Below are 57,671 nucleotides of genomic sequence, written 5' to 3'. Positions count from 1 at the left end.
TCCCCGCGTGCGCCGCCTCCCGGTCCCAGCGCGTGCCGCGTATGGGCAGCACCGTGAGCGTGCCGAAGGCGAAGCGGATCCCGTCGGCCCAGGGGGCACGCGGAGCGTGCGCGGGCGGCGGATCGTAGGCAGGGCGGGGCGGAGGCTCCGGGCGGTCGGGGCCCGTTGAGTCCTCCGAGCCCGCTGAGCCCTCGGAGGATCCGGAGGGCGCGGCGGGCTCAGCGCGCTCAGAGGGCGCGGCGGGCGCGGCGGGTCCCGAGCTTTCCGGGCCCTCCGGCTCGGCCCCCGGCGCCCGTGCGGACGACTGCGACTGCGGCTGCGGCGACTCCGGCGTGGTGTCCATCGCGCGGAAGGCTACCCCGCGGCCCCCATTCATGAGTGACCACGGTCAAAAGCACCCCGTACCTCCCGGCGGTGGCCGGGGTGCGGGCAAGGCGTCCCGGAGGCGCTCGGAGCCTCAAAAGGGGCCTAGGCATACGATGCGGAGGGGCGCGGCCTACAACCCATATCGGCCGACGAACTATCGGAAGAGGGACCCGACCACTGTGACTGCTCTGACTCTCAGCACCTCGTCCGCCGCGGCACTGCGCGCGGACGCCGTCGTCGTCGGCGTGGCGAAGGGGGCCAAGGGCCCCGTTGTCGCCGTCGGCGCCGAGGCCGTGGACAAGGCGTTCGGCGGGAAGCTGGCCGCCGTTCTGGAGACGCTCGGCGCGACCGGCGCCGACGGCGAGGTGACCAAGCTGCCCGCCGCGTCCGGCCTCAAGGCCCCGGTCGTGCTGGCGGTCGGGCTGGGCGAGGTCCCGGCCAAGGGCGACGGCTATGACGCCGAGACGCTGCGCCGGGCCGCGGGGGTGGCCGCCCGCGCGCTGTCCGGTTCGAAGAAGGGCGCGTTCGCGCTGCCGGTCGAGGACGCGGCGGGCGCCGCCGCCGTGGCCGAGGGCGCGCTGCTCGGGGCGTACACGTACGACAAGACCAACGGCAACGCCAAGGACACCAAGTCCAAGGACAAGAACGGCGGCAAGAAGGACAACGGCCCGCTCGCCGAGGTCGCCCTGGTCGGCGGCAAACCGCGCGACAAGGCGTACAAGGCGGCCACCGAGCGCGCCACCGCCCTCGTCGCGGAGATCAACCGCGCCCGCGACCTGATCAACACCCCGTCCAACCTCCTCACCCCGGCCGCCTTCGCCGCCGAGGCGGTCGCGGCCGCCAAGGAGCACGGCCTCAAGACCGAGGTGCTGGACGAGAAGGCGCTCACGAAGGGCGGTTACGGCGGCATCCTCGGCGTGGGCCAGGGCTCGGACGCCCCGCCGCGGCTGGTCCGGATCGCGTACACCCACCCCAAGGCCGAGAAGACGCTCGCCCTGGTCGGCAAGGGCATCACCTACGACTCGGGCGGTATCTCCCTCAAGCCGGCCGGTCACAACGAGACGATGAAGTGCGACATGAGCGGTGCCGCCGCCGTGTTCGCCACCGTGGTCGCCGCCGCCAAGCTGGGTCTGCGGGTCAATCTGACGGGCTGGCTGGCGCTGGCCGAGAACATGCCCTCGGGTTCGGCCACCCGCCCCGGCGATGTGCTGTCGATGTACGGCGGCAAGACCGTCGAGGTGCTGAACACCGACGCCGAGGGCCGGCTGGTGCTCGCCGACGCGATCACCCGCGCCGGTGAGGAGAAGCCGGACGCGATCGTGGACGTGGCGACGCTGACCGGTGCGATGGTCCTCGCGCTGGGCAACCGCACGTTCGGGATCATGACGAACGACGAGGCGTTCCGCGGCACGCTCCACGAGATCGCGGAGGAGGCCGGTGAGCAGTCCTGGCCGATGCCGCTGCCTTCGCACCTTCGCAAGGGCATCGACTCCCCGGTCGCCGATCTGGCGAACATGGGTGAGCGCATGGGTGGCGGTCTGGTGGCCGGCATCTTCTTGAAGGAGTTCGTGGCGGACGGGATCACCTGGGGCCACCTGGACATCGCGGGCCCGGCCTTCAACGAGTCCGGCCCGTTCGGCTACACCCCCAAGGGCGGTACGGGCGCCGCGGTCCGCACCCTGGTGCGGCTGGCCGAGCGCGCCGCCGACGGCGGTCTCGGCTGAGCCGGGGCCGGAACACAGCGGCGCGGCGCGGCAACGCATCGCGACCGCCCGGCCCCGCCACGGACCCGCCACCGACCCGGTGGGCCATAGGCCGAAAGTCCCGTCGATTTCGCCCTCAACGAAATCGACGGGGCTTCGCGTTCCGGATACGCAGGAGTAACCCCTGAACTGGGCTGTGGAGATTTCTCACACAGCGGCCCCGCGTCCCGCCTCCTCCCAACAAGTGCGAAGATGTTGTCCCGGCAGGACAGGGCCCCCGACACCAGGGCCGACGCAAGAAGCGGCCGAACACACGCCGCCGCCCGGCTGACCGAAGGCCGGTCCCGGCGCACCATGCATGGAGGACGTGACGTGGCGAACGACGCCAGCACCGTTTTCGACCTAGTGATCCTCGGAGGCGGTAGCGGCGGTTACGCCGCTGCCCTGCGCGCGGCGCAGCTGGGTCTGGACGTCGCCCTGATCGAGAAGGACAAGCTGGGCGGCACCTGTCTGCACCGCGGCTGCATCCCCACCAAGGCGCTGCTGCACGCGGGTGAGCTCGCCGACCAGGCCCGTGAGGGCTCGGAATTCGGCGTGAAGACCACCTTCGAGGGCATCGACATCGAGGGTGTGCACAAGTACAAGGACGGCGTGGTCTCGGGCCTGTACAAGGGTCTCCAGGGGCTGATCGCCTCCCGTAAGGTCACCTATGTGACGGGCGAGGGCCGGCTGTCCTCCCCGACCTCGGTCGATGTGAACGGCGAGCGCTACACCGGCCGCCACATCCTGCTGGCCACCGGTTCGGTGCCCAAGTCCCTCCCCGGCCTGGAGATCGACGGCAACCGCGTCATCTCCTCCGACCACGCCCTGGTGCTGGACCGCGTGCCGAAGTCCGCGGTCGTGCTGGGCGGCGGCGTCATCGGCGTCGAGTTCGCCTCCGCGTGGAAGTCCTTCGGGGCCGACATCACCATCGTCGAGGCGCTTCCCCACCTCGTCCCGGTCGAGGACGAGAACAGCTCCAAGCTGCTGGAGCGCGCCTTCCGCAAGCGCGGCATCAACTTCTCCCTCGGCTCCCGCTTCTCCGGTGTCGAGTACACCGCCGACGGCGTCAAGGTCTCGCTGGAGAACGGCAAGACCTTCGAGGCCGAGCTGCTGCTGGTGGCCGTCGGCCGGGGCCCGGTCTCGCAGGGCCTGGGCTACGAGGAGGCCGGGGTCGCCATGGACCGCGGGTATGTCCTCGTCGACGAGTACATGCGGACCAACGTTCCGACCATCTCCGCCGTGGGCGACCTGGTCCCCACCCTCCAGCTGGCCCACGTCGGCTTCGCCGAGGGCATGCTGGTGGCGGAGCGGCTGGCCGGTCAGAACCCGGTGCCGATCGACTACGACGGTGTGCCGCGGGTGACCTACTGCCACCCCGAGGTCGCCTCCGTCGGCATCACCGAGGCCAAGGCCAAGGAGCTGTACGGCGCGGACAAGGTCGTCGCCCTGAAGTACAACCTCGCGGGCAACGGCAAGAGCAAGATCCTCAAGACCGCGGGCGAGATCAAGCTCGTGCAGGTACGGGACGGTGCCGTCGTCGGCGTCCACATGGTCGGTGACCGGATGGGCGAGCAGGTCGGCGAAGCTCAGCTGATCTACAACTGGGAGGCGCTGCCGGCCGAGGTCGCGCAGCTCGTCCACGCCCACCCGACCCAGAACGAGGCGCTCGGCGAGGCCCACCTGGCCCTGGCCGGCAAGCCGCTGCACTCCCACGACTGATCATCCCGAGCGCGAACCATCCGCAAAGATCGTTAAGGAGCAACCGAACACCATGGCGGTTTCCGTAACCCTGCCGGCGCTCGGCGAGAGCGTGACCGAGGGCACCGTCACCCGCTGGCTCAAGGCCGAAGGTGAACGCGTCGAGGCCGATGAGCCCCTGCTCGAGGTATCGACCGACAAGGTCGACACCGAGATCCCGGCCCCCTCGGCCGGTGTGCTGACGTCCATCAAGGTGGCCGAGGACGAGACGGTCGAGGTCGGCGCCGAGCTGGCCGTCATCGACGACGGCGGCGCGGCCCCGGCCGCTGCCCCCGCCCCCGCGGCCGAGCCCGCTCCGGCGGCCCAGCCCGAGCCCGCCCCGGCGCCCGTCGCCGAGGCTCCCGCCCCCGCCCCTGCCGCCGCCGCTCCGGCCGGTGGCGCCGAGGGCACCGATGTGGTCCTGCCCGCGCTGGGCGAGTCGGTGACCGAGGGCACCGTGACCCGCTGGCTCAAGGAGGTCGGCGAGTCCGTCGAGGCCGATGAGCCGCTGCTCGAGGTCTCCACCGACAAGGTCGACACCGAGATCCCGGCCCCGGCCGCGGGCACCCTGCTGGAGATCCTGGTCGGCGAGGACGAGACCGCCGAGGTCGGCGCCAAGCTGGCCGTGATCGGCGTGGCCGGTGCCGCTCCGGCCGCCGCGCCCGCCCCGGCCGCTCCGGCTCCGGCTCCCGAGCCGGTCCAGGAGGCCCCGGCGCCCGCCCCGGCTCCGCAGGCCCCGAGCGCCCCCGCGCCGCAGGCCGTCACCCCGGCGCCGGTCGCCCCCGAGCCGGCCCCGGCCGTTCCGGCGCCCGCCCCGGCTCCGGCCGCGGCACCCACGATCCCGGCACCCACGGCCCCCGAGGCCGAGGGCGCCTACGTCACCCCGCTGGTGCGCAAGCTGGCCGCCGAGAACAACGTGGACCTGTCCACCGTCAAGGGCACCGGCGTCGGCGGCCGCATCCGCAAGCAGGACGTCATCGCCGCGGCGGAGGCCGCCAAGGCCGCCGCCCAGGCCCAGGCCCCGGCCGCCGCCGCGCCGAAGGCGGCCGCCCCGCAGGCGGTGTCCCCGCTGCGCGGCCAGACCATCAAGATGCCGCGGATGCGCAAGGTCATCGGCGACAACATGATGAAGGCCCTGCACAGCCAGGCCCAGCTGACCAGCGTGATCGAGGTGGACGTCACCCGGGTCATGCGGCTGCGCGCCCAGGCCAAGGAGTCGTTCGCGCAGCGTGAGGGCGTCAAGCTCTCGCCGATGCCGTTCTTCGTGAAGGCCGCCGTCCAGGCGCTGAAGGCCCACCCGGCCATCAACGCCCGGATCAACGAGGACGACAACACCATCACGTACTTCGACGTGGAGAACGTCGGTATCGCGGTGGACGCCGAGAAGGGCCTGATGACCCCGGTCATCAAGAACGCGGGCGACCTCAACATCGCCGGTCTGGCCAAGAAGACGGCGGAGCTGGCGGGCAAGGTCCGCTCCAACAAGATCACCCCGGATGAGGTGTCCGGCGCCACCTTCACGATCAGCAACACCGGTTCGCGCGGTGCGCTGTTCGACACGATCATCGTGCCGCCGAACCAGGTCGCCATCCTGGGCATCGGCGCGACCGTCAAGCGCCCGGTGGTGATCAACCACCCGGAGCTGGGCGAGACCATCGCGGTGCGCGACATGACGTACGTGGCGCTCTCCTACGACCACCGCCTGGTGGACGGTGCCGACGCGGCCCGCTACCTGACGGCCGTCAAGGAGATCCTGGAGGCCGGCGAGTTCGAGGTGGACCTCGGTCTCTGAGCCTTACGAGGCACTGCCGCGCCCCGCACGGGAAGTCCGTGCGGGGCGCGGTTTTCTTTACCCCGGTACCGGGATAATGGCAGCTGTTCACCGCTGGTTCTAAGGAGCTCCCCATGGCCCCGCCCGTCGTCCACTCGTTGCGCGAGCAGATCCGCGAACACATCGTGGAGGGCATCGTCAGCGGCCGCTGGAAGCCGGGCGAGCGGATCGTGGAGCGCAGGATCGCCACGGAGCTGGAGGTCAGCCAGACGCCCGTACGGGAGGCGCTGCGGGAGCTGGAGTCGCTGCGGCTGATCGAATCGGCGCCCAACAAGGGCGTCCGGGTGCGCAATCTGACCGCCGCCGACCTCGAGGAGATCTATCCGGTACGGGCCGGGCTCGAGCAGATCGCGGCGGAGCTGGCGGCGCCCGTGCTGGCCGAGGACACCTCCCGGCTGGAGCCCGAGGTGCGGGCGCTGTACGAGGCCGACCGCAAGGCCGACGGGGAGGCGCAGGTCCGGCACACCGTGGCGTTCCACCGCGAGCTGGTGCGGGCGTCGGGCAACAGCGTGCTGCTGCACACCTGGGAGTCGCTGGGCATCGAGATCTGGACGACGCTGTCGATCCGCTGGCTGGGCACCGTCCAGGAGTCGTACGCCGAGGAGCACCAGGCGGTGGTGGACGCCTTCAGGCGGCGGGATCCGAGGGTGGGCGAACTGGTCAAGGAGCATGTCCTCGGCTGTGCACCGCGTGCCTAGTTTCGCGGCACGGAATGCCAATTTCGGCTTACGGAGCACTTTTTCCCCAGGAGAGCTTTGATCGATCATCGATCAGACTTACAGTCGCCTCATGACCGATCTCGTACGCACGCAGCCGAGTGCGCTCGACCAGCTTCCCGACCGTGACCCCGAGGAGACCGCCGAATGGGGCGCCTCCCTGGACGCCGTCGCGCGGGCGGCCGGGTCACACCGCGCCTCGTACCTCATGCGCCGCACCCTGGAGCGCGCCGAGAGCGCCGGGCTCGCGCTGCCGCCCCTGCTGGAGTCGGACTACCTCAACACCATCCCGACCGCCGCCGAGCCCGCGTTCCCGGGCGACGAGGCCATGGAGCGCCGCATCACCTCCTGGAACCGGTGGAACGCGGCGGCGATGGTCACCCGCGGCAGCCGTGACGGCCTCGGCGGCCACATCGCCACCTTCGCCTCCGCCGCCTGGCTCTACGAGACGGGCTTCCAGCACTTCTTCCGCGGCAAGGAGGCAGGGGGCACCTCCCGGTCGAAGACTGGGGGAGGCAGCGGCGACCAGCTCTACATCCAGGGCCACGCCTCCCCCGGCATCTACGCCCGCGCCTTCCTCGACGGGCGGCTGACCGAGCGCCATCTGGACCACTTCCGCCGCGAGGCGGGCGGCGAGGGCCTGCCGTCCTATCCGCATCCGCGGCGGCTGCCGTGGCTGTGGGAGTTCCCCACCGTCTCGATGGGGCTCGGCCCGATCTCCGCGATCTACCAGGCCCGCTTCAACCGCTATCTGGCGGCCCGTGGCATCAAGGACACCGCGAACTCCCACGTCTGGGCCTTCCTCGGCGACGGCGAGATGGACGAGCCGGAGTCGACGGCCGCGCTCGCGCTGGCCGGGCGCGAGGGCCTGGACAACCTGACCTTCGTCATCAACTGCAACCTCCAGCGCCTCGACGGCCCGGTGCGCGCCAACTTCAAGATCGTGCAGGAGCTGGAGGCCCAGTTCCGCGCGGCGGGCTGGAACGTGGTCAAGTCGCTGTGGGGCTCCGCCTGGGACGAGCTGTTCGCGCAGGACACCACGGGCGCGCTGGTGCGCCGGCTGCGCGAGGTCCCGGACGGCCAGTTCCAGACGTACGCGACCCGCGACGCGGCCTATATCCGCGAGCACTTCTTCGGCGCCGAGCCGGAGCTGGCCCGGCTCGCCCAGGGGTTCACCGACGCCAAGCTGGCCGAGTGCTTCCACACCTCGCGCGCGGGCCATGAGCCCCGCAAGGTGTACGCGGCCTACCGCGCGGCCATGGCGCACAAGGGCGCCCCGACCGTGGTGCTCGCCCAGACCGTCAAGGGCTGGACGCTGGGCCCCGGCTTCGAGTCGCGCAACGCCAACCACCAGATGAAGAAGCTGACGGGCAAGGAGTTCCGCACCATGCGGGACCTCCTCGAACTCCCCATCCCGGACAGCAAGCTGGACGAGCACCTCGTCCCCTACGTCCACCCCGGCCCCGACTCCCCCGAGGTCCGCTACCTCCAGGAGCGCCGCGCGGCCCTCGGCGGCCCGGCCCCGGCCCGCAGGGTCCACCCGGTGGCCCTGCCCGAGCCGTCCGCGAAGCCGTTCGAGACGCTCGCCAAGGGCTCCGGCAGCCAGGAGATCGCCACCACCATGGCCTTCGTCCGGCTGGTCAAGGACCTGATGCGGGAGAAGGAGACCGGGCGGCGCTGGGTGCCGATCGTGCCGGACGAGGCACGGACCTTCGGCATGGAGTCGCTCTTCCCCACCGCTGGGATCTACTCCCCGCTCGGCCAGACCTACGACCCGGTCGACCGCGATCAGCTCCTGTACTACAAGGAGGCCGCGAACGGTCAGATCCTCAACGAGGGGATCACCGAGTCCGGTTCGATGGCCGAATTCACCGCCGCCGCGACGTCGTACGCGACCCACGGCGAGCCGATGATCCCCTTCTACATCTTCTACTCGATGTTCGGCTGGCAGCGCACCGCCGACCAGATGTGGGCGCTCGCCGACCAGCTCGGCCGCGGCTTCCTCATCGGCGCCACCGCCGGCCGTACGACGATGACCGGCGAGGGCCTCCAGCACGCCGACGGCCACTCCCCGCTGATCGCCTCCACCAACCCGGCGGCGCTCGCCTACGACCCGGCCTTCGCCTACGAGGTCGGCGCGATCGTGCGGGAGGGTCTGCGGCGGATGTACGGCCCCGAGGCCGAGGACGTCTTCTACTACCTGACGGTCTACAACGAGCCCAAGGTCCAGCCGTCGATGCCCACGGGCGAGGGCGTCGAGGAGGGCATCCTCAAGGGCCTGTACCGCTACCGGGAGGCCACGGCCCCGGCCGCGGACTCCCCCCGTATCCAGCTCCTCGCCTCCGGCACCGCCATCCACTGGACGCTGGATGCCCAGAAACTCCTCGCCGACGACTGGGGCGTGGCCGCCGACGTGTGGTCCGCCACCTCCTGGAGCGAGCTGCGCCGCGACGCCCTGTCCTGTGACGCGGCGCAGCTCAACGGCGAAGACCGGGTCCCGTACGTCACCCGTGCCCTGGCAGGCGCACCGGGCCCGGTCCTCGCCGTCAGCGACTGGATGCGTGCCGTCCCCGACCAGATCAGCCAGTGGGTCGAGCAGGACTGGTACTCACTGGGCACGGACGGCTTCGGCCTCTCCGACACCCGTGAGGCCGCCCGCCGCCACTTCGGCGTGGACGCCCCGGCCATCGTGGTGGCCGCCCTGTCCCGGCTGGCCCGCCAAGGCGCGGTCCCGGCCACCGCGCCCAAGGAAGCCGCGGAGCGGTACGGCATCTGACGGCGCGGCGCGAGCGCGCCGGAGGCCGGGCGGCGGCCCGGCCCCCGGTGCGCGCTCGGACGTCGCCCCGGTTTCCGGGGCCCGGTGACGCCTGCGGCGGGCCACGCGGCGGAGCCGCATATCGGTGCTTCCCCCGCCCCGCCCCTTCCCACAACTGGGGCTCCGCCCCAGACCCCGGCCGGACGACCCGAGTTGTGCGCGGGTGTCCGCCTCGCCATCCGTCGCGCCCATGTGCCGACCGCGATCAATCCACCGGTGCAGGCGTTCGCGGCGACGACGGTCGGCTCGTCCACCCCCGGGGTCCAGGGGCGGAGCGAACCCGGGAGCTCCCCCCGACCCCGGCCGGACGACCCGGACGTGCGCGGACGCCCGCCCGGTCAGCCGGCAATCCAGCCCCTCCAGGGGGCACCTCCCAGCGGTAGCCGGGGGAGTTCGAGGAGCGGGGTCCAGGGGCGGTGCCCCTGCCACGCGGCGGAGCCGCATATCGACACCGCGGGAAGGGGCGGGTAGCGGGTAGGGGAAGACCCGCCGGACACCCCATAGCCCGCCCCGCCTCCGGGCCGCCTGCGGGCCGCCGCTCCCGGGCGGCATCCGGCCGACGGGCCGTGCAAGGCCGGGGCCCCGCCCTCGGAGCGGCCGGGCGCGCCACGGCCGCGAGCCCGCCTTGGTCCGCCGCCCGCCGAGCGGGCACGGCATCATGGGGCCGTGCGTGCTGCCCGGCTCATCAAGATGGTGCTTCTGCTCCAGGCCCGGCCCTCGATCACGGGGGCCGAGCTGGCGCGGGAGCTGGAGGTCTCCGAGCGCACCGTGACCCGGGACGCCGCCGCGCTCTCCGAGGCGGGCATCCCGGTCTACGCGGACCGGGGCCGGGCCGGGGGCTACCGGCTCATCGGCGGCTACCGCACCCGGCTGACCGGCCTGGGGCGGACCGAGGCCGAGGCGCTGTTCCTGTCCGGTGTCCCCTCCGCGCTGCGCGAGATGGGGCTCGCGGACGCGGCCTCCGCCGCCCGGCTGAAGGTGTCCGCCGCGCTGCTCCCGGAGCTGCGGGACGCCTCCCATACGGTGGCGCAGCGGTTCCATCTCGACGCCCCGGGCTGGTGGCGGGAGCCGGAGACGCCGGAGCTGCTGCCGAGCATCGCCGACGCGGTCTGGGACGATCTGCGGATCACCGTCCGCTACCGGCGCCGGGACGCGGAGGTCCGGCGCGAGCTCGAACCGTACGGGCTCGTGCTCAAGGCGGGCGTCTGGTACCTCGCGGCGCGTGCGGAGGGCGGCTTCCGGGTCTACCGGGTGGACCGCTTCGCCGCCGTCGAACCGTCCGGCGCCCGCTTCACCCGGGCCGAGGACTTCGAGCTGCCCGCCTTCTGGGAGGAGCGGGCCGATCAGTTCGCCCGCTCGATCCTGCGCGAACAGGCCGTCGTACGGCTGACCCCGGCCGGTGCCCGGTGGCTGCCGCATGTCACGGACCGGGCGGCGGCCGAGGAGGCGGTACGCGCGGCCGGGGAGCCCGACGGGCAGGGGCGGATCACCGTCACCCTGCCCGTCGAGTCGTACGAGGTCGCCCTCGCCCAGCTGCTCGGGCTGGGCCCGGAGGCGGAGGTGCTGGGGCCGCCGGAGCTGCGCGAACTCTTCGCCGACGCGGCTCGCCGCACGGCGCGGCTCTACGAGTGACCGCGGAGCTTCAGCGCATCGGCGGAGGTCGGCCGCGGTTCGCAAGGCCCCCGAAGGGGCGCGGGGCGGTGTCGATATGCGGCTCCGCCGCGGCTGTGGCGATATGCGGCTCCGCCGCGTGGGACCGGCCGGCCACGACAGCGCCGCGCCGCGGCCGGCCGACGGCAGCTCGGCCGCGCTTCCGGCGGAGCGCTCAGCGGTAGTCGGCGGCCGTGCCCTCCTTGCCGCCGAAGACGACGTCCTGGAAGTAGCCGAGGACATCCGGCCGCGAGCCGTCCAGATCGGTGAAGCCGTAGACCTTGGCCAGATCCCCGCTGAAGACGGACTTCCCGTTCCACCGCGCCCGGTCCGGGTCGGCGGCGAGCGCGGCGACGGCCCGCCCGACGAAGTACGGCGACTCGGCGATCGCGAAGTGCGGCTCCTTCTCCACCGCGTCCCGCCAGTTCTCCTCCCGCACCCCGAAGTGGTCCAGCATCTGCTCCGAGCGCAGGAAGCCCGGCGAGATGCTCACCGCCGTACCGTCGAACTCCGCGAGCTCCTCCGCGAGCCCGAAGGCCGTGCGGATCGGGGCGTTCTTGGTGAGGTCGAAGAAGAGGTTCTCGCGGTAGGTCTTGTTGAACTCCTCGTTGCCGTCGGTCACCTCGACCACCAGACCGCCCGGGTGCCGGATCAGCAGCGGCAGCGCGTAGTAGCTGGTGATGAGGTGGGTCTCGACGCCGAGCCGGAGCATCCGCAGCCCGCCCGTCAGATCCGTCTCCCAGGTCTTCTTGCCGAACTCGATCAGCGCCTCACCGCCCCAGACGTCATTGACCAGGACGTCCAGCCGGCCCTGCTCCCGGTCGATCCGCTCCACCAGAGCCCGGACCCGCTCGGGCTCCAGATGGTCGGTCGGCACCGCGATGCCCGTGCCGCCCGCGGCCGTGATCAGCTCGGCCGTCTCCTCGATGGTCTCCGTCGGCCGCCCGACCTCGCTGACCTGCTCGCGTGTAGTGCGCCCCGTCGCGTAGACGGTGGCCCCGGCGGCTCCCAGCTCGACGGCCATCGCCCGGCCCGCGCCGCGCGTCGCCCCCGCGACGAGCGCGACCCGGCCCGCCAGCGCGCCCTGTGTGCTCACGTCCATACGTCCTCTCGTGTGCGTCCCGGTGTGGAAACCGGTGTGGATGACATGGCCGACCCGGCTCGAGTCGGGTCGACCACGGTCGACCCTCGCAGCAAAACCCGACACCTTCTGTCCGGTATCCCGAGGCGGCCGCATCCGGCCCCCTCCGCGTGCGGGGGTGCGCGGGAGGGCCGATCCTGGTCCCGTGATGATGGACGAGACGGAGTTCTGGGGGCTGGTCGACAGCGCTCGGGAGGCGGCGGACGGCGACCCCGAGGACCAGTCCGACCTGCTCGTCGAACGGCTGTCACAGCTGGACCCCGACGCCGTGCTGGACTTCGCCCGGCACTTCGAGGCCCGCTCCAACCGGGCGTACCGCTGGGATGTGTGGGGCGCCGCCTGGGTGCTGCTGGGCGGGGTCAGCGATGACGCCTTCGAGGCGTTCCGCTACTGGCTGATCGGCCAGGGCCGGGGGATCTTCGAGGGCGCGCTGCTCGATCCGGACGCGCTCGCCGATCTGCTCGAGGACTTCGACGACCAGGTGGACGGCGACTGCGAGGATCTGGGGTACGCGGCGGACGAGGCGTACGAGCGGCTGACCGGCGCGCCCCTGCCGGACCTGGAACTCGCCCCCGCACCCCGGGAACCGATCGGGGAGCCCCTCGACTTCGAGAGCGAGGCGGTGCTGGCGGAGCGGTATCCCCGGCTGTGGGAGCGCTTCAGGGTCTGAGGGGCTTGGGGAGCGGAGCTTGAGCGGCTTGAGGAGCTTGAGGGCTGGGGGAGCTTGAGGGCTGGAGGGCTTGAGGGCCAGGGGAGCTCGAAGGGGCTTGACCGGTTTGAGGGACGGTGGCGCCTCAGCGGTCCAGCGAGCGCCCCATCAGCACATCGTCCACGTACTCCCCCTCCAGCAGGAACTCCCCCGGCAGGACGCCCTCCACCGCGAACCCCTCCGACGCGTACAGCCGCCGTGCGGGGGTGTTGTGGCCCAGCACCCGCAGGGTGATGCGGGTGGCGCCCTGCCGCCGCGCCTCCTGGCACGCGGCGCCGAGCAGCGCCCGCGCCACGCCCCGCCCCCGCGTCCGCTCGTCCACCGCGAGCCCCTGGATCTGACGGACATGTGCGTTGCAGACCAGCGGGGTCGGCGGCACGAGCCGTATATAGCCGACGGGGTGCCCGCCGAGTTCGGCCACGAGGATCTCATCGACGCGGTTGTGCAGGGTGAAGAAGCGGTCGTACGGCGGCTGCGGCCTCGGCTGCACGGAATGCAGGGTCGACCAGGTGCGGCGGTCCAGATCGGCCAGCGCCGTCTCGTCGTCGATCACGGCGGGGCGGATGATCAGTTCGGCACGCTGGGACGGCGGGCCGGAGGGGTGTGGTGGGTCGGAGGGCTGAGGCAGGCTGGACGGCTGGGACATGCGCGTCACTGTGCCACGCCCGCCCGTTGTCCGACATCCCGCCTCTGATCGAGGGCAGTATGGTGCCATGCGTATCGCGGTCACCGGCTCCTCCGGGCTCATCGGCACGGCACTCGTCCGCTCGCTGCGCGAGGACGGCCACCAAGTAGTGCGGCTGGTGCGGCGTTCGCCGCGCGCGGAGGACGAGGCCGAGTGGGATCCGCGGCGGCAGTGGGTGGACACCACGGGGCTGATGGGCTGTGAGGCCGTGTTCCACCTCGCGGGCGCGGGCGTCGGCGACCGGCGCTGGACCGACGCGTACAAGAAGGAGATCCGGGACAGCCGGGTGCTGGGCACCGCCGCCATCGCCGAGGCGATCGCCTCGCTGGACACCCCGCCGCGGGTGCTGGTGAGCGGGAGCGCGATCGGCTTCTACGGTGACACCGGGGAGCGCGCGGTCGATGAGAGTGCGCCCCCTGGCCATGGTTTCCTTCCGGATCTCTGCCAGGACTGGGAGGAGGCGGCGGGCGCGGCGCAGGAGGCGGGCATCCGGACGGCCTTCGCCCGGACCGGGCTGGTGATCTCCGCCGAGGGCGGGGCGTGGGGGCGGCTCTTCCCCTTGTTCAAGCTGGGCCTCGGCGGGCGGATGGGCAGCGGCCATCAGTACTGGAGCTTTATCGCGCTGCGGGACCATATCGCCGCGCTGCGCCATATCCTCGACACGCCCGAGCTCACCGGCCCGGTCAACCTCACCGCGCCGACGCCGGTCACCAACCGCGAGATCACGGCGGCCATGGGCCGCGTTCTGCGCCGCCCCACGCTCTTCTCGGTCCCCGCCCCCGCGCTCCGGATCGCCCTGGGCGCGATGTCCGGCGATGTCCTCGGCAGCGTCCGGGCCGTCCCCCGCCGGCTGCTGGACTCCGGCTTCACCTTCGCGTACCCACATGTGGACGAGGCCATCAAGGCGGCGCTCACGCAGGAGGGTTGACGCCCTTCCAGCTCTCCGGTCGCATATCGCCCCATGGCGGTGTGCGACCGCTGTGCGCCCGTGCCCGGTCGATGCGCGTCTGGCATCGACCGTTTTTGTCCGTACTGTCAAGACCGTCTCGCCGAGCCGACTCGCGGGACCCACGCATCCAGGCCGCCGGTCGGGGCAGCAGCCCCCGTGACGGACGCACCGACCTCGGGGAGGACACGTGCTCAAGCGCGCGCACCGCACGGATGTCGTCATCGTCGGCGCCGGGCTCGCGGGGCTGGCCGCGGCTCATCGGCTGACCGGCGCGGGAGTGGCGGTCACGGTGCTCGAGGCCGCGCCCCGGGTGGGCGGGCGGATGACGACCGACACCGTCGACGGCTTCCGGCTGGACCGTAACGGCCACCTGATGAACACCTCCTTCCCGGAGTTGCGGCGCACTCCGGGGCTCGGCGCCCTCGCCCTGCGCCCCTTGGCCCAGGGTGTGCTCGTGCACAGCGAGGGCCGTACGCACCGGGTGGACACGCCCCGGAGCATGAGGGGCGCATTCACCACGGCACGCGCCCTCGCGAACGCCGCCCGCGCGCCGCTCGGCAGCGGGCTCGACCAGGCCCGACTCGGTGCCGCGCTCGGCAGGCTCGCCGCCCTGCCCGCGGACCGCCTGCTCGCCCGCCCCGACCGGCCGGTCTCCGAGACCCTGGGGGGGCGGGGCCTACCTGCTCGTACGGTCGAGGGGGTGCTGCGTCCGCTGCTCGTCTCACTGCTGAGCGACCCGGACCTCACCACCTCGAGCCGCTGCGCCGACCTCGCGCTGCGCGGCTACGCACGCGGCCGCCTCTGCCTCCCGGCGGGCGGCGCGTCCACCGTCCCCGAACTGCTCGCGGCCGCGCTGCCGCCGGGGACGGTCCGTACGGGCGTCCGGGCCGTATCGGCCTCCACCACCGCCGTGGCCACCGCCGAACACGGCGAGTTCGGCTGCCGTGCGGTGCTGGTGGCCACTGGGGCGCACGACGCGGCCGGGCTCCTGCCCGGACTGCGGGTGCCGGCCTTCCACCCGGTCACCGTGGTGCACCACACCGCCGACCGGCCGCCGCTGCGCGAGCCCGCGCTGATACTCGCGGCGGGCGGCCGGGGCCCGGTCGCCCACACCATGGTGGCCAGCGAGGTCGACCCCTCGCGCACCCCGCCCGGCCGGGTGCTGATCACCTCCACCGTGCTGGGCACCTCGGCCGCGCTGCCGACCGCCGAGCTCGACCGGTCCGTCAGGGCCCAACTGGCGGCGGTCTACGGGACGTCCACCGCGGGCTGGCAGCTGCTGGCCGCCCACCACGACCCGTACGCCGTCCCGGCCATGCCCGCACCGCACGACCCGCGCCGCCCGGTACGGCTGCTGTCGGGGCTGTACGTCTGCGGCGACCACCGGGACTCCAGCACGGTGCAGGGCGCACTGGCCTCCGGCCGCCGAGCCGCCCGCGCGGTACTCAGCGACTTCGGCGCACCCCCGGACTCCGGCTCCGGCACAACCCCCGACACCGGCCCCGACCCCTTCCCGGCCGCGGCGGCCTGACGGCGCGCAGACCGGCGGGACACGGGGCGGGCCCGCCGAGGGTCAGGCTCCTGTTACGGCGCGGAGACCGGTACCGCGCCACGCGGCAGCCACCCGACCACGCGTGGAGACGCGCCAGCGCGTCAACCCCGCGGCGGCCCGGCAGGCCACCGAGGCCCAGATTCCCGTACGGCACACGGCACACGGCACGCGAGGACCGCTACTCACGCCGCCGCGACTGCCACCCGACCACGCGTCAAGACGCCTCGTTCGCAGACGGGTTGGGCGCTGAGCGGGCGGCAGACCTGGACAGCGCCGCCAGCACCGCGCCACCGAGGAAGCATGCGGCCACGACCACGGCGGACAGCCGCATCCCGGTGTAGAAGGCCGAACTCGCGGACGCCGCGGTGAGCGTGCCGAACAGTGCCACCCCGATGGCGCTCCCCAGCTGCCGCGCCGCGTTGAACGCGCCCGACGCCGCGCCGCCCACCCCGTGCGGCCACGGCCTCCATCGCGGCGACCGTCGCCGACGGCATCGTGAACGAGGTGCCGAACCCGGTCAGCAGCCGCGGCGGCAGCGCGGGCGCCGCCGCGCGCCGTTCCAGCCACAGGAACAGCACCCCCGCGAGCGGCGTGGCCGCCAGGGCGCACGCCGGAGCCCGCTGGCCAGGGCCGGGGGCTCGTACAGCGAGGCGTCCGGCCCGATGTCCGCACGTGCCTCGCCCCGTACGCCGAAGGCGCGCGCCGCCGCCCGGCACACTTCGTCCGTCGCCGAAGCGAGGCCGTCCTACGCTGGGATCCATGGCCACCACCACGGGCGCCCGTGACGCCGATATCGCTCGCGCGGCCGCCGCGATCGCCGATCCGTCCCGTGCCCGCGTCCTCTCCGCGCTGCTGGAGGGCCGGGCCCTGCCGGCGAGTGTGCTGGCCACCGAGGCCGGGGTCAGCGCCTCCACGGTGAGCGGGCATCTGGCCAAGCTGCTGGAGGCCGGGGTGGTGCGGGTCGAGCGGCATGGGCGGCACCGCTACTACTCGCTGACCGGCCCCGCCGTCGGCGAGGCCCTCGAGGCGCTGGCCAGGATCGCCCCGCCGCTGCCGGTCACCTCGTTGCGCCAGAGCGGCCACGCGCACGCCCTGCGCCGGGCGCGTACCTGCTACGACCATGTCGCGGGCGCCCTCGGCGTGGCCCTGTTGGCGGCGCTGCTGGAACACGGGGTCCTGGAGGGCGGTGACGGACGGTTCCACCCCGAGGCGGCCGAGGGCGACCGGCTCTCCGCCCCGGGCAACGACACGACGTACCGGCTGACGGAGCCGGGGCGCGCGGCGCTGGCGGCGTTCGGCGTGGACACGGACGGGCTCGTCGCCGGGCGCCGCCCGCTGATCCGCTACTGCGTGGACTGGACCGAGCAGCGCCACCACCTCGCCGGGGCGCTGGGGGCCGCCCTGACGGACCGGCTCTTCGCGCTGGACTGGATCCGCCGTGGCGGCCGCCGCCGCGTGGTGCACCTGACCGACACGGGCCGTACCGGGCTGGAGCGCACCTTCGGCGTCGTCCTGGACAGCTGACGTCGCAGACAGCTGACGTCCTGGAGAGCTGACGTCCTGGACAGCTGAACAACACCGGCCCCGGGCGCCCCAGCGCGGGCCCGGGACGCCTCAACAACACCGGTCCCAGACACCCCAGCGCGGGCCCGGGACGCCTGGACGCATCCGTCCCGGGCACCCCGGCGCGAGCCCCCCGCCCCAGCGTCACCCCAGCGCCGCCACCCGCTCCCGGTACCCCCGCACCGGCGCCGCGTCCCGGTACGGCTCCAGGCGGCGCTCGAAGTCCCGTACGTACTCCACCGCCCGCACCGACCGCATCTCCGACGCCTGGTGCGCCGCCTCCGCCCCCAGCTGGCACGCCTGCTCCAGCTCGCCGAGGCCCAGCCGCGCCGTCGCCAGCACCACCCGGCAGAAGAGCCGGCTGCGCGCGCAGCCGGCGCCGTGCAGCTGCAAGGAGCGCTCCGCGTGCTGGGCGGCGGCCCGGTACTGCTGGAGATCGCGGTGGCAGTGGCCGAACTCGTCGGCCAGCTGCGCCTCGTCGAACAGCCGCGCCCAGTACGGCACCTCGTCCCCCGGCCGGGCCGCCTCCAGCGCCCGCTCGGCGCGGGCGAGCGAGGCGGTGCACGCGCGCACCTCGCCCAGGACGCCATGGCCGCGCGCCTCGATCGCGTGCAGCAGCGACTGGAGCACCGGCGGGGCGCCGCCGCCGACCCCCTGCTGGGCCACCCGGGCCAGCTGCACGGCCTCCCGCCCATGGCCGAGATAGACGGCCTGGCGGCTCATGGTCACCAGCACATAGCTGCCGTACGTGCGGTCCCCGGCCGCCTGCGCCAGCCGCAGCGCCTGGACGAAATAGCGCTGCGCGAGACCGTGGGCGGCGATGTCGAACGAGGTCCACCCGGCCAGCCGGGTCAGATCGGCGATCGCGCCGAACAGCCGCCGCCCGGTCGCCTCGTTGTACGAGCCGCGCAGCATCGGCTCGCCCTCGTGCTCGAGGTAACGCACCAGGGCCTGGCGGGCGTGTCCGCCGCCGTACGTCTGGTCGAGCGCCGCGAACAGCTCGCCGACCGAGCGCAGGGCCGCGATATCGCCGGTGGTCACCCGGTAGCCCGGCCCACGCCGGTCGCGGTCGTGGCGACGCTGGCGGGGCAGCGGCGCCCGGCCATGGCCGCCATGGACGCCCGGACCGCCGTGGGCGCTCTGAGGGCCCTGAGAGCCCTGCATGGCCCCGCGCCCCGGCGCCATCCCGGCCGGCCCGGCCGCACCGGCAGCCGCCGCCTGGGCGCCCGCCCGGCCGCCCTGCGCGGGCAGCCGCCCGGCCCCGGTGCCCGCGCCCACGGCCGCCCCCGCCGGGGCGGGGCCCGCCGGTGGCTCACCGCGCGCCACCCGGTCGTCGGGCCGCCCGATCAGCCAGTCACGGCTGGGGACGACAAGGCCCGCCGGGGTGAAGGCGATCTTCCGCAGCTCCGCATGGCTCCCGGAGTCCTTGCGCCACAGCCCGCTGACGATGTCCACCGCCTCCTGCGGGGTGGCGGCGAACTCCAGCCCCGCGTAGACCGGCGCACAGGCGTCCAGGCCCAGGTCCTGGGCGGTCAGCCGGCGCCCCAGCCGCCGGGTGAACACCTCGGCGATCAGCGCGGGGGTGGTGCCGCGCGGCTGCTGTCCGCGCAGCCACCGCGTCACCGATGTCTTGTCGTACCGCAGGTCCAGACCGTGCTCCAGTCCGAGCTGGTCCACCCGCCGGGCGAGCCCTGCATTGGAGAAGCCCGCCTCTGCGATGAGCGCGGCGAGCTGACGATTGGGGGTGCGCTGCGGGGGTCGTTCCGTCATCAGCCTGCCGGTCTCCCTGATCGCTCGGTGGAACGGCGCGAATGTAACCGCCGCTAGAGGGCTGATCGCGGCCGTCGGGCTCCATTCATCCGATCGTGTGAGAACGAGCCGGGTGAGGACGTATGGGGACACGGTCGTACAGTGGCTGAGGCGCCGCCGCGAGGCTTCGCCACCCCATCCGACGCGGCCCAGAAGGAGCTTGCCGTGACCGCCGTGACCACTGCTTCGCCGGGGGCGGCCCCCGGTTCATCGGCGCTGCGCTACGTCCACCTGGGCTTCGGCGCGGACGCCGTGGACTACGAGGAGGCGTGGCAGGAGCAGCGCCGGGTGCACGCCGCCCGCTTCGCGGACGAGATCCCCGACACCTGTCTGCTGCTGGAGCACCCTCCGGTCTACACGGCCGGGCGGCGCACGGCCGACAACGAACGCCCCCTGGACGGCACCCCGGTGGTGGACGTGGACCGCGGCGGCAAGATCACCTGGCATGGCCCCGGTCAGCTGGTCGGCTATCCGATCCTGAAGCTGCCGCGCCCGGTGGACGTCATCGCGCATGTCCGCCGCCTGGAGGAGGCGCTGCTGCGCACCTGTGCGGAGTTCGGTCTGGAGACCACCCGGGTGGAGGGCCGCAGCGGGGTGTGGGTGCTGGGCGATCCGGTGGAGCAGCGCCCCGCGCTCGGCGGGCTGAAGCTGGACTTCGACCCGCGGCTGGCGGACGAGGAGTTCGACGCGCGGCTGAACGGCCCGGAGTACGCCCCGTCCAACGCCGGGCAGCGCCGTGAGGACCGCAAGCTGGCCGCCATCGGGGTCCGGATCGCCAAGGGCGTGACGATGCACGGCTTCTCGCTCAACTGCGATCCGGACAACACCTGGTTCGACCGGATCGTGCCGTGCGGTATCCGGGACGCGGGTGTGACCTCGCTCTCGGAGGAGCTGGGCCGGGATGTGCCGATCGCCGAGGTGCTGCCGGTGATCGAGCGGCATCTGCGGGAGGTCCTGGAGTCCTCCGTCCCGCTGCCGCGGGCGGTCTGACCCCTCCGGGACCCTCAGGGACCGTTTCCGGAGCCCTCCCGAGGCCGTTCCGGGGCTGCCCCGAGGCCCTCCGAGGCCCTTCCGGGGCCGTTCCCGATCGGGCCGGATCCGGGGCGGCCCGGGACGGCCCACCCCGGCCGGAATCCGGCCCTTGCGGGAATGCGTCCTCGCTGCCTTCGGTTGCCCTGGACGTAAATCCGTACGAACCACGGGCGTACCCTGGTGACCGCCGACGATTCGAAAGCCCGCCGGCAAACTCGCCACGCCGAGCCGCCAAGCAGAGCCAAGCAAAGAGGAGTGCCGGACGTGTCCGCAGTCGCACCCGACGGACGCAAGATGCTGCGCCTGGAGGTCCGGAACAGCCAGACCCCCATCGAGCGCAAGCCCGAGTGGATCAAGACCCGGGCGAAGATGGGCCCCGAGTACACGGAGCTGCACGGCCTGGTGAAGCGCGAGGGCCTGCACACCGTGTGCCAGGAGGCGGGCTGTCCGAACATCTATGAGTGCTGGGAGGACCGCGAGGCGACCTTCCTCATCGGCGGCGACCAGTGCACCCGGCGCTGCGACTTCTGCCAGATCGACACCGGCAAGCCGCAGGCGCTGGACCGCGACGAGCCGCGCCGGGTGGCCGAATCCGTACGCACGATGGAGCTGAAGTACGCGACCATCACCGGTGTGGCCCGTGACGACCTGGAGGACGGCGGCGCCTGGCTCTACGCGGAGACCGTCCGCCAGATCCACTCCCTGATGCCGGACACCGGTGTGGAGCTGCTGATCCCGGACTTCAACGCGGTCCCCGAGCAGCTCGCCGAGGTCTTCTCGGCCCGTCCCGAGGTGCTCGCGCACAACGTGGAGACGGTGCCGCGGATCTTCAAGCGCATCCGTCCCGGCTTCCGCTACGAGCGCTCGCTCGAGGTGATCACCAAGGCGCGCGAGGCGGGTCTGGTCACCAAGTCCAACCTGATCCTGGGCATGGGCGAGGAGCGCGCGGAGATCAGCCAGGCGCTCCAGGACCTGCATGACGCGGGCTGTGAGCTGATCACCATCACCCAGTACCTGCGGCCGTCCGCCCGGCACCACCCGGTGGAGCGGTGGGTCAAGCCCCAGGAGTTCGTGGAGCTCAAGGAGGAGGCGGAGGAGATCGGTTACGCGGGCGTCATGTCCGGCCCGCTGGTCCGCTCCTCGTACCGCGCCGGCCGTCTGTACCAGCAGGCCGTCGAGCGGCGCAATGTCGCGGTGGCCTCCCAGGCGGTCTGAGGTCCGGACGGCGGCCGTCAGGGCCGTCCGAGGCCCCCGTTGTCCACGTTCCGGACCGTCCGAAACTCCGGGCGGTCCGAACTGATTCTCCGTCACGTTCCGTCATGCCATGGGCCGCGTGAGCAACACTCTGTGTGATTGCGAGCACACGCGTTTTCGAGTGCCCCGAGAACGCCGCAGCTCAACGGCGGAATACCGGCCGCAGCTGGGTTTCATCGGTGTTTGACCGGCCAGTCACGCACTGGTAACACCATTGGGTAACGATTGAGCCACGCACCGCTTATACGTTGTGCGTAGCGATCATCCGCCGCTCCCGAGGGGTATCCATGCCGGCTGCGCCCGTACGCCCGTCCGTCACCGACGCACTCCTCGTCCTGGAAGGTCTGCTGCTGCGCGGCGGGCAGCGCACCGCTCGCCGCAACGCCTGGACCGCCGTGCTCGAGGACCGCCGCCGGGCCAAGGACCGGGACGAGGCCGAACACGTGCTGGAGGCCGTGTCCACCGGGGCTTCCCAGGCCACGTAAACTTCGCTGTATGGCGAGGAAGGAAACATCCGAGAACCCCGGGCGGCTGAAGCAGATCGCCCTGACCTACAAGATGACCAAACGGGTCGACCCGAAGGTCACACTTGTCGTCGCCGGCGTGGGGATTGTCACCTTCGGTGTCCTTCTCGCGATCGGCTTCTGGATCGGCCACCCGATCTTCCTTGGCATCCTGGGCTTCGTCCTGGCATTCCTCGCGATGGCGATCATTTTCGGCCGCCGTGCCGAGCGGGCCGCCTTCGGACAGATGGAGGGCCAGCCGGGCGCGGCGGCCGCGGTGCTGGAGAATGTGGGCCGCGGCTGGTCGGTGACCCCCGCGGTGGCCATGAACCGCAACCAGGACGTCATCCACCGCGCGGTGGGCAAGGCGGGCATCGTACTGGTCGCCGAGGGCAACCCGAACCGGGTCAAGAGCATGCTGGCCGCCGAGAAGAAGAAGATGGCGCGCATCGTGGCGGAGGTCCCGGTCCACGATGTGATCGTCGGTTCCGGCGAGGGCCAGGTCGAGATCAAGAAGCTCCGCACCACGCTGCTGAAGCTCCCCCGGGTCCTGCCGGGCGCCCAGGTCACGGTGGTGAACGACCGTCTGCGCGCACTGGGCGACCTGATGAGCAATATGCCGATTCCGAAGGGTCCGATGCCCAAGGGGATGCGGATGCCGAAGGGACGCTGAGCCCTTTCCCGCCGACAAACGGATACGAGGCGGCGGCCCGGACGGAGAGTCCGGGCCGCCGCCTCGTTATATTTCGCATATACCGCCGTGGTCCGCTGTTACGCGTTGTCCGCGGTTGTACGCAATCCCGGGCCCATGCCCCCTCGGGACCCTGATCCGCGCATCCGCTCGGAGCGGGGCGTCAGACCCTGATCTGTACGGCGCGGGAGAGCCGGTCGTGCAGTCCGCGGGTGTCGCGGTCCCAGACCACCGCCGGGATGACCAGCACCAGCAGCACACTGCGCAGCACGGCCTTCGGCAGGCTCAGCCGCACCCCGCCCTCGCCGATGACCCGCAGCCTCAGCAGCAGCTTGCCGGGGGTGGCGCCGACGGTGCCCACGGTGACCAGGCTCAGCCCCAGGAAGACCAGCAGCGCCCAGTTCCCGGCGGCCTGGGCGTCGCGGCCGGAGAGCAGGGCGTAGGAGACGAGGAGGCACAGGCCCCAGTCGATGAAAAGCGCCCCGAAGCGACGTCCCAGCGGCGCTATGGAGCCCGGTCCGCTTTCGGGGAGCCCGAGGCCCTGGCCCCGGTAGCCGAAATCGACGCCCATCTCCTCGGCGGCCGCGCGGGGCCCGGAAAGCCACGATCCGATTGCTTGCCTCTTGTCCACCCGTCTACGTTACTGCGACGGCATACGTTCCCCCGGCCGGGCCCCTTCCAGCGGTTCCCGCAGGGCCGTTCCGGCGCCTTTTCCGAGGCCACGACGCCTCCGCGACCCCCCTCCGGCCGGTTAACCTGGGTGAAACAAATGGGTCATGCCCGGGAAATCCCGTCTGCCTATGGTCGGCCAGAGCGCGCCACCGCACATGGACCGCGCCACCGGACAAATCCCCGTCCCACCGCGGCCGGGCTAGGAGGAGTTGGATGTTCCAGAACGCCGACGACGCTCGGAAGTTCATCTCGGACGAGGACGTCAAGTTCGTAGACGTCCGATTCTGCGACCTTCCCGGCGTCATGCAGCACTTCACCGTACCGGCGGAGGCGTTCGACCCGAACGAGGAGCTGGCCTTCGACGGCTCGTCGATCCGCGGCTTCCAGGCGATCCACGAGTCGGACATGGCGCTGCGCGCGGACCTCTCCACGGCACGTGTCGACCCGTTCCGCCGGGACAAGACCCTCAACATCAACTTCTTCATCCACGACCCGATCACGGGTGAGCAGTACAGCCGTGACCCGCGGAACATCGCCAAGAAGGCCGAGGCGTACCTCGCCTCCACCGGCATCGCGGACACCGCGTACTTCGGCCCGGAGGCGGAATTCTACGTCTTCGACAGCGTGCGCTTCGACACCAAGGCGAACGAGTCGTTCTATCACATCGACTCCGAGGCGGGCGCCTGGAACACCGGTGCGCTTCAGGACAACCGCGGCTACAAGGTCCGCTACAAGGGCGGCTACTTCCCGGTGCCGCCGGTCGACCACTTCGCCGATCTGCGCGCCGAGATCAGCCTCGAGCTGAACAGGGCCGGTCTCCAGGTCGAGCGCCAGCACCACGAGGTGGGCACCGCCGGCCAGGCCGAGATCAACTACAAGTTCAACACGCTGCTGGCCGCGGCCGACGACCTGATGCTGTTCAAGTACATCGTCAAGAACGTGGCGTGGAAGAACGGCAAGACCGCGACCTTCATGCCGAAGCCGATCTTCGGTGACAACGGCTCGGGCATGCACGTCCACCAGTCGCTGTGGCAGGGCGGCTCCCCGCTCTTCTACGACGAGCAGGGCTACGCGGGCCTGTCGGACACCGCCCGCTACTACATCGGCGGCATCCTCAAGCACGCCCCGTCGCTGCTGGCCTTCACCAACCCGACGGTGAACTCCTACCACCGGCTGGTCCCGGGCTTCGAGGCCCCGGTCAACCTGGTGTACTCGCAGCGTAACCGCTCCGCCGCGATGCGTATCCCGATCACCGGCTCCAACCCGAAGGCCAAGCGCGTGGAGTTCCGCGCCCCGGACTCCTCCGGCAACCCGTACCTGGCCTTCTCCGCCCTGCTCCTCGCGGGTCTGGACGGCATCAAGAACAAGATCGAGCCGGCCGAGCCGATCGACAAGGACCTCTACGAGCTCGCCCCCGAGGAGCACGCGGGCGTCCCGCAGGTCCCGACCTCCCTCCCGGCCGTTCTCGACTCCCTCGAGGCCGACCACGAGTTCCTCCTCCAGGGCGGCGTCTTCACCTCCGACCTGATCGAGACCTGGATCGACTACAAGCGCACCAACGAGATCGCGCCGCTCCAGCTGCGTCCGCACCCGCACGAGTTCGAGCTCTACTTCGACGTGTGAGCCGTGCCGGCCGTATGAGCTCCTCCGGCTCTGGCCCGAGCCCCCGCCACCGCCTCCATGGGCGGCGGCGGGGGCTCGGTGGTGTGTGGACGGATCACGCGGCGGGGGTCACGGTTTGGGTGTCGGTGCCGGAGGACGGCAGGAAGCTCGTGTCGCCGTTGTAGATGGCGACCACGGGGGCGGTACCGCTGCCCAGGGTGTTGAGGGTCAGCGTCGCGGTGCCCGCCGTCAGCGGCTGGACGAACGCGCCTCCGCCGCTGGCGCCGATGATGAAGGTGACCGTGCCGGTCGGGACGCCCGTGCCGGGCGCGACCGGGGTGACGGTGGCGGTGAACGTCACCGGCTCGCCCTGTGTCGAGGGGTCCGGCGCCGAGGACACCGCTGTGGTGGTCGCCGCCTGGACGACGAGGATGACGTTGGCGCCGGTGGAGGGCGAGAAGTTGGTGTCACCGTTGTAGTTGCCGAGGACGGCGTGGGCGCCGACGCCCAGGCCGGGGACGGTGACCGAGGTCGTCCCGCCGGACAGCGTGCCGGTCACGGTGGGGCCGCCGGTGATGACGAAGGTGACATCGCCGGTGGGGGTTCCGGGGCCGAGCGGGATCACGGTGGCGGTGAGCGTGACCGACTGTCCGACCGTGATGGGGTTGGGCGAGACCGTGACCAGGGTGATCGTGGGCGTAGCCATGTTGGCCCTCCAAGTGGTGTGGGGTGGTGGGCCGTTACTCGCCACGCATGCGGAAACAAGGCGCGGCGGTGCATCGGCGGCCAGGGGGTGCGCACCTACGGCGATCCACGCGGGGACATCCCGCGTCGCCGTCCCGGGCAGCTGTGGAACCCACCGGTCTGTAGCACCAGTAGGCGCGCGACTCGCCGCCACCGCCATAGAGGTGCCACCGAATTACCCCGGATAGCGCAGCGCTCGGCGGCCTTCCCCGCGCACACCATCCACCCCGTGCGGCGCGTCTCCCATGGCCGGGGCACCGCGTACGCACCGCGCACACGCGTCCGCCGTGTGCCTGCCGGGGGCGCGTCGGCCCGGGGGCCGACGCCGCCGGGGGCCGCTATTCGCCGAAGCCTCCCCCGAAGCCACCGCCGAAGTCGCCACCGTCCCCGAAGCCCCCGCCGAAGTCGCCGCCGTCCCCGGAGTCGCCGTAGCCACCGCCGAAGTCGCCGGTGTCGTAGCCGGGGCCGAGGGATCCGCCCAGCAAGGTGCCGATCAGCAGTCCGGGCAGCAGCATCGAGCCGTATCCGCCGAAGTAGCCGCTCGCCCAGGGCCCGTAGGCCGGACCGGCCTCCCAGTACGGGCGGCGCCGGTCGCCGCCGACCGGGACGGTGCGGGCGTCCGGCTCGGCGCCGTCGTCGATGCGGGTGGCGTCCGCGGCGCAGGCCGGGACCGAACGCCGGGTGCCGCCCAGGGGCGCCCACGGGACGTCCCGGACCGATGGGCCATGGCGCGGGTCGAAGAAGCACGGAGGGCGCCGCTGGGGCAGCGGGCGGCCCTCGCGGCGGGCGTCGAGCACCGTCAGCGCGAAGCGGCCCTCCTCCAGCGCCTCGGTCACCGGCCGTACGTCCCCGGGGCGCCGGGCGGCGGCCGATCTGGCCTTCGCCTCCTCGTAGGCGTCCAGGGCGCGGCCGTAGTCGTCCACCATCTCGGGGGTGGACGCCGGGTCGGCGGGGTCGAAGCGGGTCCGGCTCAGCTTCTCCCCGTACGCGGTGATGTCCTCCTCGACCGCGCCGCGCACCTGCTCCAGCTCGGCCAGTTCGCGCTCGCGATGCTGCTTACGGGTGCGCCGCACCATATAGAGACCGCTTCCGGCGACGGCGGCCAGGACGATCAGCACGGCCACCGCGTCACCCGCCGACAGACCGGTGGAGTCGCGGGCGCCCTGGTCACCTCCGGTCCCCTGGTCGCCGCCGGTCCCCTGACCGGCCCTGTCGTGGAACTCCGTGGCCGCGTCGGTCACGAAGCCGTCCAGGGCCGCCGCGAGGTCGCGTGGATGCTGCCGCAGGTTCTGCGCCGCCAGCGCCTGCGAGGTGCGCCCCGGCAGCACCGAGGTGTCGGAGGCCGCACCGAAGGAGGAGCCGAGCGCGACGGCGTAGATGCCGGGACGGTCGACGGCGGCACGCAGCCGCCCGAAGACGCGGTCTCCGCCGTACGCCGGGTCGTCCGGCAGCACGGCGACGTAGATGGGCGCGCGCGTCTCGCGGATGTGTGCCACCAGGGCGCGGGCCTGCCGGGCGCTCAGTGCGTCGGAGGCGCCGGGATCGACGTACACCGGGCTGCTCCGCAGCGCCTTGCCGATCTTGTCCACATCCGTTTCGGCACGCGGCCCCGCGGCGGTGAGCAGCACCGCCGTCAGGGCGACGAGGAACGCGAGGAGCAGCGTGCCCCATCGCGGCGTCTTGCCGGACACACTTCGCATTTACCCCTATAAGCACCATATATGCGCGAGCATGCCCTTCAGCGCCGCGTGGCCGAACCCCGCCACTGTCCCTGACGGGCGGTGGCGGGGCTCAGTGCGGTGCGGTCAGATGGTGGTCCGGACGCCGTTGACCGCCCCGGTGACGACCTGTGTGCAGTCGGAGACGCCCGAGGCCCCGAAATTGGCGTCTCCCGAGTAGACCGCGCTGACGTCCCAGGTGCCCGCCGCAAGGATCTGGTCGGAGAGGAAGGCGAATCCGAAGGCGTCCACGGGCACGCTCATCTCGATGGTGGTCATCCCCATGACGAGGGTGAAGGCGACCGTTCCCGTCGGAGTGCCGTCGCCGGGCGCCATGGCCGCCACGAAGGCGACGAAGTCGATGGGCGTGCCCTCCTCGGCCGGGTTGGGGTTGGAGCTGAGCGAGGTGATCGAGTTCGCCATGTCCACCGTCTGCGTCAGCGGCGCCGATGTCGACGTGGCGAAGTCGGCGTCGCCGCTGTAGGTGGCCGTCACGGTGTGCGAGCCCGTGCCCAGGCCGCTGGTGATGAACGTCGCGGTGCCGCCCGACAGCGGCTCGGTGAACGTACCCCCGCCCGTACCGCTGATCACGAAGGTGACCGAGCCGGTCGGGGTGCCGGTGGTGGGCAGGTTCGGGGTGACCGTGGCGGTGAACGTCACCGGCTGCCCGAACACGGACGGGTTGACCGAGGACGCCGGCGTCGTGGTCGTCGCCGCGGGCCCGGGATTCACCGTGTGGGTGTCGGTGCCGGAGGACGCCAGGAAGTCCGCGCTGCCGCCGTAGAGGGCGACCACGGTGTGCGTGCCGACGCCGAGGGTGCTGAGGGACAGCGTCGCCGTGCCGGCCGACAGCGGCTGGACGAACGTACCGCCCCCGCTGCCGCCGATGATGAAGGTGACCGAGCCGGTCGGGACGCCCGCACCGGGTGCGACCGGGGTGACCGTGGCGGTGAAGGTCACCGGCTGTCCCGGCGTCGAGGGGTCCGGCGCCGATATCACCGATGTCGTGGTCGACGCCTGGATCACCACGACGGCCGTGGTGCCGGTGGACGAGGTGAAGTTGACGTCGCCGTTGTAGGTGGCGGTGACGATATGGGTGCCGAGGGTCAGGTTGGGGACGGTGACCGAGGTCGTCCCGCCCGACAGCGTCCCGGTCAGCGTGGGGCCGCCGCCGACCACGAAGGTGACGGTGCCCGTGGGCGTTCCGGCGCCGAGCGGGATCACGGTGGCGGTGAGCGTGACCGACTGCCCGGCCACGGCGGGGTTCGGTGCCGCCGTGACCAGGGTGACAGTGGGTGAAGCCATGATGGGCCCTCCAAAGGGAGTGGAATGGTGGGCCGTTACTCGCCACGCGGGACGGTGACCGCGCGTGGCGGCACATCGGAGGCTAGGGGGTGCGCACATACCGCGAGCGACGCGGGATGCGCGTCTCGCCGTCCCCCGGCAGATGTGGAACCCACCGGTCTGTAGCACCAGTAGGCGCGCGACACGCCGTCAACACCATAGATAAGCACTCGAATTACCCCATACGGTGCAGCGCCCACGCCCTCCCCCGGCGCACTCCCCCACCCCGTGCACGGCGCGCTTCCCCTGCTCAGGCTCCCCTGGCGCGCCCAGCGCATGGCGGGGCGTCAGAGGACGTGGCCGTCGGCCGGACAGGGGCGGCTCAGCGCGTGTCCAGCGGAGCGCTCAGTCCGCGCGGCCGGTCGCGGCGACGGTGACACCGAGGCCGATCATGGAGAGCCCGCCGACGCCGCCGACCATCGCGAGGCGTCGCGGGGAGCGGGCGAACCAGGTACGGGCGGTGGCCGCGGCCAGACCCCACACGCTGTCGGAGATCACCGCGATGGCGTTGAAGATCAGGCCGAGCAGCAGCATCTGCCAAGCGACATGCCCCTGCTCACGATCGACGAACTGGGGCAGCACGGCGGCGAAGAACACGATCGTCTTGGGGTTGGCCACACCGACCGCGAACCCCTCCCACAGCGTGCGCAGACCGCCGTGGGCGGGGCCGTCGCCGGTGAAGGCGGCGTGCAGCGAGCGGCGCTGCCGCACCGCCTTGACGCCCAGATGGACGAGATACGCGGCGCCCACCAGCTTCAGCGTGGTGAAGACGACGGCCGAGCGCTCCACCACGGACCCGACGCCCAACGCCACGGCCACGACCAGCACATACGCCCCGAGCGTATTGCCGACGACCGTGGTCAGCGCCGCGCGGCGCCCCTGGGCCAGTGCCCGGCCGACCACGAAGAGCACGCTGGGGCCGGGGATCACGATCAGCAGAAAGGACATGGCCGCGAAGGCGAGCAGCCGGTCGATGGACACCATGGAGCGCATCGAAGCACGCCAACACTCCGCGGCTCCAGCCCTTTTCCGGTCCGGCGCGACGGGCGGCCCACTGTGCCGCGGCCGCTCCACGTTCGGTGGACCTCACCATAAAACCCGGGCATCCCTGTCCCGGTCTGCGGCAATCTGGGGCGCACCGGATGGAAAACAGACGCCCAGAGGGATTTGTGACGTCCAAAATCACGAAGCAGGCGGAACCGCCATCGGAACAACCGCCGGAACAGCCGTCGGAACCATCGGATTCATCGGCGGAGCGGCCCGCCGAGGAGTTGCGGTTCCGGCCGCCCACGCTGACGGCCTGGGAGCGGAACCCCGTCACCACCCGGGCCATGGCCCGCAGACTGCCCCAACTGGTGCGCCGTTCGCTGGCGCTGGCCTGGAAGGTGGACCGGAAGGCGGTGGTGGCGCTGCTGGTGTGCCAGGCGCTGTCGGGGTTCTTCGAGGCGTTCGGGCTGCTGGCCACCACGGGCACGATCACTGCCCTCATCTCCTCCGGCCAGATCACCGACCGGCTCCGGGAAGCGCTGCCCTCGATCGCGGTGCTCGCGGGGGCGGCCGGGCTGCGGGCGCTGCTGGGGATCGCGGTCGGCAACATCTCCAGCCGGCTGTCCCCGCGGATCTCCCGGGAGGCCGAGACCCAGATGCTGGACGCGGCGATCAACGCCGAGCTTGCGGCGTACGACAACCCCGGGTTCAACGACAAGTGGGACGCGGCGGACCGGGGCGCCGAGGTGGCACGAGATCTGATCACCGAGTCGCAGCAGCTCATGGCGTGTCTCTCCTCGCTGATCGCGGCGGCGGGCGTGGTCACCGTGCTGCATCCGGCGCTGCTGCCGCTGTTGTTGCTGGCCGCGCTGCCGCAGGGGATCGCGGGGATGAAGGCGGCCCGGGTGCAGTACGAGACCAGTCGCGCCATGAGCGCCGACCGGCGCACGCTCGGGCTGCTGCGCTGGTACATGATGGACAAGGACATCGCCGATCAGCTCCGTTCCGGCACCATGGCGGAGTTTCTGCTGAAGCGGTACCGGGCCATCGGGGCGCGGGTGGACGCGGCCACCGACAAGGCGGTCCACCGGGGCGCGCGGTACGCGGTGCTGGGGGCGGTGGCGGGCGGGGTGGCGTCCGGGCTGGTCTGGGTGTCGCTGGCGCTGCTCCTGGGCGCGGGGCGGATGTCGGTGGCGTCGGCGGGCACGGCGGTGTTCGCGCTGCGGACGGTCGGCGCCTCGCTCCAGGGGATGGTCGGTTACGGGACGCGGCTGTTCCGTACGGGGCTGTATCTGGACGACTGGGCGGAGTTCATCGAGGAGGCGGGCGGGCACCGAATGGTGCGCGGCACCCGGGTCCCGGCGCCGCCGCGGGTCATCAGGGCCGAGGGGCTCACCTACGCCTATCCGGAGTCCGACGCCCCGGCCCTGGACGATGTGACGCTCGAGGTGCGGCAGGGCGAGGTGCTGGCGCTGGTCGGCGAGAACGGCTCGGGCAAGACCACCCTGAGCAAGCTGCTGACCGGGCTCTATCTGCCCACCAAGGGCGCGGTGACCTGGGACGGCGTGGGTGTGGAGGAGCTGGATCCGCAGGCGATGTGGCGGCATACGGCGGTCGTGCCGCAGGACTACGCGCACTGGCCGCTGTCCGCCCGCGACAACATCACCCTCGGCCAGCCGCACGGCGGGGACGAACGGGTCCGGGAGGCGGCGGTCCGCTCCGGGGCGCATGAGGTGGTGGACGGGTTGCGCAGCGGGCTGGACACCCTGCTCGCCCGGCAGTGGTGGGGCGGGGTGGAGCTGTCCGGCGGGCAGTGGCAGCGCATCGCGCTGGCCCGCGCGTTCCACCGGCCCGCCGGGCTGCTGGTGATGGACGAGCCCACCAGCGCGCTGGACGCCCGCGCCGAGCACCGGATCTTCGCGGGGCTGCGGCGGATGGCGGAGGACCGGGCCGTCGTCCTGGTCACCCACCGGCTGGCGAACGTGGCGGTGGCGGACCGGATCGTGGTGCTGGAGCGGGGGCGGGTGATCCAGAAGGGCACGTTCGCGGAGCTGACGGGGTCCCCGGGGCTGTTCCGGGAGTTGTGGGAGCTACAGAACGACCGCGGGGTGCCGGCGCCGCGCGGGGAGACACCCTGAACTCCGGCCCCGGTCAGGGGCTCCGGGGTCAGGGACCCCGGGGGCAGAGGCTCTGGGGGCAGAGGCTCTGGGATCAGGGGCTCCGGGATCAGGGGCTCCGGGATCAGGGACTCTGGGATCTAGGGCTCTGGAACCGGCCGGTTTCGGCGGCGCGGGCGCGGGAGGCGGCTATCTCGGCGTAGGCCCGGTCGCGGCCCTCCCAGTGGGAGCCCTCGACGGACTTGCCGGGCTCGAGGTCCTTGTAGACCTCGAAGAAGTGGGTGATCTCCTTCCGGTCGAACTCGGGGACGTCCTCGATGTCCTGGACACCGACGTAGCGCGGGTCATGGGCCGGGACGCAGAGGATCTTCTCGTCCGGGCCCTGCTCGTCGCGCATGCAGTACATGCCGATGGCCCGGCAGAGGATGACACAGCCGGGGAAGGTCGGCTCGGCGACGGTCACGAGGGCGTCCAGCGGATCGCCGTCCCGGCCGAGGGTGTGGTCGACATAGCCGTAGTCGGCCGGGTACTTCGTCGAGGTGAACAGCATCCGGTCCAGCCGGATCCGGCCGGTCTCATGGTCCATCTCGTATTTGTTGCGGGACCCCTCCGGGATCTCCACGACCACATCGAACTCACCGTGCTCCATCGCGCCCTCCGGTCACCCCTGCGCTCCGATGTCCTTCCAGTGTGCTCCGGGCCCGCCGGGCGGGCAGCTCGGACCGGGGCGGCTCAGCCGCCGCGCACCAGGGCGTCGATCTCGGCCTCGAAGAGGACCGAGGGATCGAAGCCCATGCCCGTGAACTGGCCTTGCACATCAAGGCTGATCACGCCGTGGAGCCGGGTCCAGGTGCGCAGCGCACGGCCCTTCACCTCCCCGCCGGGCTCCTCCCCGGGCCCCCAGGGGCCCGCGCCCTCCAGATGGCGCGCCAGCTCGGCCTCGAGCTCGGTGAGGGGCTGCTGACGGCCCCCGTCGACACCGCCGCCGTCGGCCTCAACGGCCTCGCCGACGGTGGCGCAGGCGTCGAAGATGGTCCGCATCAGGCTGGCCGCGATCTCGGTGGTCTCCGGCGGTGCGTGGTAACCGGGCACCGGGGTGCCGTAGATGAGCAGATAGCGGTCGGGCTGACGCTTCGCCCAGTCGCGCAGGGCGCGGGCCAGGGCGCGGAAGCGGTCGGCGGGGGCGGCGTCGGCGACGGCCTGGGCCAGGGTCTCGGCCAGATCGCGGTAGGTGTCGGTGATCAGCTCGGTCAGCAGCTCGTCCCGGCTCGCGAAATAGCGGTAGAGGGCGGGGCCGGTCATGCCCATCGCCTTCGCGATCGCGTTCACCGAGATGCCGGCCGTGCCCGACTCGGACAGCTGGGCCAGGGCCACGGCCTTGGCCTCCTCCCGGGTCTGTTTGCGGTAGCGCTCTCGCCGTGCTGTCGCCATGGACGCGCCTCTCGTACGGGTCGTCGATCTCCCACTTGACACACCAAGAGTAACAGGTTCATTGTTTGGTTAGAAGTTCTCACCATAGCGAGAGCTCCTCACCTGAAGCGAGGTCAGCCATGATCACCGAAGTCGTTCTCCCGGGCCAGGTGGAGCCGGAAGGGCTCGAGCTGCGCACCCGCCCGCTGCCCGAGCCCGGCCCCGGGCAGGCGCTGGTGGCCGTCGAGGCGTCGGGGGTCTCCTTCGCCGAGCAGCAGATGCGCCGCGGGAAGTACTACGACCAGCCGCCGTTTCCCTTCGTCCCCGGCTATGACCTGGTGGGCACCGTGGTCTCGACCGGCCCCGGTGTGGATCCGGCGCTGCGGGGGCGCCGGTTCGCGGCGCTCACGAAGATCGGCGGCTGGGCCAGCCACGCCCTTGTCGACGCGGGCGATCTGGTGGAGGTCCCCGAGGGGGTGGACGCGGCGGAGGCCGAGACGGTGGTGGTCAACGGGATCACGGCCTGGCAGATGCTCCACCGCGTGGCCAAGGTGCGCCCCGGGATGACCGTGCTGGTGCACGGGGCCAATGGCGGGGTGGGCACCACCCTGGTCCAGCTCGCCCGCCACGCGGGCATCAAGGTCATCGGCACCGCCTCACCCCGCCATCACGACGCGGTGCGCGCCCTCGGCGCCACCCCGCTGGACTACCGCGATCCGGATCTGCCCGGCCGGGTGCGCGCGCTGGCCCCGGGCGGGGTCGACGCGGTCTTCGACCATGTCGGCGGCGAAGGCATAGTCGACTCCTTCCGGCTGCTCGCCCGCGGCGGCACACTGGTCTCCTACGGCACGGCGGCCACCCGGGACGCCCCCGGCTCGTCCCGGGCCCCGGTGCTCAAGCTGTTCGCCCGGCTGCTCCTGTGGAATCTGCTGCCGAACGGACGGGGGGCGCACTTCTTCAACCTCTGGGCCGGACGGCGCCGGAAGGCCGCCTACCAGGCGCGGATCCGCGCCGACCTGGGGCAGGTGCTGGCGCTGCTGGCGAGCGGCGAGTTCACCGCCATGGTGGCGGCGAGGATTCCGCTCTCCGACGCCGCGGAGGCGATGCGGCTGGCCGAATCCGGCACCGTCACCGGAAAGGTGGTCCTGGTCGCGGACCAGGACGCCCGCCGGTGCGGCGAGGAGGGCGCGCGATGAGCGGCAAGCCCCGGGACATCACGGCCGCCCCCGTCGCCACCGTGGAGCTGCCCACCGCGTTCCCGTGGGGATCCACGGCTCCTGGATACCCGACCCGGCCACCAGTTCGTGATAATTTTCGTATACGAGTTGTATGCGAAGCAGCATGGGGGCCCAGTGCCAGCTCAGTCCGGACGAGAAAAGGCGTACGCGTTCCTCAAGGAGACCGTGCTGACCGATCCCGATATGCAGGGCAGCTTCCTGACCGAGCAGGAGATCGCCGACCGGATCGGCATCTCCCGGACCCCGATCCGTGAGGCCCTGCTCCTGCTGGCGGCCGAGGATCTGGTGCAGCTGGTCCCCAAGCGGGGTGCGCATATCGCCCCGCTCTCCGGCCGGGAGATCACCGAGCTGATGGAGCTGCGCGGGATCGTCGAGCGCTATGCCGCCGAGCACGCCATCGAGACGGGCACGGTGCCGGTCGGGAAGCTGACGGAGCTGCTGGAGCGGCAGCGCGAGCTGATGGGCCCGGAGCAGGCCAAGGAGTTCATCGCCATCGACCATCTCTTCCACGCGACCATGATCGCCGCGGTGGGCAATGAACTCCTCAACCGGCACTACGAGGGGCTGCGCAGCCGCCAGATCCGGGCCGGGGTGGTGGCCCTGTACAACCAGACCGGCCGCCAGGAGGAGGTGCTCGGCGAGCACCGCGCGATCCTGGAGGCGGTGGCCGCCGGGGATACGGAGGCGGCCCGCACGGCGATCAGCGCCCATCTGGAGTCAACGCTGAAGGTGCTGCTCGCCGGGTGAGTCAGCGCCCGGCACCGCCTCCGGGTACCGGCACCGCCTCCGGGTAGGTGATCACCAGCATGGTGACGCCCTCCTCGGAGACCCAGGGGCCATGCGGCTTCCCCGGTGGCCGACAGGCGTAGCACCCGCGCGAGAAGGTCTCCCCCAGCGTCAGATCGCGCATGCTGCCCTCGAGGAGATAGACCTCCTCCCAGCCGTCATGGCGGGCCACCCCGGACGGGGAGGTGTCCGTCCCCGGCTCCCAGCGCACCAGGGCGGTGGTGTGGGTGCCGCTCCCGTCCATGGCCAGGATCTGTTCGCCGACCCCCGCGGCCGCGCCCGGCGGCCGCCGCCAGGGCCCGGACGGCAGATGGAATTCGCGCTCCGGTTTGGCCCCGCCGGTGCCGCTCATGGCTGTACGCCCAGCCTGCGGTTGGCCAGGACGGACACCGTGCGGCGCACCGCGGTGACCTCCTCGGTGTCCACCTCCCCCACCAGCAGCCCCGGCCCCGCGTCCAGCCGCTCCCGTACGGTGCCGTCGGGGCCGATCAGGGCGCTGTGGCCGATACCGGTGGGGGCGGAGGTCGCGGCGGTGAGGCCGGACGCCGCCGGATCGGCCTGGCCCACGGCCGCCAGCCAAACGGTGGCGTCCAGCGCCCGCGCCCGGGTCAGCAGCTCCCACTGCTCACGCTTACCGGGCCCGGCTCCCCAGGAGGCGGGCAGCAGGGAGAGCACCGCGCCCGCGTCGGCATGGGCCCGGAAGAGCTCGGGGAACCGTACGTCGTAGCAGGTGGCCAGGCCGATCCGGACGCCGTCGAGGTCGAAGGTCACCACCTCGGAGCCCGGGGCCACGGTCTTGGACTCGGCGAAGCCGAAGGCGTCATACAGATGGATCTTGTCGTAGGAGGTCTCCACCCCCGGGCCGGTGGCCAGCAGGGTGTTGGTCACCCGGCCGTCCGGCGCCGGGGTGAACATCCCGGCCACGACCACCAGCCCTGCGTCCTTCGCGATCTGCCGGACCTCGGTGGCCCAGGGGCCGTCCAGCGGTTCGGCGATCGGGCCGAGCCGGGTGCCGAAGCAGGCCATGGCCGCCTCCGGGAAGGCGACCAGACGTGCCCCGGCCTCCGCCGCCCGCTGTGTCTCCCGGCGCAGAAGGGCGAGGTTCGACGCCGGGTCCGGGCCCGTGGTGATCTGGCTCAGTGCGATGCGGAGGGGCATGGCGGGTGCTGCCTCATTTCCTGGTCGGGAGAAGCTGGTCGGGAGGGGCGGAAATTCCTGGTCGGGAGGGTCGGCGGGTCGGTGGGTCGGGCAAGCGCGAGGCGGCGCGTCCGCCGGGCTCGGCCTGGGTGCGCCGCCCCATCCCGCCCCTTCCCCGGCGCGGCCCGCTTTACAGCTCCGCGGAGCCGACAGCCGACAGCCGACAGCCGGGAGCCGGGAGCCGGACACCGGGCGCGCGAGCCGGGGCAGGGCCGCCGCGGGGGCAGGGCGGGAACGGGTCAGGAGACGGTGGTGGAGGATGCCGTCCGGCCGACCGGGAGCGGGAGCGGCTCCTCGTCCTCGGCGGAGCCGGGGTCCCGGCCCAGCCAGAGGCCGATCACCGTGACCACCGCGGTGATCGCGATGTAGATGGCCAGCGGCACCCATGCGTGATACGTCCCCAGCAGCGCGGTGAAGAGCAGCGGCGCGATCGCGCCGCCGATGAGCCCGGCGAGGGTGTAGGCGAGCGAGGAGCCGGTGTAGCGCAGCCGGGGGGAGAACTGCTCGGCGACGAAGGCCGCCTGCGGTCCGTACATCAACGAGTGGATCACCAGCGCGCCGACCACCCCGAGCGTGAGCAGCGCCCAACTGCCGTCCGCGACCAGCGGGAAGAACAGAAACGGCCAGACACCGGCGGCGACGGCGGCGCCCCCGTACAGCAGCCGCCGGTTGACACGGTCCGAGAGCGCCCCGGCCAGCGGGATGAGCACGATCTGGAGCGAGGAGCCGATCAGCACGGCGGTGAGCGCCGAGCCGCGTGACATGTCCAGTTCCTCGGTGGCGTAGGTGAGCACGAAGACGGTGAACATCGCGTACAGCACATCGGGGGCGACCCGGCTGAGGATCGCGGCGGTCAGCGCCTTCGGCTGGGTGGTGAACACCTCGCGCAGCGGGGCCTCCGGGCGGTCCTGCGCGGCCTCCATCGCCTTGAAGACCGGGGTCTCCTCCAGCTTGGCGCGGACCCACAGGCCGAACGCCACCAGGGCGCCGGAGAGCAGGAACGCCACCCGCCAGCCCCAGCTGAGGAACTGGTCCTCCGTCAGCGCCGCGCCCAGCGCGGCCAGGACACCGTTGGCCAGCAGATTGCCCGCCGGGGGGCCGACCTGCGCGGCGGAGGCGTAGAAGCCGCGCCGCCGCGGATCGCCGAACTCGCTGGACAGCAGCACCGCACCGCCCCACTCACCGCCGACGCCGACGCCCTGTGCGAAGCGCAGCAGCACCAGCGCGGCCGGGGCGGCTACGCCGACCGTGGCGTAGGTGGGCAGCAGCCCGATCAGCAGCGTGGCGCCGCCGATGAGCACGAGCGTCGCGATGAGCACCTTCTTACGGCCGATGACATCGCCGAGCCGGCCGAAGACGAAGCCGCCCAGCGGCCGGGAGAGATAGCCGACGGCGTAGGTGGAGAAGGCCAGCAGGGTGCCGGTGAAGGGGTCCTTGGAGGGGAAGAAGAGATCGCCGAAGACGAGGGCCGCGGCGGCGGAGTAGACGGCGAAGTCGTACCACTCCAGGGCGGTGCCGGTGAGGCTGGCGACGAAGGCGCGCCGCACCCCGGACCGGTCGGCCCGGGGCTGCGGTGCGCTCGATGCGGTGGGCTGCATGTTCCGTCCTCGATGGTGGTGCATGAGGCTTACGGGATGGTACGTGGTGCTTTCGGGGTGATGCGATGAGGTGGGCGGGGGTTTACGTGGATCGACCTTCCGGCATACTTGTTGTATACCAAGCGTATGCGCAACCCCTCAGGGGGAAGTTAACCGCTTCGAAACCGCGGAAAGCGCGACCACGGCCACCACCACGGCACGCGCAGAACCCGCACGACCGCCCCACCGCGCCTTGGAGAGCACAGCCCATGACGACGCAGCCCTCGCAGCCCGCACAGCCCACCCGCTCCTCGCTCACCTTCGAGCTCCCCGACGGCTCCCTCCACCACGTGGACGTCGTCCAGGTGCTCAACGCGGGCTACGCGGGACGCAGCCAGGACGATGTGGCCGCCCATGTCGCCGAGCTCGCCGAGCTGGGCGTGCCCGCGCCCTCCGTGACGCCCGCCCTCTACCCCGTCTCCCCCTACCTCGCCCAGCAGACCGGCCGGGTCAGCGTCCAGCACGGCCACACCTCGGGCGAGGCCGAGTGGGCGCTGGTCGTGGCCGCGGACGGGGAACTGCTGCTGACGGCGGCCTGCGACCACACCGACCGGGCGCTGGAGGTCCACGGCGTGGCCTGGAGCAAGAACGCGGCCCCCGATGTACTGGCCACCCGCGCCTGGCGGCTGTCCGATGTGGCGCCCCGCCTCGACGATCTGACGCTCCGCGCCTGGGTCACTCACGACGGTGAGGAGACCGAGGTGCAGAGCGGCACCCTGGCCGAGCTGCTGCCGCCGTCCTACTGGGTCGAGGTGCTGCGCGAACGCGGTGACCTGGTGCCCGGCACCGTGCTGATCTCCGGCACGATCCCGATGGCCGAGGGCGTGGACCAGTTCGCCGAGCGCTGGCGGGTGGAGCTGGGCGACCCGGCCACCGGGCAGACCATCGAATGCTCCTACGACGTGGTCCCGCTGCCCGAGCCGATCGGCTGAGCCCGGCCCGCGCAGAGGCCCGCACAGAAGCCCACGCAGAGGCCCGCACAAAGCCCGCGTAAAAATTCGTGCAAAAGCCTCGCGAAGACCCGCGCGAAAAGAAGACAAAGGCACACAGGCAGCATGCGAAGACCGCCCGCCGCACGCCCCTCGGGGGCCCGCGGTGGACGGCCTTCGCCGTTGTCCAGATGGTCAGATGGTCCAGGGATTCAGCGTCCGGTCAGGTTTCCCTGCCCTTCCGCATCACCATGCCGGCCGCGATCAGGCCGAACAGGCAGGTGATGGCACCCACGACAACATTGTTCGCGATCACCCCGGCATCGGCGCCCCGGGCGACCACCCAGGGGGAGATGATCATCCATATACCGATCGCGGACATGGCCCAGCACAGGCTGTACATCCTCCTCGGCGCCGTGGTGAGGCCGAGCCCCAGCAGGGCGACCGTGATGCCGAGGATGAGGTTGTTGACCATGAGGTTGGGGTTGGTGCCCGAGAAGTGCACCACCCAGGGAGAGATGGCGAAGTACAGACCGGCGAGAAGCACCGGCCCGTCGAGGAAGACAACGTCCCTCGCGTCCATCATGCGGGCGTAACGCTCCCGCATCTCGGTCACGTCGGGGTGGCCCGTGAGATCGCCTCTCGCTCGTGAGACGTCGGCCATTCGACTCGCCTCCTTCGATCCATGCAAGTCTGACCGCGCAGTGCGGTAAAAACACCGCACCACTATTGTGCGCCTCGCCCTGGCTTATAGGTAGATGCCGGATTCGCACCCAATGGCGTATAGTTTGCCGTCGCGCCTCTTCCTGCTCAACGGCCGAGCGCCCCGGGCCCGATATCTGCTTCAATAGGGCCATGGCCAGCCTCCACGACATCGCGACGGGTCGTTATGACCTCGAGCCGTTCTGGCCATCCCGGCAGGCGCACCACTTCGACCGCGAGTGTTGCCGCGCATCCGATGCGCGGGCCCGCTCGCTCGGCCGCTGATCTCTTCGCCCAGCCGCCCAGCCCGCGCGCACGACGTCCACTGACGCCTTCTCGCGCGAAAGAGCTGACCTCCATGACGAATCTGCGTCGTCTGTCCTCCGCCTCCGCTCCCGCCACTCCATCCGCCCAGTCCGCCCCGTCCGCTGCGCCCGCTTCGGCGGCCCGCCAGCGGCTGCGGGCCGTCGCACCGGACGAGGTGCCGCCGGTCGCCGATCTGCTGCACCCCGGCGCCACCTGGCTGCCCGCTCCCCCGCACACCGTGCCCACGCTCCCCGGCCATCCGCCGATGGTCGGCTATCTGGTGCTGGTCCCGGCCGACCGTCAGCATCCCGAGGCGGCCGCGCCGCCCCCGGAGGGGATACCGGCGACCACGGGTGACGAGCTCATCCGGATCGATCCCGACCGGCGGACCGCCGAGGTCGCGGGGCGGCCGCTGGACCTGACCTATCTCGAGTTCGAGCTGCTGAGCCATCTCGTGGCCCATCCGCACCGGGTGCACAGCCGCGATCAGCTGGTGACCACGGTGTGGGGGTACGGCCATGTCGGCGACGGCCGTACCGTCGATGTCCATGTGGCCCGGCTGCGCCGCAAGATGGGCCGCGAGCACCGGGGGACGATCGTGACGGTGCGGCGGGTGGGGTACAAGTACGTGCCCACCGCCTGACCGCTCCCACGAGCGCGCGCCGCCATGAATGCATGACGCCGCGAACCCATGACGCCATGAAGCCGTGACGTCATGAAGCCGTGACGCCGTGACGCCACGAACCGGTGAACGCCCGCCGTGCCGGGCAGGCCAGGAGCCTGTCCGGCACGGCGGGCGCGTGCGTAGCCGAGGTGTACGCCGCGGACCTCAGCGGCCCGCCCCGACCAGCGGCGGCCGCGGCCGCTCCACCGGCTCCTCGCCGTGGCTGACGTTCGGCAGCCACCGCAGGGCGCGCGGCAGATACCAGTTGCGCTCCCCCAGCAGTGCCATCACCGACGGCAGCAGCACCATCCGCACCAGCGTGGCGTCCACCAGCACCGCGACCGCGAGCCCGACGCCCATCTGCTGCATGTCCTGCATCCGCAGCAGGGCGAAGACCGCGAACACGGCGACCATGATGGCGGCCGCCCCGGTGACCGAGCCCGCCGTCGTCCGGATGCCCTCGCGGATCGCGTCGCGGGTGGCCAGCCCCCGCTCATGGGCCTCCCGGATCCGCGAGACCACGAAGACGTGGTAGTCCATCGACAGCCCGAAGAGGATGACGAGGACGAACAGCGGCATCCATGACTCGATCGCCCCGGCCGGCTCCATCCCCAGCAGCTCCGCGCCCCAGCCGTGCTGGAAGACGGCGGTCATCGTGCCGTACGCGGCGCCCACCGACAGCAGGTTGAGCAGGATCGAGACGATCGCGATCGGCAGCGACCGGAAGCAGAGCAGCATCAGTACGAAGGTCACGGCGGCGATGAAGAGGAAGACCGGTGCGATATCGGTCTTCAGCTGGTCGTTGAAGTCGCGGTTCGAGGCGAGTTCACCGCTCACGTACACCTGGTCGGAGACCGGCCCGAGGATCCTCGGGGCCAGATCGTCCCGCAGGGTGTCCAGGGCGCGCCGGGAGGTGGCGTCCTGACCGTCGCCGGCCAGCGGCACCTCGATCCTGGCCACCCCCTCGGTACGGTGCGTCTCGACGTCGACCGTCCTGCCGAACCGCCCGGAGTCGGCGAGCCCCTTCTTGAAGTCCGCCACGGCCGCCTGGAAGCCGGGCGAGTCGACCTCGTCGGAGCGCAGCACCACCTCGGCCGGGGCGGGCCCGCCGGGGAAGGAGTCGATGATCTCCTTGTACGCCACGCTGATGGCGGCATCCGAGCCGAACTGCTTCTCCAGGCCGAGCTGTTCGGTCTTCATCCCGAGGGCGGGTGCGCACAGCACCAGCAGCAGCGCGCCCGATACTGCGGCGAACAGCTTCGGCTTGGCCAGGACGGGCCGCATCAGCCTGCCGGAGACGCCACCGCTGGCGTGCACGCCCTTCTTGCGGCGGCGGTTCAGCAGCGGCACCCGTCCGGCGTCGACCCGGTCGCCCAGCCAGGACAGCATCGCGGGCAGCACGGTCACCGAGCCGAGCATCGCCATCAGCACGACCAGGATGGTGGCGACCGCGAAGCCGTGGAACAGCAGCAGCCCGGACAGGAACATCCCGGACATCGCCAGCATGACCGTGACCCCGGAGATCAGCACCGCCCGGCCGCTGGTGGCGGCCGCGATCCGCAGCGCGGCCCCGGCGTCCCGGCCCGCGGCCCGCTCATCGCGCTCCCGGCGCAGATAGAACAGCGAGTAGTCGACCCCGACAGCCAGGCCCACCAGGAACATCACCGAGTTGGTGGAGTCGAACAGGGGCAGCTGGTGGCTGACGAGGGCGAGCAGTCCGAAGGTGCCGACGCAGGCGGTCACCGCGAGCAGCACCGGCAGCAGCGCGGCGACCAGCGCCCCGAAGACCACCAGCAGAATGCCGAGCGCCAGCGGTACGGCGGTCAGTTCGGCCTTCTTGAAGTCGTCGGTCAGCATGTCGTCGAGCCGGTGCTGGGCGGTGGCGTCGCCGAACTCGTACGTCACGATCCCCGGATGGGCCGATTCGGTCTTCTGCACCGCCTCGACGACCGGTTCCACCCGCTTCCCGGCCGTGTCCGGGTCGCCCTTCATCTCAAAGCTGATCAGGGCCTCCCGTCCGTTCTCCGAGCGCACCGGGGGCTGGACGCGCACCGTCTCCCCGGTCCGCTCCAGCCGCCCCGAGAGGTCGCGGGCCGCGTCCCGCCAGCCGTCCGGGCGGTCGCTGCGCAGCATCACCATCTCTCCGGCCGGGGTCTGGAGGCCCGCGTCCTCCAGGATCTTCTCCGCACGTGCGGAATCGCCCGTACCGTTCTCGGAATTGGTCATCTGCCGGGATCCCGACATACCGCCGACCACGGCGACGACCACGACGAACAGCAGCCATCCGATGATCGCGGTCTTGCGGTGGCGGGTGGACCACCCGCCCAGCCGCACGGCCAGGCTCTTCCTCGTTGCACTCATGGCATCTCTCCCCGTGAGGTACGGACGGAACAGGTCATGCCACGACGTTAGAAATTCGCAGGTCCGGGCCCCAGCCGGGCAGCCACCCAGTCGCCGAGCCATAAGGCGAGGCGGGGAGGTGGTGCCAGGTACACCCCCGGGCGGTGTGCGGGCCCCCGTGTCCGGGCGGCGGGGCGCTGCCAGACTGATGAGGCCCGCCGGTGCGGGCCTGAGGATCCGACCTGCGAGGGGAAGCCGGATGAAGGGACGTAGAGCGCTGACGGCCTGCGTACGGGGGTTCGCCGTGTCGTGGCTCGCGCTGGTGTCGATCGCCCTGTCCGTGCTGACGATCGTGTCGATCTGCTTCATCCCGCTGGGCGTGGGGGTGTTCACCACCCCTCCCCTGATCCGCGCGGTGCGGGCGCACGCCAATCAGCGCCGGCTGCTCGCTGCCACCTGGGCCGATGTACGGATCCAGCTGCCGTACCGGCCGCTGCCGGCCGATCGGCGCTCGGGGGTCACCGGACAGGTGGAGCTGTGCACTTTTCTGCTGAAGGACCCGGCGACCTGGCGCGATCTGCTGTGGCTTCAGATCGATATGACGGCCGGATACGTCATCGCGCTGCTGGCCTTCGCCTTCATGCCGTACGGGCTCGAGGGGTTCGTCCTGGCCGCCGGGGTGTGGCAGCCGATCGTGGACGCGGGCGGCACCTACTGGTACGCGTTCCTGCCCATCGACTCGCAGTGGACCGCCCTCCTGGCCGTCCCGGTCGGCGCCGGTTTCATCGCCGCCGGAACGGCCGTCTCGCCCCTCCTGCTGCGCGGCCACTTCCTGCTCTCGCGCGCCTTCCTTGACCCGACCCCGCATATGGAGCTCGAGCAGCGGGTGCGGCGGCTCACCGAGACCCGGCATGACGCCGTGGACACCTCCGCCGCCGAACTGCGCCGCATCGAGCGCGATCTGCACGACGGCGCCCAGGCCCGGCTCGTGGCGATGGGCATGAGCCTGGGCACGGTGGAGGCCCTGATCGAACGGGATCCGGCCAAGGCCAAGGAGCTGCTCGCCGCGGCCCGTACCAACTCCGCCGAGGCCCTGGCCGAGCTGCGCGACCTGGTGCGTGGCATCCATCCGCCGGTCCTGGCCGAGCGCGGTCTGGGGGACGCGGTGCGCGCGCTGACACTGCGGATGGCGGTGGACGTGGAGGTGGACGTGGACCTCGCGGGCCGCCCCGAGGAACCGGTCGAATCGGCCGCCTACTTCGCGATCAGCGAGGTGCTGACCAACGCGGCCAAGCACGCGGGCGCCTCCCGGATGTGGCTGGACCTGCACCACGAGGACGGCATGCTGCGCATCGCCGTGACCGACGACGGCCACGGCGGCGCGGAGATCACCCCGGGCGGTGGGCTGAGCGGGGTCGAGCGCCGCCTGGGCACCTTCGACGGGGTCCTCGCGGTCAGCAGCCCCACCGGCGGGCCGACCATGGTGACGATGGAGATCCCCTGCACACTCTCGGCGCGGGGCGCCGCGCGATGATCCACTGGGCGCCCAGTGCCGCCCGCTGGCCGATCTGGTCGCGGCCGAGGACGTCCGACCACAACGCGGCGCTGATCGTCCGGCGGCTGCTGGAGAGCGCCAGGGAGGCCACACCGGAACAGCGCCGGACCGAGGGCCGGCTGATCGCCCGGCGGCTCGCCGCCCTTCCGCCGCCCCGGGTCTACCGACGACGTCGACGCGGCGTACGAGGCGATGCGCGAGGCCGGCGCGGAGATCGTCCGCCCCCTCCAGGACGGAGAGTGGGGCGTCCGCCGCTTCTTCGTCCGCGACCCGGGCGGCCGCGTGGACAACGTCCCGGGCCACCGCTGACGCCCCGGCGCGCTGCGCGCTCAGTCGGTGATGTACCAGTCGTCCTTCATGTACTCCAGGGTGCTGGTCCCGATCTCGTTTTCGGAGAAGGTGACGGGGGCCTTGACCGCCGCGGCCGGGATGTCGAACTTATCGGGGGTTCGTACGACGACCTTCTGCGGGTCGACCGTCGCCGTTTGCAGAGCCTTCTTCTGCGTGGGCGAGATCATCTGGAACGTGACGAGGAACGTGGACGTGCACGGACCGAACCCCTGATCCTCCGCCTGTTTCGCCGCCGGCCCGGCCACCTCACAGACCGTCTTGATGTCCTCCCGGCCGACGGCGTGCAGATACTCCTCGTACCGCCGGATCGCCCCTTCCTTCGTCCTGGGCGCGGCCTGGTCCGTGGGCTGGCCGGTGGGCTGACCGGTGGGCTGGGTGGGCTGGCCGGTGGGCTGATTCGTGGGCTGGTCCTTGGGCGGATCGGTCGGCGCCTTGTCACCGCCCCCGCAACTGTCGTTGGTGAAGATGCCCGACAGCAGACGCCCCGGGCGCGGGCCCATCGGCCCGTTGAATCCGCTCACATGCTGCTGCGACCCCCACCACCCGGCGTACCCCCACCAGGGCTCGCGGTTGACAGGGCGGGCGTGCTCCCAAGTGCGCCACTCGGCGCCGCCCTTCGAGGGCCGATCGAGCGTGCCGTTCACCCACTGGTTTTTGTCAGTCGGATAGGAGCCGTGTGAACCACGCGCCGAGTACACCGTCGGATGCCCGTCCTGCGGATCCAGTTCCGACCACTTCACGCCGCACGTATCTTTGCCATGCTTCGCGAACGTCACCGCCTCCGGCTTGCCGTCGCGCAGCTGGACCGCGACGCGCTCCCAGTCGCCCTCGTGCCGGTTGCCCGGGGTCAGGCTGTTGTAGGCGTAGAAGAACCAGTAGACGTACGCCGCGCGCTTCGGGTCGGTCTTGTGGTTGTGGTACTCCCAGTAGACCGGCGCGTCAGTGCCCTCACCCTTCCGCACCTCCTTCGGCGGGTCGAGATAGAAACCGCCGTCGGCCTCGGTCGAGGTGTGCCACTTATCCCCGTGTCCGGGGCAGGACACCGGCTTGGACGACGACTTCCCCGGCTGCACCTCCGCGTGCTTGTAGGAATTGTCCTTACTCCCCAACCGCCGCGGGTCGATCGGATCGGCCACCGGCCCCTCGTCACGGCAGAAGCCCTCGTGGTCGAAGCGCAGCGCGGACCGCCCGATGAACCGCGTCGCGTCCATCGGCAACAGTGACTCCCCCTTGGCCAGCCGCACCAACGGCGCGAACCGCGCGGCCTCGGCCGCGGACCCCTTCGAAGGCTCCGCCCCCGTCCACTCCTTCTCCTTCTCCGGCCCGCACGCCACCAACGCCGCCGAAAGCGACACCGCCACGCCCACCATCACCCGCATCCGACCCAGCACCGGCTCCCCCTTCGTTCGCCCGCCACCAGCCAGCAGCAGCACGTCAAGAGGACATTACGCGGAATCCGGCAGAACGGTTCCCCGCGCGGGGCGCCCAACCCGCAGGGCCAGGCGTCGGGCACTCCCGCTCACCGCACAGCGGTACATTCGTCGGATTCGGTCACGTCCCCCACCCAGGGGCCCGACGAAGTCTTGGAGCCGTCGTGCGTGTTGTGGTCGCCGAGGATCTGTTCCTGTTGCGGGACGGGCTGGTCCGGATGCTGGAGGCGTACGACTTCGAGGTCGTGGCCGCCGTGGAGAGCGGGCCCGAGCTGAGCAAGGCGCTGGCGGAGCTGGAGCCGGATGTGGCGGTGGTGGATGTGCGGCTGCCGCCGTCGTTCAGCGACGAGGGGTTGCAGTGCGCGCTGGCGGCGCGGCGGGCCCGGCCGGGGCTGCCGGTGCTGGTGCTGTCCCAGCACGTGGAGCAGCTGTACGCACGGGAGCTGCTCGCGGACGGCAGCGGCGGCATCGGGTATCTGCTCAAGGACCGGGTCTTCGACGCCGATCAGTTCATCGACGCGGTGCGCCGGGTCGCCGCCGGGGGCACGGCGATGGATCCGCAGGTGATCTCGCAGCTGCTGGACCGGCGCGCCCAGGACCAGCCGATGGGGCGGCTGACGCCACGGGAGCTCGAGGTGATGGAGCTGATGGCGGAGGGGCGGTCGAACACGGCGATCGCGGCCCAGCTGTTCGTCACCGAGCGGGCGGTCGCCAAGCACACCTCCAATATCTTCGGCAAGCTGGGCCTGCCGCCGTCGGACGACAACAACCGCCGGGTGCTGGCGGTGCTGGCCTACCTCGACCGGGGCTGATCCGGCGAAGCCCTTCGGCCGGGAGGTGGGCCGAGACCTCCCGTGCGCCCCATTGCTCCCACCCGGTAACGCTGGTTAAGTGCCTTTTCCATACGAGGCATTGGCCGTTGTCCGTTGGGGGGCGCATGAGCGACCTGAGCAGACGCACGCTGATCGGAACAGCCGGAGCACTGGGGGCCGGGGCCACGCTGGGGAGCCGGTTACCGGTGATGGCCGACGAGCCGCATGACGCACAGGATGTCGCCGTGACCGTCTTCGACACCGCTCCCGCCCGCGCCGCCCTGCGGCGGCTGCTGCCGGAGCACGCGGATCAGTTCCGGCTGGAGGCGCTGGAGCGGCGGGGCGAGCGGGAGCGGTTCGAGATCGGCGGGTCCACGGGGCGGCCGACGGTCTCCGGCACCAGCCCGGCGGTGCTGCTCACCGGGGTCCACTGGTACCTCAAGTACACCTGCCACGCACAGCTCACCTGGTCCGGCGACCAGCTGAACCTGCCGAAGAGGCTGCCCGCGCCCGCCCGGCGCGTCACACACTCGACCGCGCTGCCGCACCGCTTCGCGTTCAACGACACCCATGACGGCTACACCGCGCCGTTCGCCGACTGGGACCGCTGGGAGCATCTGATCGATGTCGCGGCCCTGCACGGCTGCAACGAACTGCTGGTCACCGCCGGTCAGGAGGCCGTCTACCACCGGCTGCTCCAGGACTTCGGCTATACGGAGGCCGAGGCGCGCGCCTGGCTCCCCGCCCCCTCCCACCAGCCGTGGTGGCTGCTCCAGAACATGAGCGGATACGGCGGCCCGGTGTCCACCGCACTGCTGGCCAAGCGCACGGAGCTGGGGCGGCGGATCGCCGGCCGGCTGCGGGAGCTGGGCATGCGGCCGGTGTTCCCCGGCTACTTCGGCACCGTTCCGGACGGTTTCGCCGACCGCAACCCGGGGGCCCGTACGGTTCCGCAGGGCGACTGGAACGGGCTCAGGCGGCCCGACTGGCTCGATCCCCGCACCGAGGTGTTCCGCGAGGTGGCCGCCGCCTTCTACCGCCACCAGCGCGAACTCTTCGGCGAGGCCGAGCTGTTCAAGATGGATCTGCTGCACGAGGGCGGCAACCCCGGCGACGTCCCCGTGCCGGAAGCCGCCCGCGCCGTGGAGACCTCGCTCCGGACCGCCCGCCCCGGCGCCACCTGGGTGATCCTCGGCTGGCAGGAGAACCCCCGCCGCGATCTGCTGAACGCCGTGGACCACGACCGGATGCTCATCGTGGACGGCCTCTCGGATCTGGACACCGTCACCGACCGGGAGAAGGACTGGGGTTCGGTGCCGTACGCGTTCGGCACCATCCCCAACTTCGGCGGCCGCACCACCATCGGCGCCAAGACCCATATGTGGGCCCGGCGGTTCACGGTCTGGCGCGACAAACCCGGCAGCAAGCTGGTCGGCACGGCCTATATGCCGGAGGCGGTCGAGCGGGACCCGGCCGCGTTCGAGCTGTTCAGCGAGTTGGCGTGGCGCGAGGAAGCGGTGGACCGGGCCGAGTGGTTCCGCTCCTACGCCGATGTGCGCTACGGCGGACGGGACACCGGGGCCCGGGAGGCGTTCGCCGCGCTGCGCGACACCGCGTACGAGATCAGCAGCAAGGACGGCCGCCCGCATGACTCGGTCTTCGCCTCCCGCCCCTCCCTGACCGCGCGTTCGGGCACCAACTACGCGACCCACACCCCCGCCTTCGACCCGGCCGGCTTCGACGCGGCCTTCGCGGCGCTGCTGGGCGTGCGCGCCGGGCTGCGCGACAGCGACGCCTACCGCCACGACCTCACCGATATCGCGCGGCAGGCGCTCGCCAACCGCTCCTGGCAGCTGATCCCGCAGCTCCAGGACGCCTACGAACGCAAGGACCGCGACGCCTTCCGGACGCTGTCCCGGCTGTGGCTCAAGCTGATGCGGCTCAGCGACGACATGACCGGCGCCCACCGGCGGTTCCTGCTGGGCCCGTGGCTCGAGGACGCCAAGCGGATGGCGTCCGGCGAGCAGGAGTCGGCCCAGTTGGAGCGGGCCGCGCGCACCCTCGTCACCACCTGGGCGGACCGCGCCACGGCGGACGGCGGCAAGCTGGCCAACTACGCCAACCGCGACTGGAGCGGCCTCATCGCCGACTTCCACCTCCCCCAGTGGCAGTCCTATCTGGACGAGTTGGAGGACGCGCTGGCGGAGGACCGGGCGCCGCGCTCCTTCGACTGGTACGCCGTCGAGGAGCCGTGGACACGGGAGCGCAAGAGCTATCCGGTGCGGCCGACGGCGGACGCCCACCGCACCGCCCAGCGGGTGTACGAGGCGCTGGCCAGGGCCCCGTACCAGGGCACGCTGACCGTCACCGCCGAGCCCGCCACCATGCCGCCCGGCGGCTCCGCGTCCCTCACCGCCGCGCTGCGCAACGTCAACGGGCTGCGCCCCACCGGCCGCGTCGACTTCGACCTCGCCGTGACCGGTCTTGACCCGGCCCCGGACGGGCCGACCCGGCTGCCCGGCGTCCCGGCGGGCGGCACGGGCGAGGTCCGCTGGCGCGCGACCGCGCCCGGCGACCCCCTGGAGCACCCCCTGAAGCCGCTGCCGTACGAGCTGGGCGTCAGCTACGGGCCACGGGGCGAGGACCGGGTGCGGGCGGTGCGCACCGGGACGCTGTGGATCGCCGGACCGCTGCCGGAGGGGATGCGGACGGTCACCAACAGCGGTGCGGTCTTCGGGCAGCTGGACGAGCGGTTCGCGATCGACGGCGCGGGCCAGGACCTGTGGAAGGGCACCGCCGAATTCGGCTCCGTCTACCGCGATGGCGTCCTTACGGTGGGCACGGCCATGACCGTGAAGGTGGACGCCCAGGCGGCCACCGGGCCGTGGGCGCGGGCCGGGATCATCGTCCGCGACGACCTCGCCACGGCGGGCTCCCCCGGCTTCGTGAACCTCTCCGTGACCCCGGCCAACGGTGTCGTCCTGTCGTACGACTCGGGCGGTGACGGCACGCTGGACACCTACCAGCGGATCACCGGTGTCAAGGCGCCCGTGCTGCTGCGGCTGACCCGCACCGCCGCCACCTCCTACACCGGCGAGCTGTCCACCGACGACGGCGCGACCTGGCGGAAGGTGGCCACCGTGACGGCGCCGGGCGCGGCGGCGTCCCAGGACGCCGGGATCTTCATGAGCGCGGCGAACGGCGGCACGGGGGCCCGGGGGACGGTCGAGTTCAGCGGCTGGAAGACCGGTACGCCGTAGCGGGTTGGCGTCGGGGGCGGGGTGGGGCGCAGGGGGGCCGGCGGCTCAGTGGGCGCAGGGGGTGTCCGGCGGCTCAGGGGGCGCAGGGGGTGTCCGGCGGCTCAGGGGGCGCAGGGGGTATCCGGCGGTAGGCGTACGCCTGCGGCGGGCTGCTCCCCTCCCCGCCCCTTCCCACAACTGGGGCTCCGCCCCAGCCCCCGCTCCTCAATCGCCGGAGGGGCTGGACGCGCGCGGGCGCCCGCCCGGCCTTCCCTCGCACCGGCGCGCCGCCCGCGATCAGCCTGCCAGTGCGGGTGTTCACGGCGACGCCGGCCGGCTCGACGATGCCCGGGGTCAAAGCGTCGACATGCGGCTCCGCCGGGGGGCGGGGGCTCCACCGCGGGGCAGGGCCTGCGCCCATGGCCCCCCGGGGACTGGGGCGGAGCCCCGGAGCGGGGCCTGAGGCAGAGCCCCGGAGCGGGGCCTAGGGCGGAGCCCCGGAGCGGGGCCTAGGGCAGAGCCCCGGAGCGGGGCCTAGGGCGGAGCCCCGGAGCGGGGCCTGAGGCAGAGCCCCGGAGCGGGGCCTAGGGCAGAGCCCCGGAGCGGGGCCTGGGGCGGAGCCCCGGGGTCTGGGGCAGAGCCCCAGTTGTGGGAAGGGGCGGGGAGGGGAGCAGCCCGCCGCAGGCGTCAAGGCCCGCCGGACGCCCCGTAGGTGACCAACCCCGCCCACCACTCGTTCACGACACGTGGACCAGCACCAGGCGACAGTCGCCCCCGACGACGAAACCACCGGCCTGATCGACGTCGAGCAGGCCGAGGCCGCCCTCGTCGAGCACTACCCGCGGCTGGTGCGGCTCGCGTATCTCATCCTGCCGCCGGGCATCGGCCGCACCCGCCGGGTGCTCGCGGCGCATGCCCTCGCCCAGCGCGCGCTGCCCCGCAACCGGGGTTACGGCACCGGCCCGGACCAGCACCCCGAGGTCGAACTGCCCTGGCAGCGCGGGACGAAGGGCCCGGCCGCCGACTCCGGCTACGCCTATGTGCGGCTGCGGGTGCTGCGGCTGGCGCTGCGCGCCGCCCGGCCGCGACGCTGGTGGCAGCGGCCCCCGGCGCTGCCGCAGGTGTTCGGGCTGCGGCTGTTCCCGCGCTCCGGCGGGGCCGATGAACTCGCCCTGGAGAAGGCGCTGTCGGAGCTGTCCGGACCCGGCCGCGCCGCGTACGTCCTGCTGGAGCTGGAGCAGCTCGGCGAGCATGAGACGCGCACCCTGCTGCGCACGGCGGGGGTCACCGACGCGCGGGCCGCGCTGGAGGAGGCGGAGTCGGTGCCCGATCCGGCGGGCAGCCGGGACGGATCGCTGCTGGAGTCCGCCGAGTTCGACCCGTGTTCGCTCCAGGCGCGGCCCACCGATCTGATGCGCCGCCGTCAGCATCTGCGGGCGGTGCTGGTGGCCGTGGTGGCGCTGGTGGTGTGCGGGACGCTGCTCGGGATGCCGGGCGAGGGCTGGGGGCCGACCAGCGCCGCCGCGCCCTCGTACGCCCGCAATCCGTCCTCCGAACGGGCCCTGGATCCCGACCGGTTGACGCGGGCCACGCCCGACGCCTGGCGCACCGCCTCCCGCGCCGACTTCTCCTCCTGGCCCGCGCGCGGCGACCGCGTCCGGGACACCGAGCTGCTGCGCCGCGCGCTGGCCGTCTGGGCGCGGCCGGGCCGTTCGGTGCGGGTGTCGGCCACCCTGGGCACACAGTCCGGGCCGCCTTCGGGCCCGCCGCAGCTGCTGTTCGCGGGCGAAGTGGACCAGGCGTCGGTGGTGCTGCTGTACGACGGGCTGCGGGTGGCGCGGTACGCGGAGACGGGCGAGGGCGGCGCGGTCGCGCTGGACTTCGCCCGGCTGGACTCCGCCGACGCGGCCACCTCGACCGCGCTGGTCCTCAGCCGCACCGACGGCAACGTCCGCTATCTGACCGCCCCTTGGGTGCGCCACGCCTGGGTGCGGGATCTGCTGCGCCCGGGTGTGGCGCCGCGTCCGCTGCACCGCTCCGGGGACGGGGTGACCGACCCGGTGCGCACCGTTCCGCGGCTGCGGCCCTGCCGTGGCTGGCCCGCGCTTCAGTTCGGCTCACGGCTCGTGGCCGACCTGGGCGAACTGGCCCCGGCCCGGCTCACCTACGGCGCCCCCGGCGCCGGTGTGCGCGATGTGGCGGGGCGGGCGGCCCGTGCGAGCTGGGCCAGGACCGGGTGCCGGCTGGCGATGATGCGGACGCGCGGGGTGCGCTCGGTCAACGCCTGGCGGTTCGCCGCCCAGGCCCTGCCGGAGGCGGGCGGCCACGCGGCGTGGCTGTGCACCCGGGCCGACACCTGGCGGGGCACGGGCAGCAAGGTGCTCGCCCAGTTCCAGCCGTGGGACACCCGCCGGGGCGCGTCGGGCGCGGTCGCCGCCGGCGCCGACAACTCCCCCGCCTGCGGTCCGCGCGAGCCGCGGGTGCTGGCGGGGGTGCTGTGGAAGGCGCGATCCGGCCACTGGTACCTACTGGCCGCCGGAAGCCGCCAGGTCACCGGGATCGTCGCCACGGGTGGGGTCCGGGGCCGCTCCTACGGGCGCGGCCTGACCCTGCCCGCCAAGGCGGGCGCTCGCGCCGACCTCAGGGCCCGGCTGGTGAACGGCGATCGGCTGGGCCCCCTGCGCTAGGGGGTGCCGGGTGGGTTTTTCCCCTCCCCGCCCCTTCCCGATACCAGGGGCTCCGCCCCTGAACCCCGAGGTCCGAGGCCGGGCCCCGGACACCCCCAGCACGCCGGCACGCCAGAACGGCAGGACCTGACCAACAGGGCCAGCGGCCGACACACGCTGACACGCCAAGACAACGGGCCCCGGCGGCTGGGGCCAGCGGCCGGGACGGCAGGGCCGACGAGACTTTCCCCTCCCCGCCCCTTCCCACAGCATCGACATGCGGCTCCGCCGCGCGGCAGGGCTCCGCCCCTGGACCCCGGGGTCCAGGCCAAGTCCCGAAACACCCCCTAACACGCTGGGGCGGCGGGACCGGCGGGGCTTCCCCTCCCGTCACCAGGGGCTCCGCCCCTGGACGCGGGGTCTGGGGCGGAGCCCCAGTTTCGGGAAGGGGCGGGGAGGGGAAGAGCCGCCGGACACCCTGCAAGCGGTCCACCGGGCTGCCCCGACCTGCTGTCGAGCGTCTGCGGCGCCGTCGTGGCCGGTCGCGCCCACGCGGCGGAGCCGCACATCGACACAGCCCCGCGCCCCTTCGGGCACGACCGGCCTCCGCCCGACTGCTCAGCGCCCGGCGGCCCCGGCCGTGTAGACGGCCACCGTGCGGCCGGGGACGGTGAAGGTGCCGGTCGTGCGTTCGTAAGTGGAGCTCTTCACCGTGGTGTCGGCGCCGTGTGCCTGGGCCGGGTGGAGGCTGTACGGGGTTCCGGCCAGAGCGGGGACGGTCTGTGACTGCCGGGACGGGGTGGCGTTGAAGACCACGACGAGCCAGCCGAGCCGCATGGTGATGACGCCCGGTGTCTCCTCGGTCCCGGACAGCGGGAAGGACAGCGCCTGCTGCACCCCCTCCGCCGTGGTCTGGCTGAACGCCTTCTCGGTGGTGCGGATCCGCAGCAGATCCCGGTAGGCCGCAGAGGCGCCCGTGATCTCGGGGCAGCCGGGGCGTACCGCCGGGTTGGTCAACAGGGGCTTGGCGTAGGGCCATTTGGGCTCGTTGTCCGCCGCCGGGGGCAGTCCCCGGCCGAAGCCGTTGCCGGATGCGCAATCCCAGTGAATGGCGTTGAACCAGTCGCCGCTGTCGAAGGAGTTGCGGTCCAGCGACTTCGAGCGCAGCAGATCGGTGCCGGCCTGACTGAGCGCCGGGCCCTGGGAGAGGGTGGCGGTGGCCAGGGCCACCACCTGCGCCCGGGCGCGGCCGGCGGCCGGTGTCCGCTCGGGGAGCTTGTAGGCGAGCGCGTCGTAGAGGGTCTCGTTGTCATGGGCGTCGGTGTAGGCGAGCGCGTCGCCGGGGGCGGCGGCATAGCCGGCCGGGGCGCCGTTGTAGTCCACCTCGGCGCCCTTGACCCGGCGTCCGCCGGTGTCGGTGAAGGCGTAGTCGGCGAGGTTGCCGGAGAGCCCGACCTTGATCAGGTCCTGGGCGTGCAGCAGCCGGGCCCGCTGCTCGTCCGGGGTGCCGTTGGCGGGTGACCCGTTGGGGTCGGTGAAGAGCCCGGAGGCGAAGCCCTGGACACGGGGGTCCTCGTCGAACGGCCCGCCGCCGCGCACCGCGTCCCGCGCCCGGTCGCTGAAGGTGGCGATGCCGGTGCCGGCCATGTTGCGCTGGGTGGCCTGGACGAAGCGGGCGTCGTCGGCCGCCTCGCCGAAGTTCCAGCCCTCGCCGTAGAGGATGATCGACTTGCCGTCCACCCCGTCCTTGGCGGGCGTCAGGGCGTCCAGGGCCTTGCGCACGGCCAGGATGTTGGCCTTGGGGTGGTGGCCCATGAGGTCGAAGCGGAAGCCGTCGACCTTGTACTGCCTGGCCCAGGTGACGATCGAGTCCACCACCAGCTTGCCCATCATCGCGTGCTCGGGCGCGGTGCCGGGGCAGCAAGTGGAGGTGGCCACGCCGCCGTCGTCCAGCAGCCGCTGGTAGTAGCCGGGCACGATCCGGTCGAGCACCGACTTGTCGTCCTGCCCGGCCGCCACGGTGTGGTTGTAGACCACGTCCATGACGGTGCGCAGCCCGGCGTGGGCCAGGCCCCGCACCATCTGCCGGAACTCCCGGGTGCGGGCCGGGCCGTCCGGATCGCTCGCGTAGCTCCCCTCCGGCACGGTGTAGTGCAGCGGGTCGTAGCCCCAGTTGTAGCCGTCCCCGGCCGCGGTCTCGGCCACGCACTTCTGCTGCCGGTCGGAGTCGGCGGGCAGCGCGGCCAGATCGCAGCCGGGCCGGGCCTGGTCGGACCGCCGCTCCGGGACGGTGCCGAAGTCGAAGGCGGGCAGGAGGTGGACGTAGGACGTGCCGGACTCGGCCAGCCGCGCGAGGTGCCGCATCCCGTCCGCGTCGCGGTCGGTGAAGGCGAGGTACTGGCCGGGATGGGCGCTGGTGCGGTCCGCGATGGAGAAGTCGCGGACCTGGAGCTCCTGGATACGGGCGTCGCGCAACGGGACGGCCCTGGGCTTCTTCAGCGCGTCCCAGCCGGCGGGGGCGAGCCGGGGGTCGGCCAGGTCGGTGACCAGGCTGCGGGTGGAGTCGGCGGTCAGGGCGGTCGAATAGGGGTCGGTGACCTCGTTGGTGACGGTTTCGCCGACGCTCGGCACCCACACCCGGACCCGGTAGCGGTAGGGCTTGTCCCGCCAGCCGGGGTCGCCGGTCACGCTCCACACCCCGCTGCCGGGGTCCCGCCGCATGGCGACGGTGCGCCCGTCGAGGTCGAGCGACACGGACCGGGCGGTCGGCGCCCAGACGGAGAGGGTGGGGCGGCCCCCGTGGAAGACCGGGCCCAGGCGGGCCCGGCGCGCCCGGTCGGCGTAGAGGTCGTCCAGGACGCCGGGGATCTGCACTCCGGTGCGGTGCAGTACGTGGTCGTGGTCGTCGGCCGCGCGCTGTACGGCGGCGAGCGGGCCGCGCAGCGCCGTGGCGGCCTCGTCGCGGTCGCGCGGGTCGAGTCGGTAGGCGGGATGCCCGGCCAGATGGGGGTAGGCGGCCTTCTGGGCATCGGTCAGGACGGCCGGGGCCAGTCGCAGGGTGCCGCCGTCCGCGTAGTTCAGCTCCTCGACGGTCCCGGCGGTGTGCTCGGCCTTCCAGACGACGGTGGTGCGGTCGATCCACTGCGCCTCGGCGGTGGGGATCGCCGAGGCGGCGGGCGCCGCAGCGCGGGCGCTCTGCGAAACGGCGGGCACGGCGCCGGCGGGCACGGCCGCCGCACCCAGGGCCAGGGCGGCGAGCGCGGCGGCGCTACGGAAGAGGGTGGCTCTCGGGGATTTCACGGGGCTGGTGGCTCCTTGAGGTTGTGGTGTGGGTGTGGGCTCCCCGCCCCCGCCCGGGGTGCGGGGAGGATGCCGGGGGGCGATTCGATGGCCGGGCAGGGGATTCGATGCCGGGGCAGGGGCGGGTCCCGGGGCCTGGTGCGGTGTCCCATGCCCAAGGCGACGGCCAGGCAGCCGGAGCCCGAGGCCCGGGGCCGTACCTGTGCCCCGGGCACAGGGCACAGGGCACGGGCTGAGCCCAGGCCAGGGACGGAACCCCGGACCCAAGCTCGGACCCCGAGCCCAAGCAGAAGCCCGAACCCCGAGCCCAAACCCGAAGGGCCCAAGCCCGAACCCCGAGCCCAAGCCGAACCCCGGACCCCGAACCCCCGGTCCAAGCCGCCCCCCGGGCCAAGCCCGACCCCCAGGCCCAAGCCCAGACCCAAGCGGGGCCCCAGGCCCAAGCGGAACCCCGGACCCCGGGCCCCGAGCCCAAGCCCGAACCTCGAACCCAAACCCGACCCCGGGCCCAAGCCGAACCCCAGGCCCAAGCCGAGCCCCGGGCCAAGCCCGAACCCCGGCCCAAGCCGAACCCCGGGCCAAGCCCGACCCCTGCCCCAAGCCCAGACCCCAAGCCCAGACCCCGGGCCCGGGGCAGGGGCAGGGGCAGGGGCAGGGCCCGGGGCAGGGGCGGAGCCCCTGCCCCCCGTCCGTCGGTGGAGGCCGCCGCCTACCCGCAGGTGCGGGCGGCCGTGTGCAGGGCCAGCGCCGTATTCGTGCCCAGCGTGGCCGTGAACTGGCCCGAGGAGTCGACCGTGACGGACTTGCCGCTCTGTACGTCGCAGTAGCCGCCCGCCGGGAGCGAGGTCTGGAAGGTCCGGGTGAGGGAGCCGCTCTCGTGGTTGATGGCCACGTACGCCTTGTCGCCGCGCCCGAAGCCGATGGCGTTGCCGCCGTTGTCCCACCAGTTGGTCACCGAGGCGCCCCGGGCCGTGTTGCGGAGGGCGACCATGCCGCTGATCTCGGGCCACTTGTGCTGGCACTTCCAGCCGTCCTGGTAGCAGGCGCCCACCGCGCCGCCGTTCGGCGGGCCCGCGTCGTTGTCGCTGAACTCGTAGCCGGAGTGGATGTCGGGGGAGCCGTAGGGCCAGGCCAGCATGAAGACATTGGCCAGGGTGTAGTCGGCGCCGTTCTTGTA

Annotated in this window: 45 protein-coding genes and 1 pseudogene (2 of these 46 running past the window's edge); 26 read left to right on the top strand and 20 right to left on the bottom strand. The window is 72.4% G+C overall.

The genetic code is table 11. From position 1 onward, the window contains the following. Positions 1 to 79 carry the 5' portion of an adenosylcobinamide-GDP ribazoletransferase gene (locus tag NQU54_RS08950; RefSeq protein WP_069869396.1) on the bottom strand. It extends 677 nt beyond the left edge of the window, so only the first 79 of its 756 coding nucleotides appear in the window; its start codon is at positions 77 to 79; the stop codon falls past the left edge of the window. Positions 80 to 545: 466 nt separating this feature from the next. Between NQU54_RS08950 and NQU54_RS08945 the strand changes: the two genes are divergently transcribed. The 6 genes from NQU54_RS08945 to NQU54_RS08920 all read left to right on the top strand — a co-directional run bounded on the left by NQU54_RS08945 (position 546) and on the right by NQU54_RS08920 (position 10,842). Further along, entirely contained in the window at positions 546 to 2,090 is a 1,545-nt protein-coding gene (locus tag NQU54_RS08945; RefSeq protein ID WP_257630589.1) for a leucyl aminopeptidase, read from the top strand. A gap of 351 nt (positions 2,091 to 2,441) precedes the next feature. Then, entirely contained in the window at positions 2,442 to 3,830 is a 1,389-nt protein-coding gene (lpdA, locus tag NQU54_RS08940) for a dihydrolipoyl dehydrogenase (RefSeq protein ID WP_069869310.1), read from the top strand. 52 nt (positions 3,831 to 3,882) lie between these two features. Continuing rightward, positions 3,883 to 5,640, top strand: a complete 1,758-nt coding sequence (sucB, locus tag NQU54_RS08935; RefSeq protein ID WP_069869309.1) for a 2-oxoglutarate dehydrogenase, E2 component, dihydrolipoamide succinyltransferase — start codon at positions 3,883 to 3,885, stop codon at positions 5,638 to 5,640. A gap of 113 nt (positions 5,641 to 5,753) precedes the next feature. Then, positions 5,754 to 6,377: a GntR family transcriptional regulator gene (locus NQU54_RS08930; RefSeq protein WP_069869308.1), complete on the top strand. Its 624-nt coding sequence runs from the start codon at positions 5,754 to 5,756 to the stop codon at positions 6,375 to 6,377. Between the two features lie 91 nt (positions 6,378 to 6,468). Then, positions 6,469 to 9,171 carry a pyruvate dehydrogenase (acetyl-transferring), homodimeric type gene (aceE, locus tag NQU54_RS08925; RefSeq protein WP_257630588.1) on the top strand — a complete coding sequence of 901 codons (2,703 nt, stop codon included), beginning with the start codon at positions 6,469 to 6,471 and terminating at the stop codon, positions 9,169 to 9,171. Positions 9,172 to 9,876: 705 nt separating this feature from the next. Continuing rightward, positions 9,877 to 10,842: a helix-turn-helix transcriptional regulator gene (locus NQU54_RS08920; RefSeq protein WP_257630587.1), complete on the top strand. Its 966-nt coding sequence runs from the start codon at positions 9,877 to 9,879 to the stop codon at positions 10,840 to 10,842. A 193-nt stretch (positions 10,843 to 11,035) separates the two neighbouring features. On the opposite strand, the gene NQU54_RS08915 is transcribed toward NQU54_RS08920, so the two are convergent. Next, the gene (locus tag NQU54_RS08915) at positions 11,036 to 11,962 is read right to left on the bottom strand and encodes an SDR family oxidoreductase (RefSeq protein WP_257630586.1); all 927 of its coding nucleotides are present in this window, start codon (positions 11,960 to 11,962) and stop codon (positions 11,036 to 11,038) included. A gap of 187 nt (positions 11,963 to 12,149) precedes the next feature. Here NQU54_RS08915 and NQU54_RS08910 point away from each other — a divergent pair, with 187 nt between their 5' ends. Then, positions 12,150 to 12,671, top strand: a complete 522-nt coding sequence (locus tag NQU54_RS08910; protein ID WP_173963470.1) for a DUF4240 domain-containing protein — start codon at positions 12,150 to 12,152, stop codon at positions 12,669 to 12,671. 124 nt (positions 12,672 to 12,795) lie between these two features. Here NQU54_RS08910 and NQU54_RS08905 read toward each other — a convergent pair whose 3' ends face one another. Continuing rightward, complete coding sequence (locus NQU54_RS08905) at positions 12,796 to 13,356, bottom strand: GNAT family N-acetyltransferase (protein ID WP_257630585.1); 561 nt, start codon at positions 13,354 to 13,356, stop codon at positions 12,796 to 12,798. A 67-nt stretch (positions 13,357 to 13,423) separates the two neighbouring features. Here NQU54_RS08905 and NQU54_RS08900 point away from each other — a divergent pair, with 67 nt between their 5' ends. Together NQU54_RS08900 and NQU54_RS08895 are read left to right on the top strand one after the other, a co-directional pair. Next, positions 13,424 to 14,323 carry a TIGR01777 family oxidoreductase gene (locus NQU54_RS08900; RefSeq protein ID WP_257630584.1) on the top strand — a complete coding sequence of 300 codons (900 nt, stop codon included), beginning with the start codon at positions 13,424 to 13,426 and terminating at the stop codon, positions 14,321 to 14,323. Between the two features lie 208 nt (positions 14,324 to 14,531). Further along, entirely contained in the window at positions 14,532 to 15,875 is a 1,344-nt protein-coding gene (locus NQU54_RS08895; RefSeq protein WP_251773482.1) for an NAD(P)/FAD-dependent oxidoreductase, read from the top strand. Between the two features lie 235 nt (positions 15,876 to 16,110). On the opposite strand, the gene NQU54_RS08890 is transcribed toward NQU54_RS08895, so the two are convergent. Beyond that, entirely contained in the window at positions 16,111 to 16,344 is a 234-nt protein-coding gene (locus tag NQU54_RS08890) for a hypothetical protein (RefSeq protein WP_257630583.1), read from the bottom strand. A gap of 311 nt (positions 16,345 to 16,655) precedes the next feature. Here NQU54_RS08890 and NQU54_RS08885 point away from each other — a divergent pair, with 311 nt between their 5' ends. Then, positions 16,656 to 17,420, top strand: a complete 765-nt coding sequence (locus tag NQU54_RS08885) for an ArsR/SmtB family transcription factor (RefSeq protein WP_257630582.1) — start codon at positions 16,656 to 16,658, stop codon at positions 17,418 to 17,420. Between the two features lie 183 nt (positions 17,421 to 17,603). Here NQU54_RS08885 and NQU54_RS08880 read toward each other — a convergent pair whose 3' ends face one another. After that, positions 17,604 to 19,229, bottom strand: coding sequence for an NsdA family TPR-like regulatory protein (locus NQU54_RS08880; protein ID WP_257630581.1), 1,626 nt, complete (start codon positions 19,227 to 19,229; stop codon positions 17,604 to 17,606). A 204-nt stretch (positions 19,230 to 19,433) separates the two neighbouring features. Between NQU54_RS08880 and lipB the strand changes: the two genes are divergently transcribed. The 4 genes from lipB to NQU54_RS08860 all read left to right on the top strand — a co-directional run bounded on the left by lipB (position 19,434) and on the right by NQU54_RS08860 (position 22,730). Next, positions 19,434 to 20,258 carry a lipoyl(octanoyl) transferase LipB gene (lipB, locus tag NQU54_RS08875; RefSeq protein ID WP_257630580.1) on the top strand — a complete coding sequence of 275 codons (825 nt, stop codon included), beginning with the start codon at positions 19,434 to 19,436 and terminating at the stop codon, positions 20,256 to 20,258. Between the two features lie 306 nt (positions 20,259 to 20,564). Further along, positions 20,565 to 21,515, top strand: coding sequence for a lipoyl synthase (gene lipA, locus NQU54_RS08870; RefSeq protein ID WP_069869301.1), 951 nt, complete (start codon positions 20,565 to 20,567; stop codon positions 21,513 to 21,515). 326 nt (positions 21,516 to 21,841) lie between these two features. Further along, a complete protein-coding gene (locus tag NQU54_RS08865; protein ID WP_020871972.1) occupies positions 21,842 to 22,039 on the top strand; it encodes an SCO2195 family GlnR-regulated protein in 198 nt (65 codons plus the stop codon). Between the two features lie 10 nt (positions 22,040 to 22,049). Continuing rightward, entirely contained in the window at positions 22,050 to 22,730 is a 681-nt protein-coding gene (locus tag NQU54_RS08860) for a DUF4191 domain-containing protein (RefSeq protein ID WP_069869300.1), read from the top strand. A 181-nt stretch (positions 22,731 to 22,911) separates the two neighbouring features. Here the strand turns inward: NQU54_RS08860 and NQU54_RS08855 are convergent, their stop codons facing one another. Beyond that, positions 22,912 to 23,379 carry an RDD family protein gene (locus NQU54_RS08855; protein ID WP_079153447.1) on the bottom strand — a complete coding sequence of 156 codons (468 nt, stop codon included), beginning with the start codon at positions 23,377 to 23,379 and terminating at the stop codon, positions 22,912 to 22,914. A gap of 254 nt (positions 23,380 to 23,633) precedes the next feature. On the opposite strand from NQU54_RS08855, the gene glnA reads away from it, so the two are divergent. Continuing rightward, positions 23,634 to 25,043, top strand: coding sequence for a type I glutamate--ammonia ligase (glnA, locus tag NQU54_RS08850; protein WP_069869298.1), 1,410 nt, complete (start codon positions 23,634 to 23,636; stop codon positions 25,041 to 25,043). A gap of 94 nt (positions 25,044 to 25,137) precedes the next feature. On the opposite strand, the gene NQU54_RS08845 is transcribed toward glnA, so the two are convergent. The 4 genes from NQU54_RS08845 to NQU54_RS08830 form a co-directional block, all read right to left on the bottom strand. Further along, positions 25,138 to 25,728 carry an Ig-like domain-containing protein gene (locus NQU54_RS08845; RefSeq protein WP_257630579.1) on the bottom strand — a complete coding sequence of 197 codons (591 nt, stop codon included), beginning with the start codon at positions 25,726 to 25,728 and terminating at the stop codon, positions 25,138 to 25,140. Between the two features lie 376 nt (positions 25,729 to 26,104). Further along, positions 26,105 to 27,457 (bottom strand): hypothetical protein, encoded by a 1,353-nt coding sequence (locus NQU54_RS08840; RefSeq protein WP_372505825.1) that lies wholly within the window; start codon positions 27,455 to 27,457, stop codon positions 26,105 to 26,107. 114 nt (positions 27,458 to 27,571) lie between these two features. Beyond that, positions 27,572 to 28,789 carry an Ig-like domain-containing protein gene (locus NQU54_RS08835; RefSeq protein WP_257630577.1) on the bottom strand — a complete coding sequence of 406 codons (1,218 nt, stop codon included), beginning with the start codon at positions 28,787 to 28,789 and terminating at the stop codon, positions 27,572 to 27,574. Between the two features lie 384 nt (positions 28,790 to 29,173). Next, positions 29,174 to 29,812: a LysE family translocator gene (locus NQU54_RS08830; RefSeq protein WP_079260419.1), complete on the bottom strand. Its 639-nt coding sequence runs from the start codon at positions 29,810 to 29,812 to the stop codon at positions 29,174 to 29,176. Between the two features lie 185 nt (positions 29,813 to 29,997). Here NQU54_RS08830 and NQU54_RS08825 point away from each other — a divergent pair, with 185 nt between their 5' ends. Then, a complete protein-coding gene (locus NQU54_RS08825; protein ID WP_257630576.1) occupies positions 29,998 to 31,953 on the top strand; it encodes an ABC transporter ATP-binding protein in 1,956 nt (651 codons plus the stop codon). Positions 31,954 to 32,056: 103 nt separating this feature from the next. On the opposite strand, the gene NQU54_RS08820 is transcribed toward NQU54_RS08825, so the two are convergent. Together NQU54_RS08820 and NQU54_RS08815 are read right to left on the bottom strand one after the other, a co-directional pair. Next, positions 32,057 to 32,581: an inorganic diphosphatase gene (locus NQU54_RS08820; protein ID WP_257630575.1), complete on the bottom strand. Its 525-nt coding sequence runs from the start codon at positions 32,579 to 32,581 to the stop codon at positions 32,057 to 32,059. Between the two features lie 83 nt (positions 32,582 to 32,664). Then, on the bottom strand, positions 32,665 to 33,363 hold the full coding sequence (locus NQU54_RS08815; protein ID WP_257630574.1) for a TetR/AcrR family transcriptional regulator: 699 nt from the start codon (positions 33,361 to 33,363) through the stop codon (positions 32,665 to 32,667). Between the two features lie 119 nt (positions 33,364 to 33,482). Here NQU54_RS08815 and NQU54_RS08810 point away from each other — a divergent pair, with 119 nt between their 5' ends. Together NQU54_RS08810 and NQU54_RS08805 are read left to right on the top strand one after the other, a co-directional pair. Then, positions 33,483 to 34,538 carry a medium chain dehydrogenase/reductase family protein gene (locus NQU54_RS08810; protein ID WP_257630573.1) on the top strand — a complete coding sequence of 352 codons (1,056 nt, stop codon included), beginning with the start codon at positions 33,483 to 33,485 and terminating at the stop codon, positions 34,536 to 34,538. Between the two features lie 156 nt (positions 34,539 to 34,694). Then, positions 34,695 to 35,327, top strand: coding sequence for a GntR family transcriptional regulator (locus tag NQU54_RS08805; protein WP_093702759.1), 633 nt, complete (start codon positions 34,695 to 34,697; stop codon positions 35,325 to 35,327). A gap of 1 nt (position 35,328) precedes the next feature. Here NQU54_RS08805 and NQU54_RS08800 read toward each other — a convergent pair whose 3' ends face one another. From NQU54_RS08800 to NQU54_RS08790, 3 genes are all read right to left on the bottom strand, one after another. After that, positions 35,329 to 35,718, bottom strand: coding sequence for a cupin domain-containing protein (locus NQU54_RS08800; protein ID WP_257630572.1), 390 nt, complete (start codon positions 35,716 to 35,718; stop codon positions 35,329 to 35,331). Further along, a complete protein-coding gene (locus NQU54_RS08795; RefSeq protein ID WP_069869289.1) occupies positions 35,715 to 36,524 on the bottom strand; it encodes a carbon-nitrogen hydrolase family protein in 810 nt (269 codons plus the stop codon). The genes NQU54_RS08800 and NQU54_RS08795 overlap by 4 nt, the downstream gene beginning before the upstream one ends. Positions 36,525 to 36,802: 278 nt before the next feature. Beyond that, on the bottom strand, positions 36,803 to 38,161 hold the full coding sequence (locus tag NQU54_RS08790) for an MFS transporter (RefSeq protein ID WP_257630571.1): 1,359 nt from the start codon (positions 38,159 to 38,161) through the stop codon (positions 36,803 to 36,805). A gap of 248 nt (positions 38,162 to 38,409) precedes the next feature. Here NQU54_RS08790 and NQU54_RS08785 point away from each other — a divergent pair, with 248 nt between their 5' ends. Continuing rightward, positions 38,410 to 39,132 carry a DUF2848 domain-containing protein gene (locus NQU54_RS08785; protein WP_257630570.1) on the top strand — a complete coding sequence of 241 codons (723 nt, stop codon included), beginning with the start codon at positions 38,410 to 38,412 and terminating at the stop codon, positions 39,130 to 39,132. Between the two features lie 220 nt (positions 39,133 to 39,352). Here the strand turns inward: NQU54_RS08785 and NQU54_RS08780 are convergent, their stop codons facing one another. Further along, on the bottom strand, positions 39,353 to 39,793 hold the full coding sequence (locus tag NQU54_RS08780; protein ID WP_069869286.1) for an SPW repeat protein: 441 nt from the start codon (positions 39,791 to 39,793) through the stop codon (positions 39,353 to 39,355). A gap of 191 nt (positions 39,794 to 39,984) precedes the next feature. On the opposite strand from NQU54_RS08780, the gene NQU54_RS08775 reads away from it, so the two are divergent. Then, positions 39,985 to 40,116 (top strand): hypothetical protein, encoded by a 132-nt coding sequence (locus NQU54_RS08775; RefSeq protein WP_256649896.1) that lies wholly within the window; start codon positions 39,985 to 39,987, stop codon positions 40,114 to 40,116. Positions 40,117 to 40,189: 73 nt separating this feature from the next. After that, positions 40,190 to 40,780, top strand: coding sequence for a winged helix-turn-helix domain-containing protein (locus NQU54_RS08770; RefSeq protein ID WP_100807468.1), 591 nt, complete (start codon positions 40,190 to 40,192; stop codon positions 40,778 to 40,780). Between the two features lie 186 nt (positions 40,781 to 40,966). Here the strand turns inward: NQU54_RS08770 and NQU54_RS08765 are convergent, their stop codons facing one another. Then, positions 40,967 to 43,162 carry an MMPL family transporter gene (locus tag NQU54_RS08765; RefSeq protein WP_257630569.1) on the bottom strand — a complete coding sequence of 732 codons (2,196 nt, stop codon included), beginning with the start codon at positions 43,160 to 43,162 and terminating at the stop codon, positions 40,967 to 40,969. Between the two features lie 238 nt (positions 43,163 to 43,400). On the opposite strand from NQU54_RS08765, the gene NQU54_RS08760 reads away from it, so the two are divergent. Continuing rightward, complete coding sequence (locus tag NQU54_RS08760; RefSeq protein ID WP_257630568.1) at positions 43,401 to 44,675, top strand: sensor histidine kinase; 1,275 nt, start codon at positions 43,401 to 43,403, stop codon at positions 44,673 to 44,675. A 186-nt stretch (positions 44,676 to 44,861) separates the two neighbouring features. Beyond that, positions 44,862 to 45,005 (top strand): annotated as a pseudogene (locus tag NQU54_RS08755) (VOC family protein); the annotation flags it as partial. Positions 45,006 to 45,025: 20 nt separating this feature from the next. Here the strand turns inward: NQU54_RS08755 and NQU54_RS49190 are convergent. Continuing rightward, entirely contained in the window at positions 45,026 to 46,438 is a 1,413-nt protein-coding gene (locus NQU54_RS49190) for a PT domain-containing protein (protein ID WP_308408473.1), read from the bottom strand. Between the two features lie 203 nt (positions 46,439 to 46,641). Here NQU54_RS49190 and NQU54_RS08745 point away from each other — a divergent pair, with 203 nt between their 5' ends. The 3 genes from NQU54_RS08745 to NQU54_RS08735 all read left to right on the top strand — a co-directional run bounded on the left by NQU54_RS08745 (position 46,642) and on the right by NQU54_RS08735 (position 53,215). Beyond that, positions 46,642 to 47,289: a LuxR C-terminal-related transcriptional regulator gene (locus tag NQU54_RS08745; protein ID WP_079257337.1), complete on the top strand. Its 648-nt coding sequence runs from the start codon at positions 46,642 to 46,644 to the stop codon at positions 47,287 to 47,289. Between the two features lie 125 nt (positions 47,290 to 47,414). Continuing rightward, the gene (locus tag NQU54_RS08740; protein WP_257630567.1) at positions 47,415 to 50,549 is read left to right on the top strand and encodes an alpha-N-acetylglucosaminidase; all 3,135 of its coding nucleotides are present in this window, start codon (positions 47,415 to 47,417) and stop codon (positions 50,547 to 50,549) included. Between the two features lie 725 nt (positions 50,550 to 51,274). Continuing rightward, on the top strand, positions 51,275 to 53,215 hold the full coding sequence (locus NQU54_RS08735; RefSeq protein WP_257630566.1) for a hypothetical protein: 1,941 nt from the start codon (positions 51,275 to 51,277) through the stop codon (positions 53,213 to 53,215). A 597-nt stretch (positions 53,216 to 53,812) separates the two neighbouring features. Here the strand turns inward: NQU54_RS08735 and pulA are convergent. Together pulA and NQU54_RS08725 are read right to left on the bottom strand one after the other, a co-directional pair. Then, positions 53,813 to 56,494: a pullulanase-type alpha-1,6-glucosidase gene (gene pulA, locus NQU54_RS08730; protein ID WP_257630565.1), complete on the bottom strand. Its 2,682-nt coding sequence runs from the start codon at positions 56,492 to 56,494 to the stop codon at positions 53,813 to 53,815. Positions 56,495 to 57,203: 709 nt separating this feature from the next. Beyond that, a protein-coding gene (locus NQU54_RS08725) for an alpha-amylase (RefSeq protein WP_257630564.1) crosses the window boundary here: on the bottom strand, positions 57,204 to 57,671 show its 3' end. Its footprint extends 924 nt past the window's final position; 468 of the gene's 1,392 nt are visible here — the last part of the coding sequence; its start codon lies beyond the right edge, outside the window; its stop codon occupies positions 57,204 to 57,206.

Source organism: Streptomyces malaysiensis subsp. samsunensis, from assembly GCF_024519315.1.
GTDB lineage: Bacteria > Actinomycetota > Actinomycetes > Streptomycetales > Streptomycetaceae > Streptomyces > Streptomyces malaysiensis.
The sequence above is the reverse complement of the archived record's forward strand: the minus strand, read 5'-3'. Positions and strand labels throughout refer to the sequence as shown.

Excerpts from the sequence above, each read along its gene's own strand:
- NQU54_RS08760 (WP_257630568.1), top strand. The coding sequence starts at position 43,401 with ATGAAGGGACGTAGAGCGCTGACGGCCTGCGTACGGGGGTTCGCCGTG.
- aceE (WP_257630588.1), top strand. The coding sequence starts at position 6,469 with ATGACCGATCTCGTACGCACGCAGCCGAGTGCGCTCGACCAGCTTCCC.
- NQU54_RS08900 (WP_257630584.1), top strand. The coding sequence starts at position 13,424 with ATGCGTATCGCGGTCACCGGCTCCTCCGGGCTCATCGGCACGGCACTC.
- NQU54_RS08740 (WP_257630567.1), top strand. The coding sequence starts at position 47,415 with ATGAGCGACCTGAGCAGACGCACGCTGATCGGAACAGCCGGAGCACTG.
- NQU54_RS08775 (WP_256649896.1), top strand. The coding sequence starts at position 39,985 with ATGGCCAGCCTCCACGACATCGCGACGGGTCGTTATGACCTCGAGCCG.
- NQU54_RS08885 (WP_257630582.1), top strand. The coding sequence starts at position 16,656 with ATGGCCACCACCACGGGCGCCCGTGACGCCGATATCGCTCGCGCGGCC.
- NQU54_RS08820 (WP_257630575.1), bottom strand. The coding sequence starts at position 32,581 with ATGGAGCACGGTGAGTTCGATGTGGTCGTGGAGATCCCGGAGGGGTCC.
- NQU54_RS08795 (WP_069869289.1), bottom strand. The coding sequence starts at position 36,524 with ATGCCCCTCCGCATCGCACTGAGCCAGATCACCACGGGCCCGGACCCG.
- NQU54_RS08800 (WP_257630572.1), bottom strand. The coding sequence starts at position 35,718 with ATGAGCGGCACCGGCGGGGCCAAACCGGAGCGCGAATTCCATCTGCCG.
- NQU54_RS08790 (WP_257630571.1), bottom strand. The coding sequence starts at position 38,161 with ATGCAGCCCACCGCATCGAGCGCACCGCAGCCCCGGGCCGACCGGTCC.
- NQU54_RS08785 (WP_257630570.1), top strand. The coding sequence starts at position 38,410 with ATGACGACGCAGCCCTCGCAGCCCGCACAGCCCACCCGCTCCTCGCTC.
- glnA (WP_069869298.1), top strand. The coding sequence starts at position 23,634 with ATGTTCCAGAACGCCGACGACGCTCGGAAGTTCATCTCGGACGAGGAC.
- NQU54_RS08930 (WP_069869308.1), top strand. The coding sequence starts at position 5,754 with ATGGCCCCGCCCGTCGTCCACTCGTTGCGCGAGCAGATCCGCGAACAC.
- NQU54_RS08845 (WP_257630579.1), bottom strand. The coding sequence starts at position 25,728 with ATGGCTACGCCCACGATCACCCTGGTCACGGTCTCGCCCAACCCCATC.
- NQU54_RS08835 (WP_257630577.1), bottom strand. The coding sequence starts at position 28,789 with ATGGCTTCACCCACTGTCACCCTGGTCACGGCGGCACCGAACCCCGCC.
- NQU54_RS08860 (WP_069869300.1), top strand. The coding sequence starts at position 22,050 with ATGGCGAGGAAGGAAACATCCGAGAACCCCGGGCGGCTGAAGCAGATC.
- sucB (WP_069869309.1), top strand. The coding sequence starts at position 3,883 with ATGGCGGTTTCCGTAACCCTGCCGGCGCTCGGCGAGAGCGTGACCGAG.
- NQU54_RS08880 (WP_257630581.1), bottom strand. The coding sequence starts at position 19,229 with ATGACGGAACGACCCCCGCAGCGCACCCCCAATCGTCAGCTCGCCGCG.
- NQU54_RS08780 (WP_069869286.1), bottom strand. The coding sequence starts at position 39,793 with ATGGCCGACGTCTCACGAGCGAGAGGCGATCTCACGGGCCACCCCGAC.
- NQU54_RS08830 (WP_079260419.1), bottom strand. The coding sequence starts at position 29,812 with ATGGTGTCCATCGACCGGCTGCTCGCCTTCGCGGCCATGTCCTTTCTG.
- NQU54_RS08915 (WP_257630586.1), bottom strand. The coding sequence starts at position 11,962 with ATGGACGTGAGCACACAGGGCGCGCTGGCGGGCCGGGTCGCGCTCGTC.
- NQU54_RS08770 (WP_100807468.1), top strand. The coding sequence starts at position 40,190 with ATGACGAATCTGCGTCGTCTGTCCTCCGCCTCCGCTCCCGCCACTCCA.
- NQU54_RS08815 (WP_257630574.1), bottom strand. The coding sequence starts at position 33,363 with ATGGCGACAGCACGGCGAGAGCGCTACCGCAAACAGACCCGGGAGGAG.
- NQU54_RS08910 (WP_173963470.1), top strand. The coding sequence starts at position 12,150 with ATGATGGACGAGACGGAGTTCTGGGGGCTGGTCGACAGCGCTCGGGAG.
- NQU54_RS08810 (WP_257630573.1), top strand. The coding sequence starts at position 33,483 with ATGATCACCGAAGTCGTTCTCCCGGGCCAGGTGGAGCCGGAAGGGCTC.
- NQU54_RS08865 (WP_020871972.1), top strand. The coding sequence starts at position 21,842 with ATGCCGGCTGCGCCCGTACGCCCGTCCGTCACCGACGCACTCCTCGTC.
- NQU54_RS08905 (WP_257630585.1), bottom strand. The coding sequence starts at position 13,356 with ATGTCCCAGCCGTCCAGCCTGCCTCAGCCCTCCGACCCACCACACCCC.
- NQU54_RS08765 (WP_257630569.1), bottom strand. The coding sequence starts at position 43,162 with ATGAGTGCAACGAGGAAGAGCCTGGCCGTGCGGCTGGGCGGGTGGTCC.